The organism is Alphaproteobacteria bacterium, from assembly GCA_004295055.1.
GTDB lineage: Bacteria > Pseudomonadota > Alphaproteobacteria > SHNJ01 > SHNJ01 > SHNJ01.
On sequence record SHNJ01000006.1, the window covers coordinates 1 to 56,127 of the forward strand.

Consider the following 56,127-nt stretch of genomic DNA (forward strand, 5'->3'; position numbering starts at 1 on the left):
TTTTTATTTTTTTTAATCGCTTCCCAAATAGGTTTCTTACAAGAGCCACAATAGAAAAGTTGAATAGTGGTTTCACACGAAAGAATAAATTCTTCGGCTTCCTCTTTAGTAACTGGCTTGCCATGACTTCCTCTATTTGCCCAAGCCACTAAGAGATTTCTTGTATCCTCCCACTCAGGCTTAACAGCTCCAAGAGGCTCGTATTTATCGCCTTGCCTTATTTGATAAGATGTAGATTTACTTATTATTTTATCTAAAAAAGGAGAGGCGGTTCTCATGTCATTTTTTTCCCCTTTTAAAAAAGGCATTTCTAGATATATTTTCTCAGCCACAATTGGCATAAAAATATCCATATGCGATCGTGCGCGATTGATAGCAATTTCGGGATTTGTATTTAAGTATTCTTTTGCTTCCGCTATTAAACTTCCGGTCTGTGACCATGTAATTCCTTGTTCTGGCGATTGCCAAGGCATTAAATATTTAAATTCCCAATTTCCGCCCTGTAACAAAGTTCTTAACTCCGTATACCATTCTCTGTCATGAGTAAAAATTAAGACTTGTCTATCGCTAAATTCTTCTTGTAGAAGCTTATGTATTTGACTTCTGTGATCACGGTCAAAGCTTATAACAACATCGTCAAGTACGATAGGCTTGTCGGCTTCTTTCCCTTGGTTAGCCAAAGCCAGAAAAATACAGAGTGCTAAACTATTTCTATGGCCCTCGGAGAGCGTCAGTCTGGGCGAATCCTGTTTTTTGCCATAGAATTCTAGAGCTATATCTATACCCTTTATATTTTCTGGCGGGATATATAATTTGATTTCTTTAATGGGTTTGTTGGGATGTAATAGTTCCCAATATTTCTGAATATCCGAGCTAATAGCGCTAATTCGGTCGTTAGTTAGATTTTTTATATGATTTCTTATTTCCTGTTCAACAGCGATTAGGAAATTATGTGTATCAACGTAGTTATTTTTTATTGCAACTAGTTTATTCAGTTCAATTCTAGATAGAGCTATTTTAGCAATATGTATGTCAGCAGAAAGTTTGGCTGCTTGAGGCGGCGCATCCTCGGCTTTCTTTTTGAGGACGTTATATACGATTTTAAGATTGTTCTCTAAATACGCTAACTGCTCTTCTGTTATTTCTTTTTGCAATTCTTCTAGATTGTAATTCTTGATAGTAGCAATAATCGCTTTAATATTTTCTTGAGAGGGGGCATTTAACCAATCTGATAAAATCGGCGCTGAAATTTCTTTTATTAAATTTTCCAGATTTTTGGCGAGCGTGGACAATATTTTACGTTTCTGATTTAAGATAGAAAGAGCCAGCTCTAATCTCTTAATTTCTTTCCCAACTTGGTTTTTATATTCTTCGGTTGGTATTTCTTTGCCACAAGATGGGCATTCAATTTGCTCTAGACCACTAATCTTTTGAGCATATGTAGACGAGGATTGCAGAATTGAAAGCCTATCCTCAATGAAGGAGCCAAGATTTCCTAATACTGAGAAATCTATCTTCTTATAATCATCGACCGTTTGCAAATTACTCGTTTGGTATGCAGCTATGAATGCGGAATGTTCCTTTATAGAATTATTTGAATTTTCTAACTTGGCCTCTAAATCGTCATTTAATTTTTGAGCAGCCTCTAATAGGTTTGTGGCTGTATAATCCGGGTAGCCATAATTCTTTATTAAGTTAATAATATCATCCAATATTCCTTGGTCGTCTTTATCACCGAATATTTTTCTCCATTCATCTTCTACAAGGTTAATTTTCTGTGTTGTGCTGCTATTGTTAAAATTTTTCTCAATAATTTTGGATATACCTTTTATATTCTCTGCGGCAATTTCTAGGAATTCCAGCCCTAACAAGGGCAGTAAAGTGTTATATTTTTCTGTCTTAGTTGAATTTATAAAATTGCTTAGATTGTTATGACGCAATACAATTCTATGTGTATCCCATTCCTCCACCCTTAGATTTTTCTCGTCATCTTTCTGAGCTGAGCCATTATCAGCAATTTGATACTGTACATAGCTATTGCTAAATGTAAGTTTAATAATAGCCTTTTTATCGGCGGGTTTTTTGGTGTTTATGAGGGCTTTTTCTTGTTTCGTGCCACTATATTCATTGCACAAATGATCCACTCTTCCTTCTTCTAAGCAATATTCAATTGCATCCACGAATGTAGACTTTCCAGAACCATTATTTCCGTAGATAACTACTGACTTTTGTCGGGTCTCTAGGGATATTCGCTCTGCTGATCCCCTAAACCATTCCAAGCTTAAATTACTAATTCTCATAACGATCTCATTAAATTATATTTTTAATATTTGAGATGCGAGACTTTGCAAGTCTCTGGGAGACAGGTTTTCCTTGCATAATTTTTCTTTAATTAAAGAGCTAATCAAAGGAGCCAAGTCTGTATTTTTTAGTTGAGAGTTTGCCACCGCATTCCTTATGCAATCTTCAATCCAGTTTGAAACAGGTAGATGCACAATTTTTGTGCTTTTCTCGGTCGTCATTTGAATTACTCCGAAGTATTCCTCTTTTTATTGCTCTGCGCCCATTTATTTAATTCCGCGATTTTATAGCGGATAGCCTTTTTTAATTTCACATATTCAGGTCCGTCGCCTTTGTAGCGCATTCCTTGTAATGTCCGATGCGAAATTCCAAGAAATTCGGCAGCGTCTTTTTCGTTAATGTGTAAATCGGGATTCTTAAAATCGGGTTTTTTAGGTTTTTCTAATTTTTTGGATTTATTTAATGGCAGGATATTATTTTTGAATTTTTCTGGGTTATTGGATTTTCCCGTATTTTCTATATATTCCGGCTGGATATCGATAATTGGATTTATATCCTGTAATAACCGGATTCCTTCAAATTCCAATTTTTTATTTTTTAATTCAGACTTCTCCCAATCAATTTCACCATTTAAAAATAAATCCGGCGGAATTTTAAAGGGTTTATCGGTCATACGGCGCGGGGATTGGTAGCCATACGGAATTAAATCACCCCGTTTAATTTGGTCAGTAATATCAGCCCTAATAGCTGATAAAGCATTTTTATGGGATTGCAGGGTGGGGACTATTCCACCAATAAGCGCATTTAAACCGTTTAAAAGCTCCTGGGCATTATTAGCGGGTTTGATTTTTCCAGGATTAATATTATTTGCGGCCTTATATTTTTGAATTAATTGTGGCGCGGCGCATTGAAAGCAGGCTTCATTTAATGAAAGTCCGTTTAGAAAAGCATTTTCTGATATTTCGGCCAGCATTAATTTTCAAAAAAATCCTTGCTTGATAATACGGACCAAGACAAAGATTTAAGCGGCTTTAAAGGCTTGAGAGCTCGTAACCCCTTTAATGGCATTAATCGCCTTAATGATTTAAGTGGAGATAATTGTTTGGTCGGGCGGCTGGGGCCAGATTTGGAATGCTCGGTCATAAACGCGGCTTGGCCTTTTTGATCATAAATCCAGCCATTGTCGAGCCATCCAAGATGTTTTCCGGTAAAGGAATAAATAGAATCTTCGTAAATTACAGCAACTGGTTCCCCCGAAAATAAAAAGATGTGCTCATCATCTTCGGTATATGCCAATGCTTGTCCGGCGGAATTGTAAAATGTTGTCATTAACCCTTCTCCTGTATTTAAAATTATTGAGCAAAAATTCGAGATTTTCAACCCCGATATGCACTAATTATTATCGACCTAAGGGAGAAGAATCGCGAGGGTACTTATTGGTAACTCTGGATTTTTTCGGATTTCGGCGGATTTGCAAAAAACCCTTGTAAAATATGGCGCACCCGTGAGGATTCGAACCTCAAACCTTCTGATCCGTAGTCAGATGCTCTATCCAGTTGAGCTACGGGTGCAATCCTGTCTTGCCACCCAATCACTTGTCCTGCGAAGCCCAACGGGCGAAGCGGGAAGCTACGGGTGCAATCCGTTTTCGGCGGACGGTAATCGGGGTAAAAACCCAACGCCCAGCCTTTGAAAGAGGCGTGAAGTTACCCACAAACACCTCTTTTGGCAAGTATTTTTATCATTTCCGCCAATCATCGTTGCGGAACGCCTTCAAAACGGCGCCGGTTCAATTCAAAATCCGGTTTTTAACCACGCTTGGACCCCCCAAAATATCCGCTAAATAATCGTATTGGCTCGATTTTTCTGCTTTATCCCCCATGATCGGGCTTGTGGTTCCGGTATTGTTTGGTTAATATCGCCTTTGATTTTTGCGGCTGCCCTTAAGGGGGAGACCGCGCCTGTCTTTGTCCAAATATTTTCGCGAGAAATACACAATGATTTCCCTTACCCGTTGGACCCCAAAATTGGCCATGATTGCCGCCTGCACGATGTTGGCCGGTTGCAGCAATATGTCCACCCCTTCTTGGTGGTATACAGATCAAACGCCACCATCGCAATTTACGCCGGCCGCCGCACCAAATGTTCCGGCGAACGCGTCTTATTACAATTATTCTCCTGCCGCCGCCTATGCTGCATCGGGCACCGGCACCGGAATTGGCGAATTCGCGCCAATGCCGTATGTCGCGCCCACGTATGCCGGGCCGCAATTTAGCATGATCCCGCCGACCCCCGGTCCAATGACCGGCACCGAGGTTGGCATGAAGGTCGAAGCGATGCGCGGCGAGTTGTCGAATTTACAAGCCAATGTTCAAGCCAACAGCGACCAGTTTCGCCTGATCCGTCAAGAAACCGAAGTTTTAAGCCAGGGCTATCACGGACTTGTCGCCGCAATCAGCGCGCGGTTGCAAGTTGGCACAACGCCAGGCAATCCGATTCTGGTGCAGCAATGGAACGAAGCGCAAACACAGCTCGATCATATCAATGAAAATGTCGGCAAATTGAATAACGTTGCGACCATGGTTGCGGCGAATTCCAGCGTCGCCAATTTTATGTTGGAGTCGGTAAAAACCGCGTACAGCATTTCGGGCGCGGTTGATGAAGATCACCGCCAATTACGCATTATGGAAGACGATATTAACCGCTCGCTGGTCATGGTAGAGCGTTTGTTGCGGGAATTAAGCGAAGACGTCGCTCGTCAAACCAGCTATGTCAGTTCCGAGCGCAGCAATTTGACCGCATTATCCATGGCGGTGAAGAATGGCGAATTGTATGGCACCAGCCTGTCGAACAAAGGAGCAATGTCTGCGCCAAGCATGATATTGCCGAGTGCCCGCCCTTTTGATTCCGCGGTGCAGCCGGTTATATCCCAAAGCTTAGTGGATAGCACCTCTGCACCGCTGGTCGTTATTCGTTTTGACCGTCCGAACGTTCCGTATGAACGCGAACTATATACCGCGCTCAGCAAGGCTTTGGAACGTAAACCGGACGCGCAATTCAACGTGGTTTCCGTGTCGCCTGGCCGTGGCAATCCGGCATTTCAAGCGCTGGGCACATCCAGTTCGCGTAAACAGGCAGAGCAAGTGATGCGTTCTTTGACCGATATGGGTTTGTCGCCAAAACGCATTACCATTTCCAGCAAAAGCAGCCCGTCGGTGGACGTAAACGAAGTGCATTTATACGTGCGCTAATTTCCAAGACCCATGGCCGAATCCAGCACTTCCAAAAAAATATTTCCAGTATCGTGGGACGAAGTCCAACGCGATTGCCGCGCTTTGGCGTGGCGTGTGGCCGAACGCGGTCCATTCGATGGAATCGTGGTGGTGACGCGTGGCGGTCTTGTGCCTGCCGCCATTATTTCGCGGGTGTTGCAGGTGCGATATATCGATACGGTCTGTCTGGAAAGCTATGCGGCCGACCGCAGCCAATCCAATAAAGTAGAAATACTGAAAAAAATCAGCCATAGCGGCGAAAAATTATTGATCATCGATGATTTGGTCGATACCGGCGCTACGGCGAAGGTGATTCGCGAAATGTTGCCGAAGGCGCATTTCGCCACGGTGTATGCCAAGCCGCTGGGCAAACCATTGGTCGACACTTTTGTCACCGAAGTCAGCCAGGACACATGGATTCATTTGCCATGGGAAGAAGACACCAAGTTTTGGTAATTAGGCGCCTTCGTTAATATCGATATTGTCTATCAACCGCACGTTGCCAAGCCATGCCGCGCCCAGGATGCGGCCGGATTTGGCTGGCGCGGTCAATGGTTGCAGCATGTCGTTGTCCGCAACGCCGATATAATCGATTTTATCAAATCCCGCCTTGCGCAATTCGGTCATGATATCGACGCTGACTTTGCCGGGGTCTTCACCGGCGCGCAAACTTTTGGCCGCGGCTATCAGGCTTGCATAAAAAGCCGGCGCAATGGCCCGGTGTTCCGGCTTTAACAACATGTTCCGCGATGAACAGGCAAGCCCGTCTTTTTCGCGGATAGTAGGGCAGCCGATAATTTCAATCGGAATATTCAAATCCCGCACCATGGCGCGGATGACTTGCAGTTGCTGAAAATCTTTCTCGCCAAAAAAAGCATGGGTTGGCGTGACCATATTGAATAATTTGCAAACGACAGTGCTCATCCCATCGAAATGGCCTGGGCGGAAATTGCCTTCCCATCGGCCGGTAATATCGCCGACTTGCACTTTGGAATTATAGCCGCCGGGATAAACTTCTTTTACATCCGGATGAAATACCAAATCCGCCGCCGCATTGCGGCATCTTTCCATGTCCTGATCGATCAGGCGGGGATAATTGGCGAGATCGTCCGGACGGTTAAATTGGGTTGGGTTGACGAAAATACTGACCACTACGCGATCGCAGGTTTTTTTCGCTATTTCCACTAAACTCATATGCCCAACATGCAAAGCCCCCATGGTTGGCACAAAACCGACGGTCAGATTTTGCTTTTGCCAGGCTTTGATATGTTGCCGCAATTGCGCAACGGTGGTGCAGGTAGCTGTATTGGTATTGCTGACGATATTGGCGGCAGTGGTCATCATACGATCCTGTTATTTGGATTTTTTTGCGGTTTTATTTTTGGATTTAGCAATTTCGGCTTTCGGCTTAGTGCCAAAACAGTGTTCGGTCGACGGGAATTTGCGGGTACGTACTTCATCCGCATATTCTCCGGCTATTTTGCCAATCAAGGATTCCAGATTGGCGTATTGTTTGGCAAATCGCGGCACAAAATCATTGTTCATGCCAAGAACATCGTCGATCACCAATACTTGCCCATCGCATGCAGGCGAGGCGCCAATGCCGATCGTTGGAATATCGATCATGTTGGTAATGTCGCGCGCCACCGATTCCACCGTGGCTTCGATCACGACGCTGAATGCGCCGGCTTTTGCAACGGCTTTTGCGTCTTTCTTCAATTGAATGGCCGCATTATCGTTCGTGCCTTGCGCGCGATAACCGCCCAGCGATTGCACCGATTGCGGCAATAATCCAATATGACCCATCACCGCAATCCCGCGCGAGGTGAGGTATTGAATGGTATCGGCCATGATCTCGCCGCCTTCTAATTTAACCGCATCGCATCCGGTTTCCGCCATTACCCGTGCGGCGTTACGGTAAGCGGTTTCCTTCGATTCCTGATAACTGCCAAAAGGCATATCAATTACTACGCACGCCTGTTTGACGCCGCGCACAACGGCCGCGCCATGTTGGATCATCATATCCAATGTGACCGGCATGGTGGTTTGGTATCCATACATAGTCATGCCAAGCGAATCGCCGACCAATAAAATATCGACGTGCGGATCCAGAATTTTTGCCATAGGCGTCGTGTATGCGGTCAATGTGACAATAGGCTGCTTGCCTTTTTGTGCGCGAATGGCTGGAACGGTTTTCTTGGAATGAAGTGCGGTAATTTTGCTCATGACGTTACGATGCTATGCGGATATTGGGTCCGCCAATTTCTTGGTTGGAGATGGAAGTCGTTTTGTTGTTTTCATCGACAAAAACCACTTTTGGCTTATGTTGAACGGCGTCGGATTCATCCATTTCTTCGAAGGTTGCGATAATGACGGTATCGCCTTTTTGCATTAAATGCGCGGCTGCGCCATTAATGCAAATCACGCCGCTATTTTTTTCGCCGCAAATGGCATAGGTCTGCAATCGCGTGCCGCGCGTAATGTTCCAAACATGTACTTGTTCATTTTCAATGATGTCGGCGGCAGCCATTAACTCGCTGCTCATGGTGACGCTGCCTTCATAATCCAGATTGGCTTCGGTCACCGTGGCGCGGTGAATTTTGGATTTAAACATCAGGCGCTTTTTAGCCATATAGCCTCCTCAGCAGTACAAGAAAAATAGCAGAACTAACCCTATAAATGAACTATATTATCGCCTTGCAAAAGCAAGATTTAAGCATCCAGGGACGGGCGCGGAGCAGGCAAAGTTAGCAAAAATACTGTGCCTTTGGACGACGTTTCCAGCAATTCAATGTCTCCATCATGGGCGCGCATTAAATCCCGCGCAATGGTAAGGCCCAGCCCGGTGCCGCCCTTGCGGGTAGACCCTGCAAATGGCTGAAACAAGCGTTCCCGTGCCGTTGGTTTCAATCCTGGTCCATCGTCGGCAATGCGAATGGATGTGCCATTGTCATTTTGTTCGGCTGTCACGGTGATGTGTTTGGCGCCCGCTTCGAATGCGTTGCGAATCAGGTTGATAAATACGCGGAATAATTCATCGCGATCCGCATCGACGAATAAATCATTGGGGATTTGTATATCGATCAAATTGCTGTCGTCTTGCAAGCTGATGCTTTGCGCCACTTCCCGCGCCAAGCCATATAATGGAAACTTGCTGCGTTCGATTTGCGGAATGCCTTCTTTGGCAAATTGCAGTGTGTTTTCGCATAAATCCGTGGCGCGATCGATCGAAGACAGCAATCGCGGCGTCAGTTTTTGCACATTCGGATCGTCAATCGCCGCAATCCGGTCCGATACCAATTGCGCGGTCGATAAAATATTGCGCAAGTCATGATTGATTTTAGTCACCGCCGCGCCCATCGCCGCCAATCGCGCTTTTTGGCGCAAAGCCATCCGTAAACCCTGCTGCATATGCGCCAATTCGCGTTCGGCAATGCCGATTTCATCTTGCCGGTTGCTGGGGTGGATGGCTTTGTCGGGGTTTTCAGGATCAAGGCGGAACGCGGTCATGGCGGCGGTGATGCGTTGCATCGGTCCAACCATATAAAATTGCAGGGCTGCAAAAACCAGAATAGCGGTAATTAATGCCACGTTGACCGACAACTGGATATTGCGGTTGGTGTATTCCGCCAAAGGCTGGCGGATTTCTTGTTCGCTGACCACGATGCCGATATCAATTGTGGCATCGGTTGACGGAGAACCGCTGACGCGCATGATGCGGGATTCCTCATCCCATAAGACATGGAATGCCAATTTAGCCAGTTCCAGAATTGGCGTGTCGTTCAACTTTATTTCATAGTCCGCCGGGGTTGGCGGACCAATGACCGTCTGGTCGCCGTAATACCGGGAATAGCTGATTGATATTACATCCAGATTTTTCAACAAATCCGGACGGTTTAGTTTGTTGCCGGCGGGAGCGTTCAGAAAAGTGCTGGCCAAGAATGCGCCATCGATTTTTTGCTGCAAGGTCAGTTGATAAGACCGGGCGATGGATGGGACCAGAATAATCGCCTCGCTGACGATTACAAAAGCAACCGTCAAAACCAGAACGCGCAACGAAAGACTGTCGAAAAAACCTTGATTCATGAAATGATATATTCAGAATAATTGTTGAATTATGCCATAAAAACCGGGCTTTCGGAAACTAATTGGCCGAAGGTGCTGTAAAATCAGCCCAAATGGCGCGGTGATCCGATCCTAAATAAGGACTTATGCCCATTTGTTGCAGCTTGAAATCGGGAGTTGCAAAAATATGGTCGATCGATAGACCAAGACCGGGAATGGTCAGCAGCCAGGTATTTTTTGCTGGTAAAGTATTGGCCAATTTTAACCCAGTGCCGCTTGCAAAATCGCGCATGGTATAGGACCATGGCGTCGCATTCCAATCGCCGGCAATGATTACGGGGTTCGTTTGCTTCTTCACCAATGCGGCCAACATGGCGATATGTTTTTGGCGCATTCGAAAATGGTGCAGCTTCATTGGCGCGGGCGTATGAATTCCAATAACGGTGATGGGGCCGTACGGGGTTTGCAATTGCGCCAAGGCAGCCGGTGATCCGGGCATCGGCACGGCTTTTTTTACGGTTATCGGAAATTTGGAAAAAATCATTCCATGATAAAAATCCGCTTCCGGTTGTTGTACAACATATGGGTATATACCCAGCAAAGGTTTTAATGCCTCGGCCCAATCCGGCGTTCCTTCAACCAGAACAATGACATCGGCTTTGCTGGTTTGCAGGTATTCCAGGACTTGGCCGTATTTTTTATTTTCGTGCCACAAATTAAAACTCAATACCCGCAACGAAGCCTCTCCCGAGCCGCGGGGCATGATCGGCACATGTTGAATGCACAATAAGGTGCCCGTAATAACGGCGACGGCAATCAATATTCCGCATAGGGGTTTGATATTATAAAACCAAGCAAAACCGGCTAAGGCAATGGCGGCGATTATGCCCAGAATCCACCAATGAACGCATAAATCGAAAATCCAGCCATAACGGTCGAAACAGCCTAGTGCCAGGGCTAAAATTAGCGCAAAAGACAAGGATTTTAGGGCAAATTCCATGATTTTAGATCTTTGAGGGCGGTTGACTTATAGGGCAAAAACCAGTATACCAGCGAAGCTTAAAATATAGCAATTGCAACGTTTTGCACCTCCGCAAGGGTGGGGATGCATAGGTAGGGAGTTAATATTATGCCAAAAAGAACATATCAGCCCAGCAAACTGGTGCGCAAACGCCGTCATGGTTTTCGTAAACGCATGGAAACCGTTGGTGGCCGTAAAGTATTGTCCGGTCGCCGCAAAAAAGGCCGCAAAACATTAAGCGCGTAAATTCGCCTTAATAGGATGAGATATCATTGCAGGACCTGTTCCTGCAATTTTATTTAGGGCTCATGAAAAAATCCGCCGCTTTAGCCATTAAACCTTGGACCAGCCTTCGGAAGAATGGCGAGTTTCAGGCGATTTATAAATCGGGATCGCGGTTTTTCACCAAGAATCTGGGTATTTTTGCTAAAGAACATACGCCTGATTCGCCGCCGCGGTTGGGTTATGTCGCCAGCGCCGCCAAGGTCGGTAACGCGGTTAAGCGCAATCGCGCCAAACGCCGTCTGCGCGCCCTGGCCAGAAAATGCCTTACCAATTGCGCCCCGTCCACGCATGATTATGTATTGGTGGCCACCAATTCCACAAATGCCTGCGATTTCGATGTGCTGGAAAAAGATTTACAGACGGCGTTGCGCCGCTTAAAACTTAGTGTCTAGAATCTATATTATCCTGGAATTCATGTTATCCAAACTCGCCATTCTGCCGATCCGGTTTTATCAATTGGTAATCTCGCCATTGATCGGCCCATGCTGCCGTTACCATCCAAGCTGTTCGGAATATGCCGCGCTGGCGATTGAAAAACATGGGGTTTGGCGCGGTGGTTATTTAATCATGCGCCGTTTGTTGCGCTGCCATCCCGGCGCGGCGCATGGATATGATCCGGTTCCAGATTTGACTGCAAAAAATTAAAAAAGGTTTCTAATGAAAAGCGAACAAAAAAATCTAGTTCTCGCCATTGTGTTGTCGGCCATTATTCTGGGCGTGTTTGAAATCGCCTTCAAGCCGACGATTGTCGCGCAGCAACGCGCTTATGTAGAAACCAGCAAACAAGAATATGTGGCGCATCAACAGGAAATAGAAAAAAACAGCCGGCCCGTGGTAGAACGGGCGGCGTCCATGAATGCCGTTAAACGCGTTGCGTTTCATAATGGACGCATTTCGGGTTCGATCAATTTGCAAGGCGGCCGGATCGATGACGTGACTTTGACCAATTACCGGGAAACGGTCGATCCAACCAGCCCGAATATTGTCTTGCTGTCGCCGGAAAATACCAAGACCGGATATTATTCCGAATTTGGCTGGGTTAAAACCGGCGATGCCAATCCGGTTTTGCCGAATGGCGATACGATTTGGCGCGCCGATAAAACCGAACTGACGGCGGCACAGCCGGTGACTTTGACTTATGATAATGGCCAGGGTTTGGAATTTCAAAAAACCTATACGCTGGATCAGGATTATATGATCACGGTTACGCAAACCGTGCGCAACAAAGGCAATACGCCAGTATCTTTAGTTCCATACGCATTGATCGCGCGTTACTATGAACATCATGGCCGCGATTTCTTTGTCTTGCACGAAGGTTTGTTGGGCGTGCTTGACGGCACATTGCAGGAAACAAGATACAAAGATATCCGCGAAACGCAAAAACAAGAATTCACCTCGACCGGCGGCTGGCTGGGCATTACCGATAAATATTGGCTGGCGGCATTATCGCCAATGGCCGATCAACCGATCAAGGCGCGTTTTGCTTATAGCAAGGTCAAAAACGACGACCGCTATCAAACCGATTATACTCTGCCGGAACAAAAAATCGCGCCGGGGCAAAGTGCAACCGCGGTCAACCGGTTTTTCGCCGGCGCAAAAGAAGTCAAATTATTGGACCGGTATGAAAAAGAATCGAATATTCCGCGCTTTGATCTGGCGGTGGATTTCGGCTGGTATTATTTTCTGACCAAGCCGTTTTTCTTGCTGCTGCATTTCTTGTACACGCTGCTCGGAAATTTCGGCATCGCGATCCTGGTTTTGACCGTAATCGTCAAGGGCGTGATGTTTCCGCTTGCCAATAAATCCTATCATACGATGAATAAGATGAAGGAACTGCAGCCGGAGTTGATCAAATTGCGCGAAGAATACGGCCAGGATCCGCTGCGCCTGCAAAAGGAAATGGCGGCATTTTATCAGAAAAACCAAATCAACCCGCTGGCCGGATGCTTGCCGATTTTCATCCAGATTCCGGTATTTTTCTCGTTATATAAAGTATTGTTCGTTTCGATCGAAATGCGGCATCAGCCGTTTTTCGGCTGGATTCATGATTTATCGGCCCCAGATCCCACCACCATCTTTAATTTATTCGGTTTGATCGATTGGGCGCCGCCGGCTTATTTCTTATTCATCCCGCTGCATGTGGGAGCATGGCCGATTATTATGGGCTTTACCATGTGGTTGCAACAAAGATTGAATCCGGCGCCAATGGATAGCGCGCAACGCGTGGTGTTCGGCCTGTTTCCATATTTGTTCACCTTTATGTTGTCGAGTTTCCCGGCCGGTCTTGTGATTTACTGGTCGTGGAGCAACTTGCTCGGCATCTTGCAGCAATACGCCATCAAGCGTCATAAAATAGGACCCGATGCCCACAAACCCGTCTAAACCATTCACGGCGGCGGAATATAAAGGCGGATTAACGCTTTTTTCCGCGCCGTGCAAATTTATGCGCGGTGTTTCTAAAATCGAGGATTTGCAACAATTGCGCTGGCCGGAAATCGCCTTTGCCGGACGCTCTAACGTTGGCAAATCGAGTTTATTGAATGCACTGGTGCGCAATAAAACCATGGCGCGGGTATCCAACACGCCAGGCCGCACGCAGGAATTGAATTTTTTCAGCCTTGGCGACCGCTTGATCTTGGTCGATATGCCTGGATATGGATATGCCAAGGTGCCGGTCGAATCGCGCAAACACTGGGATAAGTTCTTGCCGCAATACCTAATTGGCCGCGATCAATTGCGGGTGGTTTTTGTATTGGTCGATGCGCGCCATGGCATCAAAGAATCCGATATTCAGATGATGCAATTGCTGGATCAGACCGAAACGCCGTTTCAGGTGATTTTCACCAAAGGCGATCAAATCAAACGCGATGCCATCGGCGATTTGATGCAATCGGCGGCGGATGTGGCGGATGAATTTTCCACCATGCAATTGCCACCCATGCTGGTCAGCAGCAAAACCAAAACCTGTATCGACGATTTGCAGGCGCATATTTACCGGATGGTAAAGTCCTAATGCCCAAAAACCGGCCGATGCAGGAGATTCAAAATTGGATTTTCGATCTCGATAATACCATCTATCCGGTCGACGCCAATATCCAGCAACAAGCCGACCAGCGCATGCCGCGCTATATCATGGATAAATTCGGCGTTGATTACGATGCGGCGCGAAAAATCCAGAAAGATTTGTATTTGAAATATGGAACGACCTTATCCGGTTTGGTCGAGGAAAATAAAATCGATCCATATCATTATTGGAATTATGTTTTCGATATCGATTATACCGGATTGAAACACGATCTGGCGCTGGCGGAATGCCTGTCCCGCCTGCCGGGCAAAAAATATATTTACAGCAATTCGCCGCGCTTTCACGCCGACAAAGTCTTGGGAACGATGGGAATAGCGGATTATTTTGACGGAGTTTTTGATTTGGCGGCGGCGGATTTCATTTCCAAGCCTCAGGCGGACAGTTATCGTAAAATGATTTCCTATTTCGGCCTTGACCCAAGCCAGTCTTTATTCATGGACGATGTGGCGCGCAATTTGGTTCCAGCGGCGCAATTGGGCATAACCACGGTTTATTTACAGCACGGAGCGCATCATCCGGATTTTGCAATTCCGATTCCGGACGATATTTTACCCTATATTCATTATCAAACCGATGATATGCTGCAATTTCTGCAAAACGCTCTTTTAACTTTGGATAAAAAATAATGACCGATCCCGTTCTTCTCACTCAAAAACTGGTACAGCAAGCCAGCATCACCCCATCGAAAAATGACGGCGCGCAGGAATTGAAATCCCGCACCGATGCGTTGAATATGTGCTTGGATTTATTGGAAGAACCGTTGAAGAAATTGGGGTTTGAATGCCACCGGATTGTGTTCGATCAGCCTGGATTTCCCAGCATTCCGAATTTATATGCCGAACGCGCGGGTAACGGCAAGCATTTGAATTTTACCGGCCATGTCGATGTGGTTCCGCCCGGCGACGTATCGGCGTGGAAATTCAATCCGTTTGGCGGCGAAATTGCGGATGGTTTTTTATACGGCCGCGGCACATCGGATATGAAAGGCAACATCGCGTCCTTTATTGCGGCGCTGGAAAAATTTATTCCTGCCAATCAGAATTCGGCACGCATCAGTTTGATTATTACCGGCGACGAGGAATCCTATGCCGTCAATGGCGTGCCAAAAATAGTTCCGTGGTTGAAACAACGCGGCATCGCATTCGATTATTGCCTGGTCGGCGAGCCGAGCAGCCCAAAAACCATGGGCGAAGAAATTAAAAATGGCCGCCGCGGCACCATGAATGCAACTTGCACCGTGCACGGCAAACAAGGCCATATCGCCTATCCCGAACGGTTCGATAATCCGGTTGTGCGCATGGGTAAATTTATCGCCGCATGCAGCGGCACGGATTTGGATAAGGGCAATGAATATTTCGCCCCATCCAGGTTGGAAGTAAACATCGTCGATCTGCCCAATCGCACCACCAATGTGGTTCCCAACAAAGTCACGTTCGGTTTTAACGTGCGTTGGAATTCGGAATGGACCAAGGAAACTTTATCGGCGCATTTGCGAAATCTTTGCGATCAACATTTGGGAACAGGGCAATATGATCTTGATATGGATTTTTCGGGCGGCGTCTATTTAACGCCCAAAGGCCCGTTTTTATCCGCGATCACCGATGCGGTTTGCGAAGTCACCGGCCGCACGCCAGAATGCACCACCGCTGGCGGCACATCCGACGGGCGCTTTGTGGTCGATATTTGCCCCTATGTCGTCGAATGCGGTGTAACATCGGAAACCATTCATCAAGTCGATGAGCGGGTAAAAGTGGATGATTTGAATAAGTTAGCCGATATTTACGAACGCGTATTAAAACGCCTATTCGCCTAATTTATTAATTGTTTCTCTAAAAGATAGTTTCTACAATCCAAATCTATGGACGGAACAGATTTTTTATCGGATCGCGCCTTTGGCGTTGAAATCGAAGCGGTGGGTTTCGATCCATATCGCGCGAATTCTATTCTTATGGATTCATCGCGGCCCGTTTTATTGCGCTGTGGCATGACCGCGCCGCAAACCCCGCCAGATAATCGTTTCGAGTTTTGGCAAATTATGCATGACGATACCGTCAAGGCCGGTTCACATTTGCCGCCGGATGCGGTGTTTGAATTGGCATCGCCAATATCCCAAGGCGCAAATGGATGGCAAGACATCGCCGAAGTCATGCAGGCCATGTTCGATCATGGCGCATTGGTCAATGATACCAGCAATTTGCAGGTTCAAATGGATTTGCGCGATGTTTGGGAAAATCCAGCTTTGCGGTTAGCCGTTAAAAAAGCGATCACCGAAATTTATATTGTTTTTGAACCAGGAATCGATTCCATTATTCGTCCGCGCCCATATCGCCATCGTTATTCCCGGCCATTGCGGGATTATTTCGAACCCGGCAAGGATGGACGCTTCGCCCTTCAATTGGTTTGTGATGAAATCAATCGGTGCAATGAAGATGATTTGGAAAAATTATTCACTTGGCCTAATGCAAAACCGGCTGTGAAATTCAGAGGTTACAAAACCGCAGAATATCGCGCCCATCAAGGTGTTTTGAATCCAGACCGCGCCCTGGGTTGGCTGGCGTTATGCCAAGGCATTACCGAAGCTGGCATGCAGATAGCGCAGGGATTATCGAGCTTGGATTTAATGATGGAGTCCGCGCAAAATCCGACAACGCCGGATGAATCATTGATGTGCTTGTTGCAATTTATTGGGAAACCCGGCCTTTGGCCATTATTGCATGCGCCGGAAATGATGCCTCGGTCAGCGCCAGTTAGTATGAAACCTTTAAAAAATACAACCCGTCCGGGGGCGCGGTTGGGCCCCCAACTTTTCGATCCTTCGCGTCCCGAACGCGGATAAAATTTTCCACGCCCCATTTTCCCAATCCCACTTGGACCAAAGATCCCGTGATATTGCGCACCATATGATGCAGGAATGAAGGGGCGCGGACAAACACGGAAATATTTTCGCCATCCCGTGCAACCGATATTTCATGCAAAGTCTTGATGGGCGATTTCGCCTGGCATTCCGAATCGCGGAAAGTGCTGAAATCATGGGTGCCAACCAAATGCTGTGCGGCCTGTTGCATCGCTTCGGCATCCAACGGCAGCGGAATTTGCCAGGCGCGATTGCGATCGACCGCCAACGGCGCACGGCGGTTGACGATGCGGTAAATATAAGAACGTTCCTTGGCTGAAAATCGCGCATGAAAGTTTTCATCCACTTTTTCTGCCCCTAAAATGGCGATAGGGTGGGGGTGCAGATGAAAATTCAACGCCTCGGATATTTTAAAAGAATCCAAATCGCGCGCGCAATCGAAATGCGCCACCTGGCTCAACGCATGCACGCCGGCATCGGTGCGTCCCGCGCCGGTTACGGTAACGCGTTCCTGGCAGAATTTATAAATCGCTTCTTCCAAACAACCTTGCACCGATGTGCCGTTATTCTGCCGCTGCCATCCCACGAACGGCGTGCCGTCATATTCTATGATAATTTTATAGCGGTTCATAAGGGCAGGGTTTTGGGGTTAGGGTTTTGGGTTTAAAGCAATACGGAATGCATCGGAATCTTAAATCCACGCAAGAATTCTTGTTTGGTCATGGGCTGTTTCCCAGGACGCTGTAATATAATGGGCGATAAAATTCCTTCGCCGGTTGCGATATTCAAATCATCGCTGATAACTGTGCCGGGTTTGTCGCCACGCAAATGATGAATATCGGCGCTGAAGATTTTAATCCGCTCTCCATTATATTCGAAATAGGCGCCGGGAAATGGCGCCAAGGCGCGGATTTGCCGTTCGATTTCGGCGGCGCTTTTATTCCAGTCGATTTTGGTTTCCGGTTTGGTGATTTTATGCGCGTAATTAGCGCGCGATTCATCTTGCGCTTGCGCCTTCATTTGCCCGGCCGCGATTTTCGGCAAATATTCGACAATCATTTCCGCAGCCAATTTGGTCAGTCTTTCGTGCAGCTCGCCAAAAATCATTTTGCTGTCGATGGGAATGGATTTCTGAATAAAGACCGGACCGGTATCCAATCCTTTTTCCATCTGCATCAATCCAATGCCGGTTTCGGCATCGCCGGCCCAAATCGCCCGTTGAATCGGCGCCGCGCCGCGCCAGCGCGGCAATAACGATCCATGAATATTGATGCATCCCATTTTCGGCGCATCCAGAATCGCTTGCGGTAATAGCAATCCATACGCCGCCACCACCGCAATATCCAAATTAAAATTTTTAAATTCAGCTTGAGTTTCCGCAGATTTCAGATTTTCCGGATGCAATACCGGAATACCTTGCGATTCGGCATATATTTGCACCGGCGATTTTTGCAATTGCTGACCGCGGCCCGATGGGCGCGGCGGCTGGGTATACACTGCCACAGGCCTTATGTCCGCTTCACATAATGCGGCCAGGGATTTTTGGGCAAATTCCGGCGTGCCCATGAAGGCGTAACGGATAGGGTTCATAAGTCGTGCTTTGGATCGGGCGGGGATTCCGCCAATTCGCGTTTCAGTTTGATCATTTTGCGCGTAATCATATCGCGTTTTAACTTCGATAAATAATCGACGAACAAAACCCCGTTCAAATGATCCAATTCATGTTGAATGCAAGTCGCCAGCAATCCGTCCGCATCGATTTCCCGGTTTTTGCCGGCAACATCCATATAGCGTAATTTGACGCGCGAAGGCCGTTCGATTTCGGCGTGAATGCCGGGGATGGATAAACATCCTTCTTCGTAAATTCTTGTATCTTCGGATTTCCAGATAATTTCCGGATTGATCATTTTCATGGGATCGGAAATCTTGCCGTCTTCCGCGCCACCGCGCTCGCCGAGATCAATAGTCACCAACCGCTCGCCGACGCCAATTTGCGGCGCGGCCAGGCCAATGCCCGGCGCGTCATACATGGTGGCCAGCATATTGTCCAATAACCGCTCGGTTTCCTTGGTTATTTTGGCAACCGGCTTTGCAACCGCGCGCAGTATCGGATCCGGCATAATTAAGATTGGCAGTAAAGTCATGGATTATGATATAAGGGTAAATCGAAACCCTGGCAACTGGATAGGCGCGAAAGAGGCTGGCAAATGACGATCAATTTGATGTTTTTGGCTCTGTTGGCGGCAATTGCGGCCCTTGCGTTCGCAGTATTGCGCGGTAAAAAACCGGATGCCGAAATCTCCGGCAAAATCAGCCTTTTGGCCGAGCAGCAAGCCACATTACAGCGCGTTTTATCCGAACAATTGCAGGGCCAGGAACGCAATATCAGCAAGGGCCTTGAAGACCGTTTGACCGATTTGAAAACCCGCATGGCGGTATTCGATGCGGCGCAGGAAAAAATTTCGCAATTATCGGCGCAGGTTGTCAGCTTGCAAGATGTGCTGGCGCATAATTATACCCGCGGCATGTTCGGCGAAGTGCAGTTGCAAAATTTGCTGGAATCGGTGCTGCCTTCCTCCGCTTTTGCGATTCAGCATATGATGCCATCCGGCGCCCGCGTCGATTTTTTATTGCATATGCCGTACCCGCCGGGACCGATCGGCATTGATGCGAAATTTCCGCTCGATGCCTATCGCTCCATGAAAGATGCGGCGAATGACGACGAATTGAAAATCGCGCGTAAAAGTTTTACCCAAAGCATCAAGCGCAAGATCGACGATATCGCGCAAAAATATATTGTCACCGGCCACACCGCCGATTCCGCATTGATGTTTATTCCATCGGAATCGGTATTCGCCGAATTGCACAGCAATTTCGAAGATTTGCTGGAATATTCCTATTCGCAGCGCGTATGGATCGTATCGCCGACCACCATGATGGCGACATTGAATACGCTGCGTGCGATCATGCGCGATGTAAAAATGCGCGAACAAGCCAATTTGATTCAGGCGGAAGTAAAATTGCTGTTCGACGATATTGCGCGGCTGCAAGATAGAATGGGCAAGTTGCAAAATTATTTCGGGCAGAGCGAGGAAGCCTTGCGCCAAATGGGCGTCAGCGTGGATAAAATTTCCCGCCGCGGCCATAAAATTGTCGATGTTGAAACATCATTGCCCGAAAATCAGGAATCCCAGCCTATTGCGGTTTTAAAAGTGGTTGAGTAATAAACCCTTGGATTTGTGCGGGTTTTGTGCTAATACGGAAACGTTATTACAACGGGAGCCATAGTATGGAAGCATTTATTTTTGTATTGGTCTTTGTCGCTTTAGTCATGGTGCTGGTATATGCCAGTGTTAAACCCGTCCCCCAAGGCCGGCAATTTACCGTCGAGCGATTCGGCCGGTATATTCGCACCTTGGAACCAGGCTTAAATTTCATTATGCCGTTCGTGGACCGTGTTGGCGCGCGCATCAGCATGATGGAAACCGTACTGGATGTTCCGGAACAAGAAGTCATTACCAAAGACAACGCGATGGTCAAGGCCGATGGCGTGGTATTCTTTCAGGTATTGGATGCCGCCAAGGCCGCTTACGAAGTCAACGATCTCGCCAACGCCATTTTGAATTTGGTCATGACCAATATCCGTACCGTGATGGGTTCGATGGATTTGGACGAATTATTGTCGCAACGCGACCGGATCAATGTGCAATTGATGCGCGTTGTGGACGAGGCGACCGCGCCATGGGGCGTGAAAATTACCCGCGTTGAAATTAAAGATATCTCGCCGCCACGCGATCTGGTGGATGCGATGGCGCGGCAAATGAAGGCCGAACGCGATAAACGCGCGTCGATCCTGGATGCCGAAGGCCAGCGCCAAGCCGATATCTTGCGCGCCGAAGGCGAAAAACAGTCTATGATTCTGGCGTCCGAAGGCCGCAAAGAAGCGGCATTCCGCGACGCAGAGGCACGCGAACGCGCGGCGGACGCCGAAGCGCATGCGACTATGTCGGTCAGCGAAGCCATCAATCGCGGCTCTGTCCATGCGGTCAATTATTTCGTCGCGCAGAAATATATCGATGCGCTTGGCGCAATGGCCAGCGCCAACAACCAAAAAGTTATTTTCATGCCGCTCGAGGCCAGCGGCGTGATCGGCGCGTTGGGCGGCATTACCGAGATCGTCAAAAATTCGATGCAACAACAGGCGGCGAATCAAGACGGCAGCGTCAAAGAAAATTTATTTAAAAGCGGATAATTCATGGATCTGATTTCCGAACATATTCATTGGGGCTGGTTTACGCTGGCCGCCATTTTGATTATTATGGAAGTCGTCTCGCCGACATTCTTTTTTATTTGGCCGGGAATTGCCGCGGCGTGTATCGGCGTTTTGGCGATAATATCGCCGGACATGGGATTAACCCCGCGGCTTGCCGTTTTTGCCATTCTTACTTTTGTTTTTGCCGCCGGTTGGAAGGCTTATATCAAAAAATATCCAACGCAAAGCGACGATCCAAATTTGAATAACCGCGCCGCGCAATTGATTGGCCGAACCGGCATTGTAATCGAAGCGATCAAGGATGGCCGTGGCCGGGTGCGGGTCGGCGATGGTGCCTGGATCGCCGAAGGCCCGGATTGCCCGGAACAGACCGTTGTAACCATTGAAAGCGCCCAATCGACCACACTTCGGGTTCGGAAATAACACATAAAAATCAATAAGTTACATAAATAATCCAGGGATTGTTGCGCCCCTGAAATTATACTATTTCCTTTTTAAGGAAACTTTGTATAATTTCTCAAAACAATAGGGAGAAATAGCATGGGTAGCGATAGCGCGGCAACCACCGGAATATATCATTTTGAAGAAGGTATGGCTTTAAGAAACCAGGCAATGCGGCCGTTGGCAAATAAATTGCGCAGACAGATTGCAGCACAGGGCGGCCGTGATTTTGTCTTCAGCCCAGATTACAGCTTAATATTATACAAAAGTGATGGCATCTGGCATAGGCAAGAAGTGTATGGCAACCCGGAGCCTGCTAAGGTGGGATTACCCGAAGACATAGAGCGGCTTGACGGTATTATTGCCGCTCGGCGTATGAGAGTTTGGACAATCGGCGTTGTAGCGACTGCTGCGGCTATAGTGGCCACTACCGTTTCGGTCTTTTTCTATACAGCCGCGCAAGAAGAACAATCTAAATTATGGAATAACCAGCCGTTACCGGCATTGCCAACCACCGGAAATGGTTGGAAGGTCGGCGGTTATGATCCTTTATCGGGTCAATATAATCCCGGTTCAAATTTCGGCAGCGACGCTGCAAATCCAGATCCGTTGACTAAACTAAACGAACTTCAAAGAACGCGGTAATTTAGATCGGTGTTTTTTTGCTATCAGGTAAACGCGGAGCTTAGCTCCGCGCGCGAACTAATTGACCTTTTAAAGTTGGAATATCGTAAATCTAAAACCCTTGATTTAAAAAGGTCTGCGTGCGGCCAGCGCTGTGGTCAAGGTGCCTTCGTCCAAATAATCCAGCTCGCCGCCCATCGGCACGCCGTATGCCAGGCGGGAGATTTTAACGTTCAATCCCTGCAACCGGTCGGTTAAATAATGCGCGGTGGTTTGTCCGGCAATCGTCGCATTGGTCGCCAGAATCACTTCGCGGATATTGCCGTGTTCCACCCGCTCGATCAATTTTTGAATATGCAAATCGTCGGGACCAATTCCATCCAGCGCCGACAAGGTTCCGCCCAGAATATGATAAAGACCTTGATAGGCATGCGCGCGTTCGATGGCCCATAAATCCGCCACTTCTTCGACAACGCAAATCGATCCTTGATCGCGGCGCTGATCTTGGCAAAGGCTGCATGGATCGATGGTGTCGACATTGCCGCAAATTTTACAAGATCCGATATGGTCATTGGCATATTGCATAGAAGCGATTAACGGCTCCAGCAATGTTTCGCGCTTTTTCAATAAATGCAACGCCGCGCGCCGCGCCGACCGCGGTCCAAGACCGGGCAGTTTGGCCAGCAAAGCGATCAATTTTTCTAATTCAGGCGATTGCATGATTAGAACGGCAATTTCATGCCAGGCGGCAGGTTCAATCCGCCGGTGATTTTACCCATCTCGTCGGCCAGGTTTTTTTCGACTTTGTTTTTGGCGTCGGTATAGGCCGCGACCACTAAATCTTCGATCATGCCGACATCGCCCGCGGTAACAAGCGTTGGATCGATTTTAACGCGGCGGCATTCGGCCTTGCCGTTCAAGGTCACTTGTACCACGCCGCCGCCGGATGCGCCGGTGGTTTCAACATCGGCCATGCGTTCCTGCAAGGCCTGGATTTTGCTTTGCACTTGTTGCGCTTGCTTGATCATACCGGCAATATTCATGATAAAAGACCCTCATCATCCATGGTTTCAGATTCGGCTGTTGCCGTTGGCGTTTGTTCGGCGCGTTCGCGTACCGATATTATTTTCGCACCCGGAAATTGCTTGATCACCGCCATTACGGTCGGATGCTGCTCCATTTGCTCGACCAGGGCCAGTTGTTTGGCTTGGTCTTGTTGTTGCAAGCTTGGCGCGCCTTTATCTTGCGATACTAAAATCATCCAACGCTGGCCGGTCCATTCGCCCAATAATTTTCCAACCTGATTTACGAAATTCGGCTGGCGGACTTTTTCGCCGACGCGCAATTCGATTTTGCCTGGCGCAAAATTCACCAAATGGCTGTTATGGTATAAATCGTGATACAAAATCATTTCGCGTTTTTCGGCGAATAATTGCACCGCATCGCGATAAGAATGTAATTGCAAACTGGATTCGACGCCAATCGTTGGCGCCAAGGCTAAATTGCGATCGCTAGCCACCGCGCGCGTCGAAACCGGCGCGGATGTAATCGCCGCCGATGTATAAGATCCACCGCCGCCGCTTGGGTTCGATGGCGGCGTATTGGCGGTCACGCTTGGCGCTGGCGCATTCGCCGCGCCGGATTCCAGCAATTGCGATACGCTTGGGATATCGGCCGCATGGCATAGGCGGATCAACACCATTTCAAGGGCGATGGCCGGATTTGGCGCGGTTTGAATTTCCGAAATGCCTTTTAACAGCATTTGCCAGGCGCGGGTTAATGGCGCAATGCCGATTTGTTCGGCGATCGCCTGGCGTTTTTTACGCTCGGTATCTGAAATCATCGCGCCATATTCGCCCGTCACCTTGGCGCGGGTGATGGCGTGGGTGGCGCGCAACAATTCTTGCGCAAGCATGAGTGCATCCGCGCCGGCATTGTATAATTTTTGGCAAAGGGAAAGGGCTTCCGCCACTTTTGCCGACAAAGCCATATCCAATAATTCGTAAATCTCGCTGTGATCCGCAAGGCCCAGCATGCCGCGCACCTGATCGGCATTTACGGCGCCGGACGCATGCGCCATCGCTTGATCCAATAATGACAATCCATCGCGCACCGATCCATCGGCGGCTTGCGCCAGCAAAGCGGCGGCGCCATCATCCAATGTGCAGGATTCTTTTTGCGCGATGTTTTGCAAGTGCTTCGCCAGCCCTTCGGCGTCCAAACGCCGCAAATCGAAACGCTGGCAACGCGATAAAACCGTGACCGGGACTTTGTTGATCTCGGTTGTCGCAAAGATGAATTTCACCGATTCCGGCGGTTCTTCCAATGTTTTCAATAACGCGTTGAATGCGTTTTTCGACAACATATGGACTTCGTCGATAATATAAATTTTAAAACGGGCCGAGGTAGGGCGGTACCGCACGCCATCGATAATTTCACGAATATCGTCAACACCGGTGCGCGATGCGGCGTCCATTTCCATCACATCGATATGCCGGTCATTGCCAATCGCCACGCAATTTTCGCATGTGCCGCATGGGGTAATGGTCGGGCCTTTTTCGCAATTCAAGGCACGGGCGATAATGCGGGCGGTGGTGGTTTTGCCGATGCCGCGCACGCCGGTTAGGATGAACGCATGCGCGATCCGGCCAGTTTGAATGGCGTTGGATAGGGTTTTGACCAGAACTTCCTGGCCGATCAATTCATCGAAATTTTTCGGGCGGTATTTGCGCGCCAGAACGCGGTATTCTTTTTGATTTTCGATTTCTGGAAAAAGACTCATGGCTAACCCTGCTGTTGATCCAGTCCGCCTTCGCCAAGGCTTTGGCGGACACCCACACTTTATGTTTGCTTCGTGTGGCCTTGCCACCCGAAGCCGCAACGCGGCGTAGGGTGGAAAGCCGATCACAACAGGCTGAAATTCGTTACGGTTGCTGCCTCTCGGCCCTGGCCGGGTTAGCGATACAAGTCTTCGCAACCGACTTTCCACCTATTTACATAGCAGATTTTCCCGCAAAGCCAACGCCTGAATCGAAATATCCAGGCTTTTCAACCGAATATCGTTCTTGCAAAGGATACAATCATGGATTAAAGGAATATCATTGAAATAAGGGAGAATAATCATGGCCAAAGCGGTTTGGAGAATAGTTGCTGCATTGGGTATCGCAGGTGGAATTGCCAGTGTTCCAGTTATTGGTCATATGCGCGAAGAACAGGCGAAGCAAGTCGCTTTGGACAATAGTCGCCAAGAAGCAATTAAGGCTGCTTATTCAGCCTACAAAATATTAAAACTTCAAACCCAAAATGCTCGTGATCATCATTGGCTGGTGGCCTATGAAGCGGTTGATGGCGGACTGCGAATGGATGCGATGCCAACTACGCAGGCTTTGGATGATTATGCTATAGAACAAAAATATAAAATTGAAAAAATGCTGGAAGTATTGCCGGACGGTTTTGCATTGGTAAGTACCGATCCATATTATGCTGAATGGAGCGGACGCCCATTGGAAGCTGTTCGCGCGGATGTAGTTACTGCGATCAAAGAAGCGCAAACACAATTTGTCCAGGCAGTGCATGATGTGGTCGCGGGTAATACGCCGCATCCCACCGATTACGATCAACTCAATAATTTAATTGGTCATACGGATCGCGCTCTACGCTATTTGCAAAACGGTACTGTAGATTTAACTTCCGTAAAGGGTGAGAATGTAACCGCACGAATCATAGCCTATAACCAGGCTTTGAATTTCAGTATGGCGAAATTGATTCTTGCTGAAATCCCCAGCATGACAAGTCCGGCACATTTGCATCATGTGACATTGCCTTTGAAAGAGCATTTAAAAGCCGCTGGTGGTTTGGGTCTTTCAGCGCTATTCCCAGGCGAATCTTTGACCGACGATCAGGCTTATGAGCGGATTCGGGCAATTGCGGATAAAACCGAAGCAGCATTGCCGAAAACAGCGCCTGTTGATGCGGCTGCCATAAAAGCAATCGAAAATACTAACACGCGCTAATTTATTTTATCAATCTCCGCGCCAATTCTAGATCTTCCGGCGTGTCGATGGCAATCGGCACCCGGTCGACCAGCGCCACGTCAATGCGCAATCCCAATTCCAGGGCGCGCAATTGTTCCAGTTTCTCGCGGCTCTCCAGCGCGCTTGGCGGCGAGGCGATAAATTTTTCCAATGCCTTGCGGCGATAGGCGTAAATGCCGATATGATGCCAATGTTCACCGGCGCCATGCGGAATCAGGCTGCGCGAAAAATACAGCGCCCGGCCGCTGTGTTTGCCATATTGGTGCATGGCGATTTTGACGACGTTCGGTTTTTCCGCCTCGTTCAGGTTTGGAATGCGCGCGGCGGCGGTTGCGATGTCGACCTTGGAATCTTGCATCAAATTTAAAATCGCTTGCAAGGTGTGCGGATCGATGTCCGGCAAATCGCCTTGCAGGTTGATAATTACCTCATGCAGCCCGGTTGGATCGGCCGATTGAATCGCGGCCCAGATCCGGTCCGATCCCGATGGCAGGGCAGGGTCCGTTAAGATCGCCTTGCCTTTTACCTTAGTAATTACATCAACAATTTCTTTGTCCCCTGCCGCAACGACAACCGGGCCTAAATCGGCCGCCAAGGCGCGGTCATAGACGCGCACAATCATCGGTTTGCCGTTAATATCGGCCAATGGCTTGTTCGGCAGGCGCGTTGCGGCCAGCCGGGCGGGGATAATAATAATCGGGTTTAAATTCTGCATGGACGGGCAGATTATACCAGTACGCGGAAAATCACAATTTTGTTTATATAATCCATGGATTTCATCGGCAAAATTCGCTATAAAACCCTTAATCTTTTCAAGGAAATAGATTTCAAAGGTTTTTTATGGAAAACAATAAAATTTTAGCCGCCATTTTGTGCGCCGCTCTTTTGTTTATGATCACCGGATTCATTTCCGAAGGTTTGTCGGAACCGGAACATTTAAAGGAAAACGCTTACAAAATCGAAGTGGCGGAAACGGCAAGTTCGGGCGGCGTGGCCGAAGCGCCGAAAGAATTGCCGCCGATCGCGCCATTATTGGCCGCGGCCAGTGCGGCGGATGGCATGGGTATTTCCAAAAAATGCGCCGCTTGCCATAATTTTGATAAAGGCGGCCCGAATAAGGTCGGCCCGAATTTGTGGGGTATCGTCAATAACAAACATGCTCATGCCGAAGGATTCGCCTATTCCGACGCAATCAAAGGTTTGCCGGGCGTTTGGGATTATGAAAGCCTGAACAAGTTTTTACACAAACCCGCCAAATACGCGCCGGGCACAAAAATGAATTTCGCCGGGATTTCGTCGGATAAAGACCGCGCGAATTTAATCGCATATTTGCGCAGCCTGTCGGATAACCCGGCCCCTTTACCAAAATAATACAGCTACCCTCCCCTTGAGGGAGGGTCAAAATTTGTTTACAAATTTTGGGGTGGGGATTTCCACCTGCTTAATTTAAAGTTACCTTATAATATCACTACCGCGTCCCCACCCCAAACCCGCTTCGCGGCTTTGACCCTCCCTCAAGGGGAGGGTAGTTAAAGTTTAAGAGGTATTTTATGTATCGTTTACTTGGCATCATTATCGCTTTGTTGATTACATCTCCGACCATTGCCGCCGATTTTTATACGCCGGTTCATGCGATTGCGATGCAAGGCAAACCAAAATATCCGGCCGATTTTAAGCATTTCGATTACGTCAATGCCGAGGCGCCAAAAAATGGATTGGTGAAACTCGCCGCCGTCGGCACATTCGATAATTTGAATCCGTTTATTCTAAAGGGCGTTGCGGCGACCGGCGCTGGCATGCTGTTCGATTCATTGCTGGAATCTTCCGCCGATGAAGCGTTTACGGAATATGGTTTGTTGGCCGAATCGGTGGAAATGCCGGAAAACCGGGCTTGGGTTATTTTCAATCTGCGGCCTGAGGCAAAATTCAGCGATGGCACATCGGTAACGGCGGACGATGTCGCCTTTACTTTTGAGACTTTGAAAACCAAGGGCAATCCGTTGTACCGCGTCTATTACGCCAATGTCAGCAAAGTCGATATACTGGGCCCACGCAAAGTAAAATTCACTTTTGGCAAGGATTCGAATCGCGAATTGCCGTTGATTGTCGGCCAAATGCAAGTTTTGTCAAAGACCTATTATACCGCGCATAAATTTGATGAAACGACTCTGGTGGCGCCGCTGGGCAGCGGCCCATACAAAGTCGAATCGGTCGATCCCGGCCGGTCGATCACATTCGCGCGCGATCCGAATTATTGGGGCAAAAATTTACCGATCAATAAAGGCCGCTACAATTTCGAACGCATCCGGTATGACTATTATCGCGATGGCCAGGTCGCGCTCGAAGCGTTCAAAGCCGGAGAATATGATTTTCGTCAGGAAAACGTGGCCAAGGATTGGGCGACCGCTTATGATTTTCCGGCGCTTTCCTATGGACTTGTGAAAAAAGAAGAAATTCCGCACGAAATTCCAACCGGCATGCAGGGGTTTGCGATGAATACGCGCCGCGCCCTGTTTTCCGATCCTGCGGTACGCCAGGCGCTGGGCTATGCCTTCGATTTTGAATGGAGCAATAAGGCGCTGTTTTTCGGATCGTATACGCGCACCCGCAGTTATTTTTCAAATTCGGAACTGGCGTCGGTCGGATTGCCGTCGGCCGACGAAATCAAGGTTTTGGAAAAATACCGCGCCGTTTTGCCCGAAGAAGTATTCACCAAAGAATATGTGCCGCCGATGAACGATGGCAGCGGCAATATTCGTAATAACCTGAAAATCGCGCAAAAACTGCTGGCGGATGCCGGCTGGGAAATGAAAGACGGCGTTCTGATGAAAGACGGAAAGAAATTCGAATTCGAAGTCATCAGCAATACGCCGATGTTCGAACGGATTTTATTGCCGTTCAAAAATAACCTGCAAAAACTGGGCATTACCGCGAATATCCGTACCATCGATTCCGCGCAGTATCAAAAACGGATGGAAGATTTCGATTATGACATGACCGTGATTGTGATTCCGCAATCTTTGTCGCCAGGCAATGAACAGCGCAATTTCTGGTCGTCCAGCGCGGCCGATACGCGCGGCAGCGATAATTATATGGGCATTAAGAATCCGGCTGTGGACGAGCTGGTTGAAAAAATCATCGCCGCCACGACGCGCGAGGAATTGATTACCTATACCCGCGCGCTCGACCGGATTTTATTGTGGGGTTATTATGTGATCCCGAATTGGCATATTCGCACGCATCGTGTCGCGTATTGGGACAAATTTTCCGCCCCATCGGTGCGGCCAAAATATGCCTTGGGATTTTTGGATACTTGGTGGATCGACGCGGATAAACAAGCCAAGCTGGAAACCCAAAAACAAAACCCCGGCAAGACCTTGATGCCGTCCGAGGAAGGCAAAAGCCGCAAAGGCGCCTGGCTGCTCGTGGCATTATTGGCTCTGTTGGGTTTGGCGTTTATTTACAATAGGCGAAGGTAGAGATTCTAAGCTGCCCTCCCCTTGAGGGAGGGCGCAAAATTTCACCAGAAATTTTGGGGTGGGGACTTCGGTTTATGCCAGTTAGATTATCGATAATATTTTTCACCGCATCCCCACCCCAAACCCGCATCGCGGCTTTGACCCTCCCTCAAGGGGAGGGTCGTTAGAAGTGCAATCACATGTTTAATTGAAATCCTTATAAAATGGTCGTTTATCTTTACCCCTGACCATTCTCTCCGCTACACTCTTTATATGCTCGCCTATATCATCCGCCGCCTGCTGTTGATCATCCCGACTTTGGTGGGGATTATGATCATAAATTTTGCCGTGATTCAGGCGGCGCCGGGCGGCCCGGTTGAACAATTAATCGCGCAATTGCAAGGCAAGAATATGGGCGCTACCGCCCGTATTTCCGGCGGCACCGGCGAGACGCTGAATCAGCATTCCGGCGGCGGAAATTCCACCGGCCAGACGGCCAAATACCGCGGCGCGCAGGGGCTTGATCCCGAATTGATCGCGGAAATCGAGAAAATGTACGGATTCGATAAGCCGCCGATGCAGCGTTTTCTGGATATGATGGCGAAATACGCCGTATTCGATTTTGGCGAAAGTTTTTTCCGCAATCAGAAGGTCACCGATCTTGTGATCGATAAAATGCCGACATCGATCACGCTGGGGCTTTGGACAACGTTGCTCGTTTATTTGATTTCAATCCCGCTGGGCATCGCCAAGGCAACGCGTGCGGGAACGCCATTCGATACCTGGACCAGTATTGTGGTGATTATCGGCTATGCTATTCCCAGTTTTCTGTTCGCCATTTTATTGGTGGTTTTGTTTTCCGGCGGCAGCTTCTTTTCGCTCTTCCCGCTTCGGGGGCTTACGTCCGAAAACTGGGCGCAGATGAACTGGTTTGAACAAATTATCGACTATGCCTGGCATATTACCTTGCCGATTGTGGCGCTGGTTATCGGCGGATTCGCAAGCCTGACCATGTTGACCAAAAATTCTTTTATCGAGGAAATCAATAAACAGTATGTCACCACCGCGCGCGCCAAAGGCTGTACCGAAAACCGCGTTCTGTACGGACATGTGTTTCGCAATGCGATGCTGATTGTGGTCGCCGGTTTTCCCGCGGCGTTCATTTCCATTCTTTTTACCGGATCGTTGTTGATTGAAATTATTTTCTCGCTCGATGGGCTGGGTTTGCTTGGGTTCGAGGCCGCGATTAACCGCGATTATCCCGTCATGTTCGGCACGCTGTATTTCTTTACATTGCTTGGGTTATTAATGAATATTCTGGGCGACGTTCTATATACCGTTATCGATCCGCGCATCGATTTTGAGCGGAGGGCGATGTGAAGCCTCTCTCGCCTTTAACCAAGCGGCGCTTGATCGGTTTCCGGCGCAATAAATTGGGCTATTACAGCCTATGGGTGTTTTTATTTTTATTTATATTATCGCTGTTCGCGGAATTTATCGCTAACGATAAGCCGTTAGTTTTATCCTATAAAGGCCAATTGCATTTTCCGGTGGTGCAGACCTATACCGACCAATATTTTGGCGGCGATTTCACCACCGAAGCCGATTACCGCGATCCAGCGCTGCAAACATTGATCGAGGCCGGTGGCGGGTGGATGATTTGGCCGCCAATTCCATTCCATTACGATACGGTCAATTATAACTTAACCGCACCCGCGCCGACGCCGCCATCATGGGAAAACTGGCTCGGAACCGACGATCAGGCGCGCGATGTGATGGCGCGTTTAATATATGGTTTTCGCATTTCGGTTTTATTCGGCCTGACCCTGACCATTCTAAGTTCTGTCGTTGGCGTCGCCGCCGGTGCTGTGCAAGGATATTTTGGCGGTAAAACCGACCTGTTGTTTCAGCGTTTTATTGAAATCTGGGGTGGATTGCCAGTCTTATATTTGCTGATTATTTTATCCAGCGTGGTGGTGCCGAATTTCTGGTGGTTGCTGGGATTAATGTTATTGTTTTCCTGGATGAATTTGGTCGGCGTGGTGCGCGCTGAATTTTACCGCACCCGCAATTTCGATTATGTCCGCGCCGCACGGGCGCTTGGGGTTTCCGACACAACTATTATGTGGCGCCATATTCTGCCAAATGCGATGGTGGCGACGCTGACATTCTTGCCGTTCGTTTTGAACGCATCGATCACAACCTTGACATCGTTGGATTTTCTGGGTTTTGGCTTGCCGCCGGGATCGGCTTCGCTGGGCGAGCTATTGTCGCAGGGAAAAAACAATTTACAGGCCCCATGGCTGGGCATGACCGCGTTTTTAACGCTGGCTTTTATTCTAACTTTGCTGATTTTTATCGGCGAAGCGGTGCGCGATGCGTTTGACCCTCGTAAAATATGGGGTTCATGATGGCGGAAAACCGGATTCTATCTATTGAAAACCTGCAATTGGAATTTACCCACGGTAAAAAAACCGCGCGCGTGCTGAATGGAATCAATTTGCACATTAATCGCGGGGAAACCGTTGCCTTTGTCGGGGAAAGCGGATCGGGAAAATCGGTTTGCGCATTGTCCATTCTACAATTGCTGCGCGCTGCGCATTATCCGGCCGGAAAGATTATCTGGCAGGGGAACAAGGATTTATTGCATGCGCCGGAACAGGAAATGCAAAAAATCCGGGGCAACCGTATTGCAATGATTTTTCAGGAACCGATGACGGCGCTGAATCCGCTGCATACGGTCGGGCGGCAAATCGCGGAATCCATTTCCCTGCATCAGATTTTATCGCCGCAGAAAGCTGCCGAAAGGATAAAGGAATTGCTGACTTTAACCGGCCTTACCGACACGGCGCGGTTTATGGCGGCTTATCCGCATGAATTGTCGGGCGGCCAGCGCCAGCGTATTTTGATCGCGATGGCGTTAGCGAATAATCCCGATCTACTGATCGCGGACGAGCCGACGACGGCTTTGGACGTAACGGTGCAGGAACAAATACTTTCCTTGTTGCGGGAATTGCAGCAAAAACTGGGCATGGCGTTATTGCTGATCACCCATGATTTAAACATGGTTCGGCGCATGGCCAAACGCGTATATATCCTTAAAAACGGCGAAGTGGCCGAAGGCGGCGAGGTGGCCAATATTTTTGCATCGCCGCAACATCCCTATACCAAGTTATTGCTGAATTCGACGCCAAAAGGCGCGCCGATTCCCCGTGCGCAAGCCGCCGATGAGTTGTTGCGCGCCGAAAATCTGCGCGTTTGGTTTCCAATCAAAAAAGGCGTGTTTAAAAAGACGGTCGGCCATGTCAAGGCGGTTGACGGTATTAATTTCACTCTGCGCGCCGGGCAGACATTGGGCGTCGTGGGGGAAAGCGGATCGGGCAAAACCACGCTAGGCCTTGCGATTTTACGTTTGATTCAGTCAGATGGAAAAATCGTTTATATGGGCCAGGATTTACAGCAAAAAAATTCGGGGCAATTGCGGCCTTTGCGTAAAAACATGCAAATCGTGTTTCAGGATCCTTTTGGCGCGCTAAGTCCGCGCATGACGGTCGGGCAAATTGTCGGCGAAGGGCTTGGCGTGCATGAACCGAATCTAACCGAGGCGGAGCGCGGACGGATGATTGCCGACGCTTTAATTCGGGTTGGATTGAATGTGGAATCCATGGATCGGTATCCGCATGAATTTTCCGGCGGACAGCGGCAACGTATTTCGATTGCGCGCGCGCTGGTATTGAAACCGAAATTGGTGATTTTAGACGAACCCACTTCGGCGCTGGATATGACCACTCAGGCGCAAATTGTCGATCTGCTGCGCGATTTACAGCGGGAAAACGCGCTAACTTATATTTTGATTAGTCATGATTTGCGGGTTGTTAAGGCTTTGTCGCACGACATTCTGGTTTTGCGCGGCGGCCTGGCCATAGAAGCAGGAACGGCAACACAAATTTTAGACGATCCTAAAACCGATTATACCAAGGCGTTAATGAAAGCGGCTTTTGTATAGGGTTTTGGGTATTGGGTTCCGGGTTTTGGGTTAAAAAATAGTTTTCCTAAACCCAAACCCCAAACCCCACTTCTAGGCCGCTTCGCGGATGTGATAGGCGCTTTTTGCAATTTGATCTTGCGCCGTTTTAATCACTTCGGCGAGACCGTTCAGATAGGTCATGCCGTCCGGCGTGCGTTGCACCAAAACGCTGCGTTTATTGGTTTCATCGCGCATACGTCCAATTAAATTCAGTTCCGTCAACCGGTCCAAGGCGCGGGTGATGGCGGGTTTGGTGATGTTCAAATCGGCGGCCAATCCACGCACCGTATGCGGCGGCGGCGTTACATATACGGTCAATAATACGGCGAGTTGGCGCGCGGTTAAATCCGGGCTGTCTTTGCGGACGCCTTCGGATGTGATTAAACGCAATAGATCTAACGCTCCTGCATTATTTAAATTGGATTGCATAAAAATTTCCTTGGATTTGAAAAAGAGGTAAGTATTTGAAAAGTGGGCTCAATTAACCATGTTTAAAGCGCGCTTGCAATAAGGAAAACAATCCACGGATGGTCATTGCCTCGCCGCCCTGTGGCCGGCCTGCACGGTCATTCGCATTCCAGGCATAAAGATCCAAATGAATCCATGGAGTGCCGGGCAAAACGAATTCTTGTAAAAATAATGCGGCGGTGATGCAGCCGGCGAAAGATGAATTGGAAGAATTGTTTATGTCGGCGATTTTGGAATCCAGCATCGTGCGATAATTCTTCCAAAGCGGCATCGGCCACATCGGATCGTCATTGTCGCGGCCAAATCGAATCGCATCGACCAGTAGTGCATCGTCATTACTGAAAAGGGCGGGTAGTTCCGGCCCAAGCGCCACGCGCGCCGCGCCGGTTAATGTCGAAAAATCAATCATCATATCGGGTTTTGCTTGCGACCCTTCCCACAAACAGTCCGCCATCACCAAACGTCCTTCGGCATCGGTATTGCCGATTTCAACGGTCATACCCTGGCGTGATTTGATAATATCCAGTGGACGAAATGCGTTGCTGGCGATGCTGTTTTCCACAGCCGCGATCATCACGCGCAGATTCACCGGCAAATTCAATTGCATGATCATGTGGGCGAGACCCAACGCATGCGCCGCGCCGCCCATATCCTTTTTCATAATCAGCATATTGGCGTCGTTCTTGATATCGAGTCCGCCAGTATCGAAACAAACGCCTTTGCCGACCAAAACCAGCTTTTTATGTTTCGGGTTTCCCCAGGTCAGGTCGATCAAGCGCGGTTCTTGCGGCCCGGCGCGGCCAACCGTATGGATCAGGGGATAATTCTGCGCCAGTAATTGATCGCCAACGGTGATTTTGATTCTTCCGCCATGTTGCCGCGCCATATTGGTTGCAATCATGCCTAAGTTTTCTGGGCCCATATCCTCGGCTGGGGTGTTGACCATATCGCGGATTAAATAAATTGCCTGCGCGGTGGCGGACAATTTTGCGGCATCCATTTTTTTCGGTGCAACCAAATTGGCCGGCAATTTTTTCGCTTTTTTATAGCGGGTGAATTGATACGCGCCCATCGACCATCCCAGACATAAATCGGATAATTGCGCCGGTGTAAAATCGTTTTGATTGGCGATAGCATAAGATCCGCCGGGCAGGGACATCGGCAATCCTGAAATGCTCCAGACCGATAATTCATCGTAACTGACAATCGCGCCGGCTACATCCCCCTTGGCGCCAGGCAACGTCGCCATCGCAAGTCCGCCAGGCTGGTAATTCATGTTCGCCAGCCAATTTTGCGCGGCTTTGTTTTGCTTTTTCAGCCAGGATTTGTAATCGGCTTTGGATACAACATGCAAAGGTTTTGCCTTGGATGCGCTGGATACGATCCCATTTGGCAAATGCGTGGCGGATTCGGCGGATAATTTTTTCATGAAAAATTCTTTTCACAGGGGTATGAAGACTAGAAATACTTTGCATAATTTAGGCAATCATTTCAAATATTTGTGTCATATCCCAAATATTATCATCATGGGGCATGATCTGGCCGCCATTCTTGCCTTGAAATTACCGGAATTTTCACCACATAATAAGTGTAATAAGGTTTATAGTTATAAAACTTATAAAGCAAAGGAACGGCGAGACATGAGCAATCCCTTCGATGAATTGGAATTCCTGGATGATGCAGACGATATGGAGCTTGCGCCAGAAGCGCCAGTAACGCGCGTTACCGCTCCCAAAATCGATCTAAGCCGCTTGGGTGTCAATCACGTTGCCTATGTAAAGCCGGGGGTTGTGAATGGGGTCAATGGTTTTACCATTTATGCCGCCGACGGCACGCCCGTCGCCATGGCCGCCGACCGCGTGATGGCGGACGCCGCCATTATGCAAAGCAATATGCATCAGGTCAGCGTCCACTAATCTTTTGATTTAATTCGCCGCTTTGGCGAATACCGATTGGATTCCGGCGCCGTTTTTGGCTTGGCGCAGTTCGGTTTTCGCGCCTTCGTCCTTGAACACTTTGGCGATTTGCGACAGCGCCTTCAAATGGTCGGCACCGGCCGATTCCGGCGCCAGCAAGGTGAAAATCAAATCGACCGGTTTTTCATCGACCGATTCGAAATCGACTGGCGTCGATAAACGCACGAACACACCGTGAATTTTATTCAGATTCGGAAAACGGCTGTGCGGGATGGCAACGCCATCGCCGGTGCCGGTGGTGCCTAAACGCTCGCGCTGCAACAACGCATCAAAAATTTCTTTCTCATGCAAGCCGGATTTTTTCGCGCCATAGGCGGCTATTTTTTCCAGCAACTCGCGCTTACTGCTGGCTTCGATATCAACCACAATCGAATCCGGCGATAAAATATTGGAAATATTCATCACGATACCTTTGTTATATTTATTTTAGCTGGCTTTCGCGGCCGGCTTTTTGCCGGTGGCCGTGTTGCTGGGATCGATCCAGCCGATATTGCCGTCCGGACGGCGGTAAATCACGTTCATGCCGCCATTGGATTTATTTTTAAACACAATCGCCGGGTAACCGGACAAATCCATGCGCATTACCGCCTCGCTGACGGTCAAGGTTTCGATTTGGGTGGTCATTTCCGCGATTACCAATGGCTGTTCCGGCGCTTCGTCCTGGGATTTTTCGTGGCCGGCGCCAGCCAATACGAATTTCTGTGCTTCGATCATTTCCGCCATTTCTTCGTGGGTCGGCGCGCTGCGCGTGTCTTTCAGCTTATTTTTATAACGGCGCAGGCGGCCATTGACGCGGCTTAACGCCATATCGAAAGCGATATAGGCATCGTCCGCTTCGCCATGGCCTTGTACCATGATGTTACGGCCAACATGAACCTGGATATCGGTTTGAAAGCCATGATTGTGTTTGTCGAATACGATATGCGCTTCGATAGCGCGGCTGAAATATTTTTCAGCGACTTCTTGCAATTTGCTGGTGGCGTGGTCACGCAGCGATTCACCCACATTCATATGGCGGCCAGTAACGGAAATTTTCATATTTTAGAACCCTATGGTTATTGGAAATTATATTATCGTAAGGTTTTGCCTCAACGCCACAATGGCGCTATTCCTCTGAAACCTAATGTCCCGGGTTGCGTTCGTCAAGTCGAAACGACCATGATTAAGTAATTGATTTTTATGCCTTTAATGCAGCACGGCGGCGGCGATCCGCACTCGATGGTATATTCATTTGCTCGCGGTATTTGGCAATTGTGCGCCGCGCCACGTCAATTCCTTCGGCATGAAGCATGGCGACGATCTTGTCGTCCGATAATGGTTTTTGCGGCGGTTCGGCTTCGATCAGGGTTTTGATCTTGTGCCGCACGCTTTCCGATGCCATGGCCATTTTGCCATCGCCGCCGGAAACCGCCGCGCTGAAAAAATACCGCAATTCGAAAATGCCGCGCGGGGTTGCCATATATTTGTTGGTGGTCACCCGGCTGATGGTGGATTCGTGCATTCCAACCGCTTCGGCGATTTCGCGGCGGACCAGCGGACGCAGATATTCGATGCCATAATTGAAAAACGCTTCCTGGTGGCGCACGATTTCGCTGGAAACTTTTAAAATCGTTTGCGCGCGTTGGTGCATTGCCTTGACCAGCCAGTTGGCGGCTTGGAATTTATCGGACAGATATTTTTTTTCTTCCTTGCTGCGCGCGCCCTTTTTAACCTGGGTATAATAGCGGTTATTGATCAAAACCCGCGGCAAGGTTTCGGAATTCAACTCCACATGCCATCCCCCGCCTTTTTGCTGGCGCAAATAAATATCGGGAATTAGCGTATGCGCTTCCTCGCGCTTGAAATTCTCGCCCGGCTTTGGATTCAGTTCCTTGATTTCGGCGATCATGTCTTTTAAATCGTCCGGCTCGCACCCGACCAGTTTTTGCAATTCGGCGATTTTATGCGATCCCAGCAAATCCAAATGCGCCAGGAATTTTTGCATCATCGGGTCCAGGCGGTTTTTTTCCCGCAATTGCAACGACAGGCATTCGGCCAAATTGCGCGCGAACACCCCTGGCGGATCAAATTGCTGCAAGCGCAGCAAGGTGAATGTCACGCGTTCGATGGTACATTCTAGGGCCTTGGCAACGCTGTCCAAATCGCCGCGAAAATAACCGGCGTCATCCAGCATGTCGACCAAATAGGCGGCGATAATCCGGTCGCCGGCATCGTCCAGATCGACCGCGATTTGATCCAGCAAATGATCGCGCAAACTCACTTCGTGGGCCAATTTATCCTGAAAACTGTAATCATCGTCGGAAAAATTATGGCTGGCGCCGCTGCCTTCCCAAGACGCCAGATTGATGCCGGTGGCATCGTTGGCGCCTTCGCCTTCCCAATCATTTTCATAATTGCCGCTGGAAGACGCTTCGGAATCGAAATTCTTATCGGTGCCGATTTCCGCGGTTGTTCCCACGGGCGCCGGAATGTCGCCGCCGCCCTGATCCATCGGATTTTCGGCCAAGGCCTGTAAATTATTGTCTTCGGCAATTTCGCCTTCGCCGTCGGATTTTTCCAGTAATGGATTTTGTTCCAGTTGCTGTTCGACAAATTCCATCAGTTCCAGATTATTCATCTGTAACATTTCGATCGCCTGCTGCAATTGCGGCGTGATCGTCTGGACTTGTTGTCCACGAATGTCGAGGCGTTGTTTCATATCAGGTTTCAGGTGTCCGGTATCAGGTTCCAGGTGTCAGAATCGGGCATTTTTTAAACCCGGCACCTGGCACCTGATACCCGAAACTTTACTATAGGCTAAACCGGTCGCCTAAATAAACCCTGCGCACGTTCTGGTCGTTGACAATTTCATTTGGCGTGCCTTCCATCAACACGCTGCCAGAATGGATAATATAGGCCCGGTCAACGATATCCAGCGTTTCCCGCACATTGTGATCGGTAATCAGGACGCCAAGGCCGCGTTTTTTCAAATGCAGGATCAATTCGCGGATATCATGCACCGCAATAGGATCGATACCGGCCAATGGTTCGTCCAGCAAAATGAAAGACGGCTTGCTGGCAAGCGCCCGGGCAATTTCGGTACGCCGGCGTTCACCGCCAGACAGGGCCATGGCCGGCGAGCGGCGGATATGCTGGATCGAAAATTCCGAAAGCAGGCTTTCCAGCATTTGTTCGCGTGCTTCGATATCGGGTTCCGAAATTTCCAGAATCGAGCGGATATTGTCTTCGACCGAAAGTCCGCGGAAAATAGACGCTTCTTGCGGCAAATAACTGATGCCTTTGCGAGCCCGGCGATACATCGGCAAAAATGTAATATCCTCGCCATTTAGGCGGATATGTCCGGTGTCCGGTTTAATCAGGCCGGAAATAATATAAAAACAAGTCGTTTTACCGGCGCCATTGGGGCCAAGCAGCCCGACAATCTCGCCATGCTTCAATTTGATTTTGATGTTGCGCAGAACCTGGCGGCCTTTATACGCCTTGGACAAATTGTCTATTTCCAAACCTTGATTGTTGGCAACCAGACGCGGCGTCTCGCCGTTTTTTTTCTGCTTATGGTTTTTATTCTTAGCCATGAATCGTTAAAAAGTTCCCGCTTTTTTGGCGCGGTCCGGAATAACCAGTGCGCGTACCCTTTTTATACCCTGGCCGCCATCTTTGCTGCCCAGCAGGCGGCTTACGCCGGTTTTGGTATTCATCTCGGCATAATCGCCCTGCAATTGGTTGGGGCCTTGGGTTAATTTAACATTGCTTTTCAAGGTTGCAAGCCCTTGCGCCATATCATAGGTGGCTTCATCGGCAGTGGCCAGATTGCCATCCGACTGCACTTTTACATTGCCTTTGGCGTCGATGCGGTGAATGCTTAGTTTATTGGCGTCGCCGTTGCCGGTGAAATGCGCCGATATCGCATCGGCGGACAACCGGTTCTTGGCTTGTTCCACAACCGCGTTTCCGCGCGCAACCGCCAGATTTTTACTTTGCCAGAATTCGATGCGTTCCTGGGCGGTTAATTTGGCGGTCGGCGACAGCAATTGCATTGTCTTGCCCGTCATTACAAACGCGCCTTGATCCAGATCGTAATAAGCTTCGTCGGCGATAACTTTGTTTTGCTGTACGGTAATGCGCACATTCCCCGATGCTTCCAGTTTATATAATTCAAAACTGCCATTGCCTTCGCCGCCGCGATAATAGCCGCGCAATTCATCGGCGATCACGTCCATATCGCCGCTGCTGGCGTGAGCATTGCCACGGGCAATATAAACATTTTCTTTCTTATGCCATTCCAGGCCGTTATCGGCTTCGATTTGAATCGGACTTTTTTGATTGGGGGAAATGAAACCAAGTCCTTGCGCCGGCTGCGCCAGCACGGCGCTGGCGTAAAGCGCCATCAATCCTGCAAATAAATATGAAGCGAATTTATTCATGAAGTTTTGGTGTTTGGTTTAATCTTGCCTTTAGGTAGCAAATTTACCTTCACTTTGCCACGTAAAATCACCTGATTGCCGTCATCTTTGGCTTCAAAACCGGATGCCGTGAAAGATCCTTGCGGACTGCGCCCGGAAATCGCACTATCGCTCCACAAGATGCCTTGCGCAAAATCGGCGTACGCCACATCGCTTTTAATTTCATAACCGCTATTGGTGCGGATTACGATATCGCCTTGGGTCGACATGCCGTGGCGATTGCGCCAGTAAGTCGATTTGTTGGCGGAAACGAAAATAGTGGTGTTGTTTTGCGATTGAATATCGATTTTCAAATCTTTTAAATTGATGGCATTAGCGTTTTCCGGCGATGGCGCAGCCGCCGCCGCACGAATTGTATAGGATAATCCGTTATTGGTGGTGCCGGTATAACGCGGCCCAACGATCAAGGACGCTTGCGGCGCTTCTTCCATAACGTTTTCGGTGGTCAGGCTGAAACGATTTTCATTTTCGATCAGATTCGGCCAGACGGTGATGGTCAGCAAAATCGCAACTGCCAGGGCCGGCAAAACAATTTTCAGCCAATATACGATTTCCGAATAATGGCTGCCGCCCAACAATACCTGGGCGCGCGGCGTGTATTCGAACCGCGCCGGTTTCTGGCCGGCTGTTTTCGACGCGGGTTTTTGCTTTAATGGACGAGCCATTACATCACTCCGGCGCGCAAGCAATCGTGAATATGGATAATGCCTTGCAATTCATCGTCATCGATCACGAATAAAGTCGTGATCGATTTTTGATTCATAATTCCCAACGCCTCCGCTGCCAGTGCCTTTGACGAAATCGTGCGCGGGTTCGGCGTCATCACTTCGGTGGCGGAAAGGGTCAGGAAATTGTCGCTCATATGGCGGCGCATATCGCCATCGGTAATGACGCCCAGCAATTTGCCGCGCTTGTCGATAACTCCGGCGCATCCGAATTTTTTGGAACTGATGGTAATCAAAACGCTGCTCATCAAATCTTCCGGCTTTACCAGCGGCAATTCGGCGCCGGTATGCATTAATTTTTCAACTCTCATCAAGCGTTGACCTAGTTTTCCGCCCGGATGGATTTCGCGGAATTGTTCCGGTGAAAATCCTTTTTGTTCCAGCAGGCAGACCGCCAGCGCATCGCCCAGGGCCAGGCTCATGGTTGTCGATGTGGTTGGAGCCAATCCCATCGGACATGCCTCGGCAGCGTCGGGCAATTGCAATACGACATCGGCCGCCGAACCCAGGCTGCTTTGCAGATTTTTGGTTATGGCAATCACCGGAATAGCAAACCGTTTGGCATAGGCGATAATGTCGCCCAATTCGGGCGCTTCGCCGGAATTGGAAATTGCCAGCACCGCATCGTCCGATGTAATCATACCTAAATCGCCGTGGCTGGCCTCGCCGGGGTGTACATACTGCGCCGGGGTTCCAGTCGATGCAAAAGTGGCCGCCAGTTTGCGCGCCACATGGCCGGATTTGCCAATGCCGGTGACAATGACCCGGCCTTTGGTTTTCATCAATAAACTGATGGTGGCGGCAAAATTCTGATTTAGCGTTTTTTGTAATTCGGCAAGACCGGCAATTTCGGTTTGAATAACGGTCTGGGCTCGTTCTAAAACCGAGCCGCTCATCGCATCGTTGGCGACGATCAATTTCAAAGCCTGGCTACTTGGTTTTTGGCCCATTTTCTACCTTTACGCCTTTATATAGTAATCGTTGATTGCGGTTTAAATCCGGTCGTTCCCTAAGTTATTGATATTTATATATATTATCAATAATTTCGCCCAACATAACAGGCAGGGCAAGATTATGCCTGAAACCGGACCAAAGGTCAAGAAACTGCGCTTTTTTGGAAATAGAAGGTTAATTTTAAAAAATTAGACCCGGTCGCTGGAATGATGGGCGAACAGGGCGTTGGTGTTAATGCCCTCGGCTTCGATCAGGCCGTTATTGACAACCGTATCGAAGGCGCGTTCCGCAACATTCAACAATCCATCGCGTTTCAATAATTCGGTCAGACGATCCATCAAATCATGCAAATGTAAAACATCGGTAACGGCGTATTTCAATTGCGCGTCGGTCAATTTTTTCGCGCCCCAATCGGATTTTTGTTTTTCCTTGTTTACTTCGATGCCCAAAATATCCTTGCAAATATCGTTCAATCCATGGCTGTCGGTAAAACGCCGCGCCAGTTTGCTGGCGATTTTAGTATCGAAAATCGGGCCGGTTTCGGCGCCCAGATAATATTTTAAATAGGCAATGTCGGTTTGCCCGAAATGAAAAATTTTCAAGGTCTTTTTATCTTGCAGTAATTTTTTTAAATTCGGCGCATTGTATTGATTCGCCGCGAATTGCACCAAATGCGCCTTGCCTTTGCGGCCCTGCAATTGCACCAGGCACAGCCGGTCGCGGCCGACTTTTAACCCCATCATTTCGCAATCAACGGCAACTGGACCGTTAAATTTGACGGTGGGTGGCAAATCATTTTGGTGCAGGGTGAAATTAGTCATAAGGATCCTTATAGAAATTAAGCAGCGGTTTTCCCAGCCGTAACCTTTGATTGCGCCAGTCCGCCTACGTTCCTTTGGAACTTCGGCGCGGCAGCCTTCGACTTATGTTAATTAAAACGGACGAAGGCTGGTGCCCAGAAGAGGACTCGAACCTCCATGATGTTACTCACTGGTACCTGAAACCAGCGCGTCTACCAATTCCGCCATCTGGGCGTGCGCGGAATGTCGCGCAAATAAGGGGTTATTGTCAAGCGGCTTTACTATGCTGGCGTTGACGGATTTCTTGAATTTTTCGGGTAATATGCGCCGGAGCCCCGATATCCCGGCCTTGGCGGGCTAAATGTTCCCGGCGCGCTTCTTTTTTTGCAATCCGGGGTTCCAAATTTGTTTGCCGTGCAGAAGATCGGGTATAGAGCCGTTGATAATCAAACAGCCTGCCAAATTCTATAAGGCGCGAATCTAAATCCACAAGATTTCCGGTTGCACCCACCGGCATCATCAAATCAGCCACCGTTTTGGCCGGAGTTAAAGCGGATTCCAATTCTAGAAAATCGTGCAAGCGGCAGCTTGATTTGTCCTGAGTTGAGGGTATCAAACGGACTTGATCGTCCGGAGTTACGGAAACATCGATAGAAATTCCCGTCACTGTCCGTAAATCGCGGCAATATTTTAATATTTTTTGAATGCTGATGGTTGGCATGCCGGTTAAAAAAGGTTCAATTCCGGCAGGGGAGATAGGATCGATCCATAGCCGGATTTTATTATTTAGCAGGATCGTAAATTTTACACGATGCTCGATGGCTTCCAATCCGGTCTGCGCATCTAGAAAAATATTTTGTGCGCCAGAGTATAAAGCGCCGTGGCATTTTATTTGTTCCGCGGCCATCTCGCCGTATCTTTCCATGAAACCGGCCCTATGCATCCGGCGGGTTATCAAATTTTTTAAAGCCAGAATTTCTTCGGGACGGCCGGGAATATCCGGCAGCTCCATCAAAAGATCGCGTGTTCCTAAGATGTGGACGCTCATGGTTTGTTCCCTAAAATTTCTTGTGCGCGTTTTAATGGGGCGCTTTGCTTAATATACAAAACCAATAAGAATATACCTTATAGCAATACGATTGTAAAACCGGCGCAAAACGATTGTTATTTTATAAAATAAAGGCTAAATAAGAAATAGTTTCAATTACTTAATAAGTGGCATCATGTCTTCTCACACCCATTCCAAAATCGTCGTTTTCGGCGGCTCCGGTTTTATCGGCCGTTATGTGGTGAAACGTTTGGCTGCGCTTGGCGCGGTGATTGCCGTGCCGACGCGCAATGTCGAAAAAGCCAAATTTTTACGCACGTTCGGCGATGTCGGTCAGATCGCGCCGATTGCATGCGAGATAAGCAACGAGGCTTCGTTGCGCGCGGTAATAAAAAATGCGGATGCGGTAATTAATCTGCCGGGCATTTTATTCGAAAGCGGCAAAAGCAAATTCGATTCGGTGCATCATAAAATTCCGATGAACATCGCGGCGATCTCCCGCGAGTGCGGCGTGAAAACGCTGGTGCATATTTCGGCGATCGGCGCGGATGAGAATTCCAATTCCGCCTATGCGCGCAGCAAGGCGAAGGGAGAGCGCGCCGTGGCGCGCGAATATTCCGGCGCGGTGATTTTGCGGCCCAGCATTGTGTTCGGCCCGGAAGACAACTTTTTCAATCTGTTTGCCGGCATGGCGCAATTGTTCCACATGCTGCCATTGATCGGCGGCGGCCAGACAAAATTCCAGCCCGTTTATGTCGGCGATGTTGCCGATGCGGTTGTTGCCGCGATATTCAACGATGCCGCGCGCGGCAAAATTTACGAATTGGGCGGCCCCAAAATTTACACTTTTGCGGAATTGATGCAAATTATGCTGCGGCAAACGGGACAAAAAGCCTGTTTGATTTCGGTGCCGTTCTGGTGGGCAAAGGTCAAGGCCGCGTTCTTGCAGCTAATGCCAAGGCCGCTTTTGACCATTGATCAGGTGCGCATGCTGGAAAAAGACAATCTGGTCGGCGGTTCGGTTTTAAAATTAAAAGATCTTGGCATAACGCCAACCGCGCTCGAAGTGATTCTGCCTTCGTATCTGGACCGCTATAAAACCGGCGGACGGATGGGGAACACCGATCAGGCGGCCTAGGCGAACCACAATAAAATAACCGCGCCTAAGGCGATGCGGTAAATCGAAAATATTTTTAAAGACGTGTGCTGCAACAGCCGCATCATAAACGCGATCGCTAAAAAACCAAACACGAAGGACAGTCCGATTCCCATGGCCAGTTCGTTGATGGGAACGGGGCCAGCATATTCCATCAAATCCTTTCCCGCCAGCAGCGCGGCGCCGCCGATGGTTGGAATCGCAAGCAACATTGAAAATCGCGCCGATTCGAACCGATTCAATCCCAAAAATCGCGCGGTGGTAATGGTAATGCCGGAACGGCTGACGCCCGGAATAATGGCCAGCGCCTGCGCCAGGCCAATCATCATGACGCTGCGCCAGTTCAGATGATCGACTTTGTGAATGGTTTTTCCAAATTGATCGGCGATGCCCATCAATATGCCGAATACGATTAAATTTATGGCGATGAAATGCGGCGAACGCAAACCGTCCGGATAAAAATGTTTATAGATAAGGCCAAAAATAACTGCCGGTATTGTGGCGACAATTAAATATACCGCGACGCGAATTCCCAAATTGACCTTGCGGTTTAAAAACCAGTCGATCGTATCGCCGATAATCATCGCCACGTCACGGCGGAAATAGCAAAGCACCGCCAGCAATGTGCCGAAATGCACGGCGATATCGAAATGCAGTCCTTGATCCGGCCAGCCGGTAAAAAAGGGAACCAGAATCAAATGCCCCGAACTGCTGACCGGCAGGAATTCCGTCAGACCTTGAACCGCGGCAAGAACTAAAATTTGCAGAAAACTCATAAGGCACCGTACATGAAATATCTATTCTAAGCCATAACCCCAGTTTCGTATAATCCTCAACTATAAAGAATATTATGGCAAAAATATTTTTTACTCTGTACCAGTTGGGGATTACGCTATACCCTAAGGAATGCGCACTTTATACCATATCTGGCTGTCCCCTTTTTGCCGCAAGGTCCGTTTTTATATGGCGGAAAAATCCTTGCCGTTTGAATTGAAGGTGGAAAAAATTTGGGAACGGCGCACGGAATTTTTTACGCTCAATCCCGCCGGCGAGGTTCCGGTTTTGGTCGATCAAGACGGCAAGGCGATTGTCGATGCCAACGCGATTTGCGAATATCTCGAAGAAACTTACGCCAGTCCAAATTTATTGGGCCACGATCCGCATGCGCGTGCGGAAACGCGCCGCCTGATTGCGTGGTTCGACGGAAAATTCAACCGCGAGGTTAGCGCCTATCTGGTCGATGAAAAAATGATGAAACGTTTTGTGGGTTTGGGCGAACCGAACTCGCACGCGATCCGCGCCGGCAAGGCGAATATCGGCCACCATCTCGATTATATTTCTTACTTGATCGAACGGCGCAACTGGCTGGCAGGAGATCAGTTTACTTTGGCGGATATTGCGGCGGCGGCGCATTTGTCCTGTATCGATTATTTGGGCGATGTGCCGTGGGACAATCATCCTGTCGCCAAGCAATGGTATATGCGGATTAAATCGCGCCCGGCGTTTCGCGGACTTCTGGCGGATCATATTCCCGGCGTGCCGCCGCCCAAACACTACGCGCAGTTGGATTTTTAACGCGAAGCGATAGGTGTAATATTTTCTCGCCGCAACTGAGTTAGCAATTCGTTGAAACCAATTTTCCCCGGGCTGCTGGTCATAAATATCGGATGCGATTTATAAAAATCCGTATCGCTAATCAATCTTTGTTGATTTGGATTGAGCGCTCCGTTCAGCACTTTCCCGGGAACAACCTGACCGTTTGGCAGCGGGTTAAGTCTAATCAGGTAGTTTTGTGAATAATGATGACCAGTCCAGTTTGCATAAAGGCTGTATCCCAGAACGTACTGCGGATCGCGAGTTTGATAAAGATAAAGGCTGGTATGCGGTTCGGGGGCACTATACCACTTTAATGCTGGAACAAGTCCGCAGTATCCGGCCAGAGCAGAAATAAAAATCCATAATGCTTGCTTATACTTCTTTCGCATCACCGGATGATATCCTCAATCGATTTAAAAATCCAGTCTATGTCCTGCGGACGGCTTAGCCGGTGATCGCCATCTTTGATCAGATGAATTTGCACATTGTCGCTTTCGACTTTTTCAGAAATGCGGCGTGAAAATTCCCAAGGCACATCGACATCGTTCATGCCATGAATCAACCGGACCGGGCAGGCGACGGGCAGCGTTTCGCGCGCCAGCAATAAATGCTTGCGACCATCTTCGATCAATTGTTTGGTGAATGGTGTTGGTTCCGTATCGTATTTTGGTGGTTCGTAAAACACGCCGTCTTTCAATAATTTTTCGCGGGCGCCTTCGCTGATGACGTTCCAAATCAATTCTTCGGTGAAATCCGGCGCGCTGGCGATGCCAACCAGACCGGCGACACGTTCCGGACGCAGCAAGGCAAGATGCAATGTAATCCATCCGCCCATGCTCGATCCTACAAGAATTTTTTTACCCACCGTGTGGTTGTCCAGAATATACAATGCGTCTTTGATCCATTGGCCGATCGTACCATCGATAAATTTTCCATCCGACTGTCCGTGACCACTGTAATCAAATCGCGTCAATCCATGTCCGGTTTTTTGCGCCCATTCTGCTAACGCCGTCGCTTTGCTGCCATTCATGTCGGACCGGAAGCCGGTTAAAAATAAAATGCCTGGCTGTGATTGTTTTGCCGCAATGGCGGAAATCGTTTGGTAAGCGAGGCGATGAGGTTGCGCCGCTGCATATTGCACATTCTGGTTTAGGGCCGTTTTTAGTTGATAGTTTGGATTATTCATCACTATTCCCGCATTTTTATGTCATTCCAGGCGGATAAGCTTATACACCAAAAAGCCTTTTTATGCTATGTCTAAGCGCATGAAATTGGCGATCTCGAAACAGGCTCCAACGGTTTTACAAATTTTACCGGCACTGATCAGCGGCGGTGTAGAACGCGGCACGGTCGATATGGCCGCATATATTGTGCAGCAGGGATGGAATGCAATCGTAGTATCGTCGGGCGGGCCGATGGCGCATGAAGTCGAACGGGCCGGCGGCAAGCACATTGCTCTGCCGGTGGATTCCAAAAATCCGTTGCAAATTTTGTGGAATGCGCGCGTGCTGGCGAAAATCATCCGCGACCGCAATGTCAGCATTATCCATGCGCGCTCGCGCGCGCCTGCTTGGAGCGCGTTCAAGGCCGCGCGCAAAACCGGCACGCCGTTTGTGACCTCGTTTCATGGCGCTTATAATTTTACCGGCAAGGTCAAGCGTTGGTACAACAGCATCATGACGCGCGGCGCGCGCGTGATCGCGGTGTCGCATTTTATAGAATCGCATATTGCCGCGAATTACGATATCGATCCGGATAAAATCGATGTCGTGCCGCGCGGCATTGATTTATTGCGGTTCGATCCCGTGCGCGTGCATCGCGATCGCGTGATCAAGCTTGCCGGCGAATGGAATATTCCCGACGACAAGCCGATCATCATGTTGCCTGGCCGCATTAGCCGCTGGAAAGGCCAGCGCGAATTGCTGATGGCGTTATCGAAATTGCCGCATAAAAATTTTTACTGCTTGTTCGTGGGATCGGATCATGGCCATGAATCGTACCGCCAGGAAATCGAACGTCTGGTGAGCGAATTGCAATTGGAAGGCCTGGTAAAATGGGTCGGCGAATGTAAGGACATGCCCGCCGCGTATTTATTGGCCGATGTTGTGGTGTCGGCCAGCATTGAACCAGAGGCGTTCGGCCGCGTGGTGGTCGAAGCGCAAGCGATGGGCCGCCCGGTGATCGCGACCAACCATGGCGGTTCGGCAGAAACGATTATCGATGGCGAAACCGGTTTGTTGTATCCGGCGGACGATATCAATGCGCTGTCGCAAATGATCGGCAAGGTTCTGACTTTAAACGCCCAGGCCCGGGAACGTCTGGCGGAAACGCAAATGGCGCATGCGCGCGCGCATTACAGCCGCGAACAAATGTGCGAAGGCGAATTCGCCGTTTATAAAAAAGTTTTGTCTAAGGCCCGTAAAAAATCCAACGCAGCATAGGAGATCATCATGCGCAATCATCTTCTTACTCTCGCCATAGCCGTTATCATGTGCTGGCTACTGGTGCAGGCGACCTTGCCCAAGATCAATGAATTTCTTCCGGAGCACGTGGCAAAAGAAAGCGCTTTCGACCGCGTGATGCGCAGTCAAGCGCTGCATTGCGGTTATGGCGTTTGGGCGCCGATTATGATTAAAGACGCCAATACCGGCGCAATGTCCGGGATTTTTTACGACTATATGGATGCGATGGGTAAATCGCTGAATTTGAAAATTCAGTGGACCGAAGTTTCTTGGAGCGATTTTGCAGCCGATCTCGCATCCGGTAAGATCGACGCGATGTGCGCCGGAATCTGGCCGACAGGTACGAAATCGCGCGCCATGGATTTCACCGCGCCGATTTATTATGTGGCGATTCACACATTTGCGCGCGCCGACGATACGCGGTTCGATCACGCGCTGGATAAAATAAACAGCAAAGATATCACTATTGCTTCGATGGATGGAGAGATATCGAATATCATCGCCTCGGCGGATTTTAAAGACGCGAAATTATTATCCTTGCCTTCCAACGCGTCGCAACCGCAGATTTTGTTGAACGTCGCAACCGGCAAGGCGGATGTTACATTTCAAGACGCCGCGACCGGACAGGATTTTATGAACGCGAATCCCGGCAAGGTGAAAATGGTGCCGGGCGGCGAATTCATCCGTACTTTCGGCAATACCATTGCCGTCGCCAAAGGGCAGGATGAATTGAAAGATATGCTGAATACCGCGTCGGCGGAATTGTTGCAAAGCGGCGTTGTGGATGGCATTATTAAAAAATATGAAAAATACCCGGGATCTTTCTACCGCGTCGCCAAACCCTATCAGCCGCCTGAAATAAAATAGGAAAAAATATCATGATGAAACCGCATCTGTTGACGCTCGCTTTGGCGGTGATTATCGCCTGGCTGATGATGCAATCGTTTCAGAGCGTCACGATGAAGCACAGCCGCGGCGCGGAAAATAATGCCTATGAGCGCGTTATCAAATCCGGCACGTTGCGTTGCGCCTATAGTTTATGGGAACCGGCGGTAATGCGCGATCCCAATACCGGCGAAATGTCCGGCCTGATTTACGATTTCATGCAAGAAGTCGGCAAGGCTCTGAATATCAAGGTGGAATATAATTTGGAAGTGCCATGGGATTCCGTTCCAACCGCCTTAAAAACCAACAAGGCCGATGCGCATTGCGCCGGTATTTGGGCAACCGCCGCGCGCGGCCGGGTGATGGCGTTCAGCAATCCATTATTTTTCTCGCCGGTAGTGGCGTTTGCTCGCGCCGATGATGGGCGGTTCAATTTCAATCTCGATAATATCAACAAGCCCGATATTACTATTGCGATTTCGGATGACGATATTACCACTGAAATTTATTCGCATGATTTCCCAAACGCCAAAAAATATGAATTGCCTTTATTCTCGCCTCCCGAAGAATTGTTTTTAGCCATTGCTTCGCGCAAGGCCGATGTCACCATCAATAATCCATCGCGTTTGCAGACTTTTAATAAAAATAATCCCGATCAAGTTAAAGTCATTCCGAATTACACGCCGTTGCGGATTTTTCCAAATGTAGTGGCGGTCGATATTCGCGAAGTGGAATTGCAAAATATGTTAAACACAGCCATCGAACAATTATTGAACAGCCGTGCCATGGAAAAAATCGCCGCCAAATATAAGGCCAAAGGTTTCGATATGAGTTTCATGGTCCCTGCCAACCGCGGCTATTCGTGGGAGGGACATTGATATTATATAATAAGCTACCCTCCCCTTGAGGGAGGGTCAAAAATGCGATAGCATTTTTGGGGTGGGGACATGATGGTGAATATTACGAATCACTTTATTGTTTAAATAGAAATCCCCACCCCAAAATTTCTGACGAAATTTTGCGCCCTCCCTCAAGGGGAGGGCAGCTAAAAAAGAAAGATCTGCAATTGTTTGGAACAAACCATGCCTAATAAAATCCTCGTCATCAAACACTCCGCCCTTGGCGATTTTGTGCTCGCCACCGGGCCGATGAAGGCAATCCGTGCGCATCATCCGAACGCGCATATCACGTTGCTGACCACTAAAACATTCGCTGGGTGGGGGCGGGATTGCGGCTGGTTCAACGATGTAATCATCGATTCGCGGCCGCCAATTTCAAAATTCAAACAATGGCTTGATTTACGCGCCGATGTGCGTGGGCGCCAATTCGACATGGTGTATGATTTGCAAACATCCAGCCGGACCAATTTGTATTTTTATTTTTGGCAGCCACATAAGATGCAATGGAATGGCGCGGCAAAATTAGCCTCGCACCCGCATACCAATCCACGCCGTGCGGAAATGCACACTACCGACCGCCACCGCGAACAATTGGCGCTGTCCGGTATTGCCAATGTACCGCCACCCAATTTGGATTGGATGCGCGCCGATATTTCCAAATTTAATTTGAATCGGCCTTATGTACTTCTCGTTCCGGGCGGTTCTGCGCACCGGCCGCAAAAACGCTGGCCGGTCGAATACTATATAAAGGCGGTGGAATTTATTAACGCGAACGGAGTCATACCGGTATTGCTGGGCGCTACCGCCGATTTGGATGTGGTGGAACCGATTGCCGCCGCTTGTCCCTATGCCGTGAACCTTTTGAATAAAACCAATTTTGCCGAAATCGTCGAATTGGGACGGCATGCCGCCGCCGCCATTGGCAACGATACCGGGCCAATGCATATGGTCGCCCCGACCGGTTGCCCGTCGATTGTGCTGTTTTCCCATGATTCGGACCCCGCCCGTTGCGCCCCAAAAGGGCCTGGAACAGGCCAAAATGTTACAATTTTGCGCGAATTTCACTTGAAAGACTTGCAACCAGACGCAGTTCTTGCCATTCTAGGCCCCTTATTAACTAATAATCAGAGGCACAATGGCGTCCACAGCGCAAGCAGCGCAGCAAACGCGTAATATGATTAAAATTACTTTACCCGACGGCAATGTTCGGGAATATCCTGCGTCAACCACCGGTTTCGATATTGCGAGTTCCATTTCCAAGTCATTGGCGAAAAACGCCGTGACGATCAAGGTCAATGGCGAAATGTGGGATTTGTCCCGCGCGATCGAAAAAGACGCCAAGATTCAAATCATCACCAGAGATTCCGAAGAAGCGCTTGGCGTTATCCGCCACGATTGCGCGCACATCATGGCCGAAGCGGTGCAGGAATTATTCCCAGACACCCAGGTCACCATCGGCCCCAATGTCGAAAATGGATTTTATTACGATTTCTACCGCGAAAAACCATTCACCATGGATGATTTTCCAGCCATTGAAAAACGCATGAAGGAAATCGTCGCGCGCGATGAACAAATTGTGCGCGAAGTTTGGGATAGAAACGAAGCCATTAAATTCTTCGAGAAAAAAGGCGAGAAATTCAAAGCCGAAATTATCCGCGATTTGCCGGAAACCGAAACCATCACTTGCTATCGCCAAGGAAATTTTATCGATCTTTGCCGTGGTCCGCATATGTCGTCGACATCGAAAACCGGCACGGCATTTAAATTGATGAAGGTTGCCGGCGCATACTGGCGCGGCGATCACCGCAAAGAACAATTGCAACGTATTTACGCCACCGCCTGGGCGGATCAAAAACAATTGGATGCGCATTTGCACCAATTGGCCGAAGCTGAACGCCGCGACCACCGCAAATTGGGGCGCGAAATGCAGCTGTTCCACTTGCAGGAAGAAGCGGTGGGCAGCATTTTCTGGCATCCAAAAGGCTGGACCATGTACCGGATTTTGGAAAATTACATCCGCGACCGGATTACGCCAGCCGGCTATGTCGAGGTTAACACGCCGACTTTGGTCGACCGTTCTTTATGGGAAGCATCCGGGCACTGGGAAAAATTCCGCGAAAATATGTTTACGATCAATGTCGAGGAAGACAAAATTCTCGCCTTGAAACCGATGAACTGTCCGTGCCATGTGCAGATTTTCAAGCAAGGCATCAAATCGTACCGCGATCTGCCGCTGCGTATGGCGGAATTCGGTTCTTGCCACCGCAATGAATCTTCCGGTTCGATGCACGGCATTATGCGCATCCGCGCCTTTAAACAGGATGACGCGCATATTTTCTGCACACCCGATCAGATTATTTCCGAATCCCAGGCATTCTGTTCTTTGTTGCTGGATGTTTATAAGGATTTTGGTTTCAACGACGTGCGCGTAAAATTCTCCGACCGTCCGGCAATCCGCGCCGGATCGGATGCGATTTGGGACCGCGCCGAAGCCGCATTGAAATCCGCGGTCGAAGCCGCCGGATTGCCATATACGTTGAATCCGGGCGAAGGCGCATTTTACGGGCCGAAACTGGAATTCGTATTGCGCGACGCTATTGGCCGCGACTGGCAGTGCGGCACATTGCAAGTCGATTTCGTTTTGCCGGAACGCCTTGATGCCGAATATGTCGGCGAAGACGGGCAAAAACACCGCCCTGTTATGCTTCATCGCGCGATTTTGGGATCGCTCGAACGCTTCATCGGTATTTTGATCGAGCAATATGCGGGCCGTTTGCCGTTGTGGCTGGCCCCAACTCAAATTGTGATTGCAACCATCGTATCGGATGCCGATCATTTTGCCGAAGAAATCGAAGGCAAATTGTTCAAAATGGGCATGCGCGCCGAAGCGGATTTGCGTAACGAATCGATCAATTACAAAGTGCGCGAACATTCCTTGGCCAAGGTGCCGGTGATGTTGGTGCTTGGCAAGCGCGAGGCGATGGAACGCAAAGTCACCATCCGTTATCTTGGCGGCGATGGCCAGGATAAGCAAGAAACCCTTGGCGTTGATGAGGCATTGGATAAATTGAAATCCCTTGCCGTTCCGCCGCACAAGAAATAGGTTCCAGGTTTCAGGTATCGGGTGTCAGGTTAAAAAATATCTGATGCCTGGCACCTGATACCCGGCGCCTGAAACCTAACCTATGGAGACTGACGATCAATAAACCACCTTTTCAAAACCGTCCTTATCGCCCCGCTGGAACCGGCGGCGGCCCACGTCCACCGGGATCCGGATTTTCCGGCCCACGCCCCAATTCATCGGGCCCACGTCCGCCGCGATTCAATCGCGAGGAAGAAGGCAACAGGGATCGCGATGGCGGCAAGGATGACGGTTACCGCATCAATGGACGCATTCGCGCTCCGGAAGTACGCTTGATCGGGCCTGAAGGCGAAATGATCGGTGTTTTATCGTCCCGCGATGCGGTGTTAAAGGCGCAGGAATTTGGTTTAGACCTGGTTGAAATTTCGCCGAACGCGAATCCGCCGGTCTGTAAAATCATGGATTTCGGCAAGTTCAAATACGAAGAACAGAAAAAGAAAAAAGAAGCCAAGAAGAAACAGAAAGTCATTGAGATCAAGGAAATGAAATTGCGGCCGCAAATCGATCCGCACGATCTTGAAATCAAAATCAAGCATATGCGCGAATTTTTGGGCGAAGGCGACAAGGTAAAAGTATCGATGCGTCTGCGCGGCCGCGAGGCGGCGGCGAACGCGAAACTGGCCCAGGCGGTATTCGCCAAAATTCAAACCGATCTTGCCGGCATCGGCAAAGCCGAATCCGAACCTAAATCCGAAATGGGCGGCATGATCGTGATGATGGTCGTTCCGGAAAAATAATCCTGGCTTAGACTTTCAACAAATCCAGCAATGTCGATTGGGTGGATTGCGCCGAGCCTAGGTTTTTGTACAGCGCCAGTTTCGATTGATCGCTGGGCGATGCGAAGGCGGCGAGATCCGCCGATTCCTGCGCCGGTAAATATTGCGCTTGCAATAAATCCTGCACCGCATATTGCGCGCTTTGCGGGTTGAATAACGCCGCGCGGCTTAATGTTTGATTGGCTTGCGAGATTTTAAATGTGTCCGCGGATTTTTTCTGCAATTCGCGTTCGGCGGCGAAATCGTCCTGTGTTGGCGCAATTTTGCTCACCACCGATTGGACAGGCTTGGAATTGTATAAATTCAACGCGGAAAAGGGCGCGATATTGGTCATTCATACTCCCCGGCATTCTTATTATTATTTATTCTTTTATTATACGCCAAAGAGTTAAAGATTTGGCTAAAACCAAACACCCAATAACACGTTGATTTTTATAGAATTTATTAGGCGCTGCGGTCTGGCCGTCCATTGGGGCCTTTGCCTCTGAACACAGCGACCAATGCGGCATGATCCGCAAAACGCAATCCACGCGGACTGGCGGGTGTTGATGCTGCCGCTGGTTTTAGCGGTTTTGGTTCCATGGCATAGGTTATCGTCAGTCTTCGGTGAGTCGAAGTTTCGCCGGATGTCAAATTTGGATCAACCCGCCTATTTGGTCGATGAATGACTTGGCGCGCTTTTGCACTGGATAGGCGTACCAATGCAGCCAATTCTGAAACATCGGCATCCAAAATATTCAGGGAATTTAACCGTTCTAATAATTCATTGCGCGTGGCTGGAACGCCGGGTTCGGTTAAATGTTCCCGCAACTCCGCCCTGCTAAAATTTTCAATAATGCTTTCGGCAGAATCGGAAGGCGCATAACCGATATGCAGAGAATCGTCATCCATATGAATCTGATCTGTGGAAGCTGAAGGTGCGTCGGTAAGATATTCCTTGGCCAAATTCCATGGATCTTGATTGTGATCCAGCCTGTTTCGCTCCATAACCCCAAATTGGATTTTTCCATCATGGTCTATATAGATGACCTGAATGT

Annotated in this window: 61 protein-coding genes, 2 tRNA genes and 1 other RNA gene (1 of these 64 only partly in view); 29 read left to right on the top strand and 35 right to left on the bottom strand. The window is 49.0% G+C overall.

Translation table 11 applies throughout. The annotated features are described in order from the left end of the window. From EYC62_00400 to EYC62_00420, 5 genes are all read right to left on the bottom strand, one after another. Positions 1-2,300 (bottom strand): hypothetical protein (locus EYC62_00400; GenBank protein ID TAH37731.1); only part of this gene is annotated, 2,300 nt, incomplete at its 3' end. Positions 2,301-2,315: 15 nt separating this feature from the next. Further along, positions 2,316-2,522 carry a hypothetical protein gene (locus EYC62_00405; GenBank protein ID TAH37732.1) on the bottom strand — a complete coding sequence of 69 codons (207 nt, stop codon included), beginning with the start codon at positions 2,520-2,522 and terminating at the stop codon, positions 2,316-2,318. Between the two features lie 5 nt (positions 2,523-2,527). Further along, positions 2,528-2,974, bottom strand: coding sequence for a DNA-binding protein (locus EYC62_00410; GenBank protein TAH37838.1), 447 nt, complete (start codon positions 2,972-2,974; stop codon positions 2,528-2,530). Between the two features lie 299 nt (positions 2,975-3,273). Further along, positions 3,274-3,681: a hypothetical protein gene (locus EYC62_00415; GenBank protein TAH37733.1), complete on the bottom strand. Its 408-nt coding sequence runs from the start codon at positions 3,679-3,681 to the stop codon at positions 3,274-3,276. A gap of 114 nt (positions 3,682-3,795) precedes the next feature. Next, positions 3,796-3,872: transfer RNA gene (locus EYC62_00420), tRNA-Arg, on the bottom strand. A 426-nt stretch (positions 3,873-4,298) separates the two neighbouring features. Here EYC62_00420 and EYC62_00425 point away from each other — a divergent pair. Together EYC62_00425 and EYC62_00430 are read left to right on the top strand one after the other, a co-directional pair. Then, positions 4,299-5,552 (top strand): hypothetical protein, encoded by a 1,254-nt coding sequence (locus EYC62_00425; protein TAH37734.1) that lies wholly within the window; start codon positions 4,299-4,301, stop codon positions 5,550-5,552. Between the two features lie 12 nt (positions 5,553-5,564). Further along, on the top strand, positions 5,565-6,029 hold the full coding sequence (locus EYC62_00430) for a xanthine phosphoribosyltransferase (protein ID TAH37735.1): 465 nt from the start codon (positions 5,565-5,567) through the stop codon (positions 6,027-6,029). Here the strand turns inward: EYC62_00430 and EYC62_00435 are convergent, their stop codons facing one another. The 5 genes from EYC62_00435 to EYC62_00455 form a co-directional block, all read right to left on the bottom strand. Beyond that, positions 6,030-6,914: a pantoate--beta-alanine ligase gene (locus tag EYC62_00435; protein ID TAH37736.1), complete on the bottom strand. Its 885-nt coding sequence runs from the start codon at positions 6,912-6,914 to the stop codon at positions 6,030-6,032. Positions 6,915-6,926: 12 nt separating this feature from the next. Further along, on the bottom strand, positions 6,927-7,799 hold the full coding sequence (panB, locus tag EYC62_00440; protein TAH37737.1) for a 3-methyl-2-oxobutanoate hydroxymethyltransferase: 873 nt from the start codon (positions 7,797-7,799) through the stop codon (positions 6,927-6,929). Between the two features lie 4 nt (positions 7,800-7,803). Further along, positions 7,804-8,205: an aspartate 1-decarboxylase gene (locus EYC62_00445; protein TAH37738.1), complete on the bottom strand. Its 402-nt coding sequence runs from the start codon at positions 8,203-8,205 to the stop codon at positions 7,804-7,806. Between the two features lie 80 nt (positions 8,206-8,285). Continuing rightward, on the bottom strand, positions 8,286-9,659 hold the full coding sequence (locus tag EYC62_00450) for a HAMP domain-containing histidine kinase (protein ID TAH37739.1): 1,374 nt from the start codon (positions 9,657-9,659) through the stop codon (positions 8,286-8,288). Between the two features lie 58 nt (positions 9,660-9,717). Beyond that, positions 9,718-10,638: a hypothetical protein gene (locus EYC62_00455; protein TAH37740.1), complete on the bottom strand. Its 921-nt coding sequence runs from the start codon at positions 10,636-10,638 to the stop codon at positions 9,718-9,720. 129 nt (positions 10,639-10,767) lie between these two features. Here EYC62_00455 and EYC62_00460 point away from each other — a divergent pair, with 129 nt between their 5' ends. From EYC62_00460 to EYC62_00495, 8 genes are all read left to right on the top strand, one after another. Next, positions 10,768-10,905, top strand: a complete 138-nt coding sequence (locus EYC62_00460; GenBank protein ID TAH37741.1) for a 50S ribosomal protein L34 — start codon at positions 10,768-10,770, stop codon at positions 10,903-10,905. A gap of 62 nt (positions 10,906-10,967) precedes the next feature. After that, positions 10,968-11,336 (top strand): ribonuclease P protein component, encoded by a 369-nt coding sequence (gene rnpA / locus EYC62_00465; protein TAH37742.1) that lies wholly within the window; start codon positions 10,968-10,970, stop codon positions 11,334-11,336. A gap of 22 nt (positions 11,337-11,358) precedes the next feature. Continuing rightward, complete coding sequence (gene yidD / locus EYC62_00470) at positions 11,359-11,589, top strand: membrane protein insertion efficiency factor YidD (protein TAH37743.1); 231 nt, start codon at positions 11,359-11,361, stop codon at positions 11,587-11,589. A gap of 12 nt (positions 11,590-11,601) precedes the next feature. After that, on the top strand, positions 11,602-13,326 hold the full coding sequence (gene yidC, locus EYC62_00475; GenBank protein TAH37744.1) for a membrane protein insertase YidC: 1,725 nt from the start codon (positions 11,602-11,604) through the stop codon (positions 13,324-13,326). After that, positions 13,307-13,957 carry a YihA family ribosome biogenesis GTP-binding protein gene (locus EYC62_00480; GenBank protein TAH37745.1) on the top strand — a complete coding sequence of 217 codons (651 nt, stop codon included), beginning with the start codon at positions 13,307-13,309 and terminating at the stop codon, positions 13,955-13,957. Before yidC ends, EYC62_00480 begins: the two co-directional genes overlap by 20 nt. Next, complete coding sequence (locus EYC62_00485; protein TAH37746.1) at positions 13,957-14,655, top strand: pyrimidine 5'-nucleotidase; 699 nt, start codon at positions 13,957-13,959, stop codon at positions 14,653-14,655. Before EYC62_00480 ends, EYC62_00485 begins: the two co-directional genes overlap by 1 nt. After that, the gene (locus EYC62_00490) at positions 14,655-15,842 is read left to right on the top strand and encodes a succinyl-diaminopimelate desuccinylase (protein TAH37747.1); all 1,188 of its coding nucleotides are present in this window, start codon (positions 14,655-14,657) and stop codon (positions 15,840-15,842) included. Before EYC62_00485 ends, EYC62_00490 begins: the two co-directional genes overlap by 1 nt. 45 nt (positions 15,843-15,887) lie before the next feature. Further along, positions 15,888-16,865, top strand: coding sequence for a hypothetical protein (locus EYC62_00495; protein ID TAH37748.1), 978 nt, complete (start codon positions 15,888-15,890; stop codon positions 16,863-16,865). Here the strand turns inward: EYC62_00495 and truA are convergent. Genes truA through EYC62_00510 form a run of 3 tightly spaced genes read right to left on the bottom strand, consistent with a single transcriptional unit; the run spans position 16,777 to position 19,027 of the window. Further along, complete coding sequence (gene truA / locus EYC62_00500) at positions 16,777-17,514, bottom strand: tRNA pseudouridine(38-40) synthase TruA (GenBank protein TAH37749.1); 738 nt, start codon at positions 17,512-17,514, stop codon at positions 16,777-16,779. The two genes, EYC62_00495 and truA, sit on opposite strands and share 89 nt — an antisense overlap. 32 nt (positions 17,515-17,546) lie before the next feature. Next, positions 17,547-18,473 (bottom strand): methionyl-tRNA formyltransferase, encoded by a 927-nt coding sequence (locus EYC62_00505; protein TAH37750.1) that lies wholly within the window; start codon positions 18,471-18,473, stop codon positions 17,547-17,549. Continuing rightward, the gene (locus tag EYC62_00510) at positions 18,470-19,027 is read right to left on the bottom strand and encodes a peptide deformylase (GenBank protein ID TAH37751.1); all 558 of its coding nucleotides are present in this window, start codon (positions 19,025-19,027) and stop codon (positions 18,470-18,472) included. Before EYC62_00510 ends, EYC62_00505 begins: the two co-directional genes overlap by 4 nt. 63 nt (positions 19,028-19,090) lie before the next feature. Between EYC62_00510 and rmuC the strand changes: the two genes are divergently transcribed. The 4 genes from rmuC to EYC62_00530 all read left to right on the top strand — a co-directional run bounded on the left by rmuC (position 19,091) and on the right by EYC62_00530 (position 22,242). Then, complete coding sequence (gene rmuC / locus EYC62_00515) at positions 19,091-20,107, top strand: DNA recombination protein RmuC (protein ID TAH37752.1); 1,017 nt, start codon at positions 19,091-19,093, stop codon at positions 20,105-20,107. A gap of 65 nt (positions 20,108-20,172) precedes the next feature. After that, positions 20,173-21,135 carry an SPFH/Band 7/PHB domain protein gene (locus EYC62_00520; protein ID TAH37753.1) on the top strand — a complete coding sequence of 321 codons (963 nt, stop codon included), beginning with the start codon at positions 20,173-20,175 and terminating at the stop codon, positions 21,133-21,135. A 3-nt stretch (positions 21,136-21,138) separates the two neighbouring features. After that, complete coding sequence (locus EYC62_00525) at positions 21,139-21,579, top strand: NfeD family protein (protein TAH37754.1); 441 nt, start codon at positions 21,139-21,141, stop codon at positions 21,577-21,579. Between the two features lie 117 nt (positions 21,580-21,696). After that, complete coding sequence (locus EYC62_00530; GenBank protein TAH37755.1) at positions 21,697-22,242, top strand: hypothetical protein; 546 nt, start codon at positions 21,697-21,699, stop codon at positions 22,240-22,242. A 105-nt stretch (positions 22,243-22,347) separates the two neighbouring features. On the opposite strand, the gene recR is transcribed toward EYC62_00530, so the two are convergent. The 4 genes from recR to ffs all read right to left on the bottom strand — a co-directional run bounded on the left by recR (position 22,348) and on the right by ffs (position 25,208). Then, positions 22,348-22,941 (bottom strand): recombination protein RecR, encoded by a 594-nt coding sequence (gene recR / locus EYC62_00535; protein ID TAH37756.1) that lies wholly within the window; start codon positions 22,939-22,941, stop codon positions 22,348-22,350. Between the two features lie 2 nt (positions 22,942-22,943). Further along, positions 22,944-23,267: a YbaB/EbfC family nucleoid-associated protein gene (locus EYC62_00540; protein ID TAH37757.1), complete on the bottom strand. Its 324-nt coding sequence runs from the start codon at positions 23,265-23,267 to the stop codon at positions 22,944-22,946. Beyond that, positions 23,261-25,003, bottom strand: a complete 1,743-nt coding sequence (locus tag EYC62_00545; GenBank protein ID TAH37758.1) for a DNA polymerase III subunit gamma/tau — start codon at positions 25,001-25,003, stop codon at positions 23,261-23,263. The genes EYC62_00540 and EYC62_00545 overlap by 7 nt, the downstream gene beginning before the upstream one ends. A 109-nt stretch (positions 25,004-25,112) precedes the next feature. Next, an RNA gene (gene ffs / locus EYC62_00550) (signal recognition particle sRNA small type) lies at positions 25,113-25,208 on the bottom strand. Between the two features lie 135 nt (positions 25,209-25,343). Between ffs and EYC62_00555 the strand changes: the two genes are divergently transcribed. Beyond that, on the top strand, positions 25,344-26,234 hold the full coding sequence (locus EYC62_00555) for a hypothetical protein (protein TAH37759.1): 891 nt from the start codon (positions 25,344-25,346) through the stop codon (positions 26,232-26,234). 1 nt (position 26,235) lies between these two features. Here the strand turns inward: EYC62_00555 and EYC62_00560 are convergent, their stop codons facing one another. Continuing rightward, positions 26,236-26,970 (bottom strand): 3-deoxy-manno-octulosonate cytidylyltransferase, encoded by a 735-nt coding sequence (locus EYC62_00560; protein ID TAH37760.1) that lies wholly within the window; start codon positions 26,968-26,970, stop codon positions 26,236-26,238. Positions 26,971-27,095: 125 nt separating this feature from the next. Here EYC62_00560 and EYC62_00565 point away from each other — a divergent pair, with 125 nt between their 5' ends. From EYC62_00565 to EYC62_00585, 5 genes are all read left to right on the top strand, one after another. Then, positions 27,096-27,626, top strand: coding sequence for a cytochrome c family protein (locus EYC62_00565; protein TAH37761.1), 531 nt, complete (start codon positions 27,096-27,098; stop codon positions 27,624-27,626). A 179-nt stretch (positions 27,627-27,805) separates the two neighbouring features. After that, positions 27,806-29,734, top strand: coding sequence for an ABC transporter substrate-binding protein (locus EYC62_00570; protein TAH37762.1), 1,929 nt, complete (start codon positions 27,806-27,808; stop codon positions 29,732-29,734). A 252-nt stretch (positions 29,735-29,986) separates the two neighbouring features. Next, positions 29,987-31,093 (top strand): microcin C ABC transporter permease YejB, encoded by a 1,107-nt coding sequence (locus EYC62_00575; GenBank protein TAH37763.1) that lies wholly within the window; start codon positions 29,987-29,989, stop codon positions 31,091-31,093. Then, entirely contained in the window at positions 31,090-32,124 is a 1,035-nt protein-coding gene (locus EYC62_00580) for an ABC transporter permease (protein TAH37764.1), read from the top strand. The genes EYC62_00575 and EYC62_00580 overlap by 4 nt, the downstream gene beginning before the upstream one ends. Continuing rightward, on the top strand, positions 32,124-33,719 hold the full coding sequence (locus EYC62_00585) for an ABC transporter ATP-binding protein (protein ID TAH37839.1): 1,596 nt from the start codon (positions 32,124-32,126) through the stop codon (positions 33,717-33,719). The genes EYC62_00580 and EYC62_00585 overlap by 1 nt, the downstream gene beginning before the upstream one ends. 72 nt (positions 33,720-33,791) lie before the next feature. Here EYC62_00585 and EYC62_00590 read toward each other — a convergent pair whose 3' ends face one another. Together EYC62_00590 and EYC62_00595 are read right to left on the bottom strand one after the other, a co-directional pair. Then, on the bottom strand, positions 33,792-34,169 hold the full coding sequence (locus EYC62_00590) for a MarR family transcriptional regulator (GenBank protein ID TAH37765.1): 378 nt from the start codon (positions 34,167-34,169) through the stop codon (positions 33,792-33,794). Positions 34,170-34,221: 52 nt separating this feature from the next. After that, positions 34,222-35,637: a leucyl aminopeptidase family protein gene (locus EYC62_00595; GenBank protein TAH37766.1), complete on the bottom strand. Its 1,416-nt coding sequence runs from the start codon at positions 35,635-35,637 to the stop codon at positions 34,222-34,224. Between the two features lie 259 nt (positions 35,638-35,896). Between EYC62_00595 and EYC62_00600 the strand changes: the two genes are divergently transcribed. After that, a complete protein-coding gene (locus tag EYC62_00600; protein TAH37840.1) occupies positions 35,897-36,124 on the top strand; it encodes a DUF1150 family protein in 228 nt (75 codons plus the stop codon). 9 nt (positions 36,125-36,133) lie between these two features. On the opposite strand, the gene ptsN is transcribed toward EYC62_00600, so the two are convergent. The 10 genes from ptsN to EYC62_00650 form a co-directional block, all read right to left on the bottom strand. Then, complete coding sequence (gene ptsN, locus EYC62_00605; GenBank protein ID TAH37767.1) at positions 36,134-36,586, bottom strand: PTS IIA-like nitrogen-regulatory protein PtsN; 453 nt, start codon at positions 36,584-36,586, stop codon at positions 36,134-36,136. A gap of 24 nt (positions 36,587-36,610) precedes the next feature. Further along, positions 36,611-37,222: a ribosome-associated translation inhibitor RaiA gene (raiA, locus tag EYC62_00610; GenBank protein ID TAH37768.1), complete on the bottom strand. Its 612-nt coding sequence runs from the start codon at positions 37,220-37,222 to the stop codon at positions 36,611-36,613. A gap of 139 nt (positions 37,223-37,361) precedes the next feature. Further along, a complete protein-coding gene (rpoN, locus tag EYC62_00615) occupies positions 37,362-38,882 on the bottom strand; it encodes an RNA polymerase sigma-54 factor (protein ID TAH37769.1) in 1,521 nt (506 codons plus the stop codon). Between the two features lie 91 nt (positions 38,883-38,973). Then, positions 38,974-39,759: an LPS export ABC transporter ATP-binding protein gene (lptB, locus tag EYC62_00620; protein TAH37770.1), complete on the bottom strand. Its 786-nt coding sequence runs from the start codon at positions 39,757-39,759 to the stop codon at positions 38,974-38,976. 6 nt (positions 39,760-39,765) lie between these two features. Continuing rightward, the gene (locus tag EYC62_00625; GenBank protein ID TAH37771.1) at positions 39,766-40,608 is read right to left on the bottom strand and encodes a hypothetical protein; all 843 of its coding nucleotides are present in this window, start codon (positions 40,606-40,608) and stop codon (positions 39,766-39,768) included. After that, complete coding sequence (gene lptC / locus EYC62_00630) at positions 40,605-41,312, bottom strand: LPS export ABC transporter periplasmic protein LptC (GenBank protein TAH37772.1); 708 nt, start codon at positions 41,310-41,312, stop codon at positions 40,605-40,607. The genes EYC62_00625 and lptC overlap by 4 nt, the downstream gene beginning before the upstream one ends. Continuing rightward, positions 41,312-42,268, bottom strand: coding sequence for a KpsF/GutQ family sugar-phosphate isomerase (locus tag EYC62_00635; GenBank protein ID TAH37841.1), 957 nt, complete (start codon positions 42,266-42,268; stop codon positions 41,312-41,314). Before EYC62_00635 ends, lptC begins: the two co-directional genes overlap by 1 nt. A gap of 246 nt (positions 42,269-42,514) precedes the next feature. Continuing rightward, entirely contained in the window at positions 42,515-43,147 is a 633-nt protein-coding gene (locus tag EYC62_00640) for a ribonuclease D (GenBank protein ID TAH37773.1), read from the bottom strand. Between the two features lie 128 nt (positions 43,148-43,275). After that, positions 43,276-43,360, bottom strand: a tRNA-Leu gene (locus tag EYC62_00645). Positions 43,361-43,394: 34 nt separating this feature from the next. Next, positions 43,395-44,174, bottom strand: coding sequence for a hypothetical protein (locus EYC62_00650; GenBank protein TAH37774.1), 780 nt, complete (start codon positions 44,172-44,174; stop codon positions 43,395-43,397). 175 nt (positions 44,175-44,349) lie between these two features. Between EYC62_00650 and EYC62_00655 the strand changes: the two genes are divergently transcribed. Then, positions 44,350-45,312, top strand: a complete 963-nt coding sequence (locus EYC62_00655) for a complex I NDUFA9 subunit family protein (GenBank protein ID TAH37775.1) — start codon at positions 44,350-44,352, stop codon at positions 45,310-45,312. Here EYC62_00655 and EYC62_00660 read toward each other — a convergent pair. Continuing rightward, entirely contained in the window at positions 45,309-46,106 is a 798-nt protein-coding gene (locus tag EYC62_00660; GenBank protein TAH37776.1) for an undecaprenyl-diphosphate phosphatase, read from the bottom strand. The genes EYC62_00655 and EYC62_00660 overlap by 4 nt on opposite strands. Before the next feature lie 130 nt (positions 46,107-46,236). Here EYC62_00660 and EYC62_00665 point away from each other — a divergent pair, with 130 nt between their 5' ends. Continuing rightward, the gene (locus tag EYC62_00665) at positions 46,237-46,905 is read left to right on the top strand and encodes a glutathione S-transferase family protein (GenBank protein TAH37777.1); all 669 of its coding nucleotides are present in this window, start codon (positions 46,237-46,239) and stop codon (positions 46,903-46,905) included. On the opposite strand, the gene EYC62_00670 is transcribed toward EYC62_00665, so the two are convergent. After that, the gene (locus tag EYC62_00670) at positions 46,902-47,318 is read right to left on the bottom strand and encodes a hypothetical protein (protein ID TAH37778.1); all 417 of its coding nucleotides are present in this window, start codon (positions 47,316-47,318) and stop codon (positions 46,902-46,904) included. The two genes, EYC62_00665 and EYC62_00670, sit on opposite strands and share 4 nt — an antisense overlap. Next, on the bottom strand, positions 47,315-47,956 hold the full coding sequence (locus EYC62_00675) for an alpha/beta hydrolase (protein TAH37842.1): 642 nt from the start codon (positions 47,954-47,956) through the stop codon (positions 47,315-47,317). The genes EYC62_00670 and EYC62_00675 overlap by 4 nt, the downstream gene beginning before the upstream one ends. A gap of 223 nt (positions 47,957-48,179) precedes the next feature. Between EYC62_00675 and EYC62_00680 the strand changes: the two genes are divergently transcribed. The 6 genes from EYC62_00680 to infC all read left to right on the top strand — a co-directional run bounded on the left by EYC62_00680 (position 48,180) and on the right by infC (position 55,051). Further along, positions 48,180-49,367, top strand: a complete 1,188-nt coding sequence (locus EYC62_00680) for a glycosyltransferase (GenBank protein TAH37779.1) — start codon at positions 48,180-48,182, stop codon at positions 49,365-49,367. 9 nt (positions 49,368-49,376) lie between these two features. Next, the gene (locus tag EYC62_00685; protein TAH37780.1) at positions 49,377-50,255 is read left to right on the top strand and encodes an amino acid ABC transporter substrate-binding protein; all 879 of its coding nucleotides are present in this window, start codon (positions 49,377-49,379) and stop codon (positions 50,253-50,255) included. An 11-nt stretch (positions 50,256-50,266) separates the two neighbouring features. Continuing rightward, complete coding sequence (locus EYC62_00690) at positions 50,267-51,151, top strand: amino acid ABC transporter substrate-binding protein (GenBank protein TAH37781.1); 885 nt, start codon at positions 50,267-50,269, stop codon at positions 51,149-51,151. Between the two features lie 204 nt (positions 51,152-51,355). Beyond that, entirely contained in the window at positions 51,356-52,345 is a 990-nt protein-coding gene (locus EYC62_00695; protein TAH37782.1) for a lipopolysaccharide heptosyltransferase family protein, read from the top strand. A gap of 1 nt (position 52,346) precedes the next feature. After that, the gene (gene thrS, locus EYC62_00700; GenBank protein ID TAH37843.1) at positions 52,347-54,275 is read left to right on the top strand and encodes a threonine--tRNA ligase; all 1,929 of its coding nucleotides are present in this window, start codon (positions 52,347-52,349) and stop codon (positions 54,273-54,275) included. Positions 54,276-54,553: 278 nt separating this feature from the next. Next, complete coding sequence (infC, locus tag EYC62_00705; protein ID TAH37783.1) at positions 54,554-55,051, top strand: translation initiation factor IF-3; 498 nt, start codon at positions 54,554-54,556, stop codon at positions 55,049-55,051. Positions 55,052-55,058: 7 nt separating this feature from the next. Here infC and EYC62_00710 read toward each other — a convergent pair whose 3' ends face one another. Next, positions 55,059-55,424, bottom strand: coding sequence for a hypothetical protein (locus EYC62_00710; GenBank protein ID TAH37784.1), 366 nt, complete (start codon positions 55,422-55,424; stop codon positions 55,059-55,061). Positions 55,425-55,534: 110 nt separating this feature from the next. Then, on the bottom strand, positions 55,535-56,127 hold the 3' portion of the coding sequence (locus tag EYC62_00715; protein ID TAH37785.1) for a hypothetical protein. Its footprint extends 148 nt past the window's final position; 593 of the gene's 741 nt are visible here — the last part of the coding sequence; the start codon falls outside the window, past its right edge — the gene reads right to left on this strand; its stop codon occupies positions 55,535-55,537.

Bases quoted from the DNA above. Each gene is read 5' to 3' on its own strand.
- EYC62_00405 (TAH37732.1), bottom strand. From the start codon at position 2,522: ATGACGACCGAGAAAAGCACAAAAATTGTGCATCTACCTGTTTCAAAC.
- EYC62_00410 (TAH37838.1), bottom strand. From the start codon at position 2,974: ATGACCGATAAACCCTTTAAAATTCCGCCGGATTTATTTTTAAATGGT.
- EYC62_00425 (TAH37734.1), top strand. From the start codon at position 4,299: ATGATTTCCCTTACCCGTTGGACCCCAAAATTGGCCATGATTGCCGCC.
- EYC62_00430 (TAH37735.1), top strand. From the start codon at position 5,565: ATGGCCGAATCCAGCACTTCCAAAAAAATATTTCCAGTATCGTGGGAC.
- EYC62_00435 (TAH37736.1), bottom strand. From the start codon at position 6,914: ATGACCACTGCCGCCAATATCGTCAGCAATACCAATACAGCTACCTGC.
- panB (TAH37737.1), bottom strand. From the start codon at position 7,799: ATGAGCAAAATTACCGCACTTCATTCCAAGAAAACCGTTCCAGCCATT.
- EYC62_00445 (TAH37738.1), bottom strand. From the start codon at position 8,205: ATGGCTAAAAAGCGCCTGATGTTTAAATCCAAAATTCACCGCGCCACG.
- EYC62_00450 (TAH37739.1), bottom strand. From the start codon at position 9,659: ATGAATCAAGGTTTTTTCGACAGTCTTTCGTTGCGCGTTCTGGTTTTG.
- EYC62_00455 (TAH37740.1), bottom strand. From the start codon at position 10,638: ATGGAATTTGCCCTAAAATCCTTGTCTTTTGCGCTAATTTTAGCCCTG.
- EYC62_00460 (TAH37741.1), top strand. From the start codon at position 10,768: ATGCCAAAAAGAACATATCAGCCCAGCAAACTGGTGCGCAAACGCCGT.
- rnpA (TAH37742.1), top strand. From the start codon at position 10,968: ATGAAAAAATCCGCCGCTTTAGCCATTAAACCTTGGACCAGCCTTCGG.
- yidD (TAH37743.1), top strand. From the start codon at position 11,359: ATGTTATCCAAACTCGCCATTCTGCCGATCCGGTTTTATCAATTGGTA.
- yidC (TAH37744.1), top strand. From the start codon at position 11,602: ATGAAAAGCGAACAAAAAAATCTAGTTCTCGCCATTGTGTTGTCGGCC.
- EYC62_00480 (TAH37745.1), top strand. From the start codon at position 13,307: ATGCCCACAAACCCGTCTAAACCATTCACGGCGGCGGAATATAAAGGC.
- EYC62_00485 (TAH37746.1), top strand. From the start codon at position 13,957: ATGCCCAAAAACCGGCCGATGCAGGAGATTCAAAATTGGATTTTCGAT.
- EYC62_00490 (TAH37747.1), top strand. From the start codon at position 14,655: ATGACCGATCCCGTTCTTCTCACTCAAAAACTGGTACAGCAAGCCAGC.
- EYC62_00495 (TAH37748.1), top strand. From the start codon at position 15,888: ATGGACGGAACAGATTTTTTATCGGATCGCGCCTTTGGCGTTGAAATC.
- truA (TAH37749.1), bottom strand. From the start codon at position 17,514: ATGAACCGCTATAAAATTATCATAGAATATGACGGCACGCCGTTCGTG.
- EYC62_00505 (TAH37750.1), bottom strand. From the start codon at position 18,473: ATGAACCCTATCCGTTACGCCTTCATGGGCACGCCGGAATTTGCCCAA.
- EYC62_00510 (TAH37751.1), bottom strand. From the start codon at position 19,027: ATGACTTTACTGCCAATCTTAATTATGCCGGATCCGATACTGCGCGCG.
- rmuC (TAH37752.1), top strand. From the start codon at position 19,091: ATGACGATCAATTTGATGTTTTTGGCTCTGTTGGCGGCAATTGCGGCC.
- EYC62_00520 (TAH37753.1), top strand. From the start codon at position 20,173: ATGGAAGCATTTATTTTTGTATTGGTCTTTGTCGCTTTAGTCATGGTG.
- EYC62_00525 (TAH37754.1), top strand. From the start codon at position 21,139: ATGGATCTGATTTCCGAACATATTCATTGGGGCTGGTTTACGCTGGCC.
- EYC62_00530 (TAH37755.1), top strand. From the start codon at position 21,697: ATGGGTAGCGATAGCGCGGCAACCACCGGAATATATCATTTTGAAGAA.
- recR (TAH37756.1), bottom strand. From the start codon at position 22,941: ATGCAATCGCCTGAATTAGAAAAATTGATCGCTTTGCTGGCCAAACTG.
- EYC62_00545 (TAH37758.1), bottom strand. From the start codon at position 25,003: ATGAGTCTTTTTCCAGAAATCGAAAATCAAAAAGAATACCGCGTTCTG.
- EYC62_00555 (TAH37759.1), top strand. From the start codon at position 25,344: ATGGCCAAAGCGGTTTGGAGAATAGTTGCTGCATTGGGTATCGCAGGT.
- EYC62_00560 (TAH37760.1), bottom strand. From the start codon at position 26,970: ATGCAGAATTTAAACCCGATTATTATTATCCCCGCCCGGCTGGCCGCA.
- EYC62_00565 (TAH37761.1), top strand. From the start codon at position 27,096: ATGGAAAACAATAAAATTTTAGCCGCCATTTTGTGCGCCGCTCTTTTG.
- EYC62_00570 (TAH37762.1), top strand. From the start codon at position 27,806: ATGTATCGTTTACTTGGCATCATTATCGCTTTGTTGATTACATCTCCG.
- EYC62_00575 (TAH37763.1), top strand. From the start codon at position 29,987: ATGCTCGCCTATATCATCCGCCGCCTGCTGTTGATCATCCCGACTTTG.
- EYC62_00585 (TAH37839.1), top strand. From the start codon at position 32,124: ATGGCGGAAAACCGGATTCTATCTATTGAAAACCTGCAATTGGAATTT.
- EYC62_00590 (TAH37765.1), bottom strand. From the start codon at position 34,169: ATGCAATCCAATTTAAATAATGCAGGAGCGTTAGATCTATTGCGTTTA.
- EYC62_00595 (TAH37766.1), bottom strand. From the start codon at position 35,637: ATGAAAAAATTATCCGCCGAATCCGCCACGCATTTGCCAAATGGGATC.
- EYC62_00600 (TAH37840.1), top strand. From the start codon at position 35,897: ATGGAGCTTGCGCCAGAAGCGCCAGTAACGCGCGTTACCGCTCCCAAA.
- ptsN (TAH37767.1), bottom strand. From the start codon at position 36,586: ATGAATATTTCCAATATTTTATCGCCGGATTCGATTGTGGTTGATATC.
- raiA (TAH37768.1), bottom strand. From the start codon at position 37,222: ATGAAAATTTCCGTTACTGGCCGCCATATGAATGTGGGTGAATCGCTG.
- rpoN (TAH37769.1), bottom strand. From the start codon at position 38,882: ATGAAACAACGCCTCGACATTCGTGGACAACAAGTCCAGACGATCACG.
- lptB (TAH37770.1), bottom strand. From the start codon at position 39,759: ATGGCTAAGAATAAAAACCATAAGCAGAAAAAAAACGGCGAGACGCCG.
- EYC62_00625 (TAH37771.1), bottom strand. From the start codon at position 40,608: ATGAATAAATTCGCTTCATATTTATTTGCAGGATTGATGGCGCTTTAC.
- lptC (TAH37772.1), bottom strand. From the start codon at position 41,312: ATGGCTCGTCCATTAAAGCAAAAACCCGCGTCGAAAACAGCCGGCCAG.
- EYC62_00635 (TAH37841.1), bottom strand. From the start codon at position 42,268: ATGAGCGGCTCGGTTTTAGAACGAGCCCAGACCGTTATTCAAACCGAA.
- EYC62_00640 (TAH37773.1), bottom strand. From the start codon at position 43,147: ATGACTAATTTCACCCTGCACCAAAATGATTTGCCACCCACCGTCAAA.
- EYC62_00650 (TAH37774.1), bottom strand. From the start codon at position 44,174: ATGAGCGTCCACATCTTAGGAACACGCGATCTTTTGATGGAGCTGCCG.
- EYC62_00655 (TAH37775.1), top strand. From the start codon at position 44,350: ATGTCTTCTCACACCCATTCCAAAATCGTCGTTTTCGGCGGCTCCGGT.
- EYC62_00660 (TAH37776.1), bottom strand. From the start codon at position 46,106: ATGAGTTTTCTGCAAATTTTAGTTCTTGCCGCGGTTCAAGGTCTGACG.
- EYC62_00665 (TAH37777.1), top strand. From the start codon at position 46,237: ATGCGCACTTTATACCATATCTGGCTGTCCCCTTTTTGCCGCAAGGTC.
- EYC62_00675 (TAH37842.1), bottom strand. From the start codon at position 47,956: ATGAATGGCAGCAAAGCGACGGCGTTAGCAGAATGGGCGCAAAAAACC.
- EYC62_00680 (TAH37779.1), top strand. From the start codon at position 48,180: ATGTCTAAGCGCATGAAATTGGCGATCTCGAAACAGGCTCCAACGGTT.
- EYC62_00685 (TAH37780.1), top strand. From the start codon at position 49,377: ATGCGCAATCATCTTCTTACTCTCGCCATAGCCGTTATCATGTGCTGG.
- EYC62_00690 (TAH37781.1), top strand. From the start codon at position 50,267: ATGATGAAACCGCATCTGTTGACGCTCGCTTTGGCGGTGATTATCGCC.
- EYC62_00695 (TAH37782.1), top strand. From the start codon at position 51,356: ATGCCTAATAAAATCCTCGTCATCAAACACTCCGCCCTTGGCGATTTT.
- thrS (TAH37843.1), top strand. From the start codon at position 52,347: ATGATTAAAATTACTTTACCCGACGGCAATGTTCGGGAATATCCTGCG.
- EYC62_00710 (TAH37784.1), bottom strand. From the start codon at position 55,424: ATGACCAATATCGCGCCCTTTTCCGCGTTGAATTTATACAATTCCAAG.